General features: G+C 56.0%; 54 protein-coding genes (1 of these 54 only partly in view). 35 read left to right on the forward strand and 19 right to left on the reverse strand.

The annotated features are described in order from the left end of the window. The first annotated feature begins 128 nt into the window (after positions 1–128). The 10 genes from HX773_RS17470 (at position 129) to HX773_RS17515 (ending at position 11,518) form a co-directional block, all read left to right on the forward strand. Complete coding sequence (locus HX773_RS17470; protein ID WP_176972583.1) at positions 129–1,520, forward strand: MFS transporter; 1,392 nt, start codon at positions 129–131, stop codon at positions 1,518–1,520. 123 nt (positions 1,521–1,643) lie between these two features. Further along, positions 1,644–1,952 (forward strand): type II toxin-antitoxin system RelE/ParE family toxin, encoded by a 309-nt coding sequence (locus tag HX773_RS17475; protein ID WP_176972584.1) that lies wholly within the window; start codon positions 1,644–1,646, stop codon positions 1,950–1,952. Positions 1,953–1,995: 43 nt separating this feature from the next. Next, positions 1,996–2,328 carry a HigA family addiction module antitoxin gene (locus HX773_RS17480; protein ID WP_176972585.1) on the forward strand — a complete coding sequence of 111 codons (333 nt, stop codon included), beginning with the start codon at positions 1,996–1,998 and terminating at the stop codon, positions 2,326–2,328. A gap of 175 nt (positions 2,329–2,503) precedes the next feature. Then, positions 2,504–3,667, forward strand: a complete 1,164-nt coding sequence (locus HX773_RS17485) for an HD-GYP domain-containing protein (protein WP_176972586.1) — start codon at positions 2,504–2,506, stop codon at positions 3,665–3,667. A 109-nt stretch (positions 3,668–3,776) separates the two neighbouring features. Next, the gene (gene kdpF, locus HX773_RS25805; RefSeq protein WP_081113208.1) at positions 3,777–3,866 is read left to right on the forward strand and encodes a K(+)-transporting ATPase subunit F; all 90 of its coding nucleotides are present in this window, start codon (positions 3,777–3,779) and stop codon (positions 3,864–3,866) included. Continuing rightward, positions 3,866–5,545, forward strand: coding sequence for a potassium-transporting ATPase subunit KdpA (gene kdpA / locus HX773_RS17495; RefSeq protein ID WP_061723482.1), 1,680 nt, complete (start codon positions 3,866–3,868; stop codon positions 5,543–5,545). The genes kdpF and kdpA overlap by 1 nt, the downstream gene beginning before the upstream one ends. 7 nt (positions 5,546–5,552) lie before the next feature. After that, a complete protein-coding gene (gene kdpB, locus HX773_RS17500; RefSeq protein ID WP_176972587.1) occupies positions 5,553–7,601 on the forward strand; it encodes a potassium-transporting ATPase subunit KdpB in 2,049 nt (682 codons plus the stop codon). 11 nt (positions 7,602–7,612) lie between these two features. After that, positions 7,613–8,185 carry a potassium-transporting ATPase subunit KdpC gene (kdpC, locus tag HX773_RS17505; RefSeq protein ID WP_176972588.1) on the forward strand — a complete coding sequence of 191 codons (573 nt, stop codon included), beginning with the start codon at positions 7,613–7,615 and terminating at the stop codon, positions 8,183–8,185. Between the two features lie 96 nt (positions 8,186–8,281). Beyond that, on the forward strand, positions 8,282–10,954 hold the full coding sequence (gene kdpD, locus HX773_RS17510; RefSeq protein WP_176972589.1) for a two-component system sensor histidine kinase KdpD: 2,673 nt from the start codon (positions 8,282–8,284) through the stop codon (positions 10,952–10,954). 54 nt (positions 10,955–11,008) lie between these two features. Next, complete coding sequence (locus tag HX773_RS17515) at positions 11,009–11,518, forward strand: TIGR00645 family protein (protein ID WP_061719796.1); 510 nt, start codon at positions 11,009–11,011, stop codon at positions 11,516–11,518. A 113-nt stretch (positions 11,519–11,631) separates the two neighbouring features. Here HX773_RS17515 and HX773_RS17520 read toward each other — a convergent pair whose 3' ends face one another. Further along, positions 11,632–12,564, reverse strand: coding sequence for a LysR family transcriptional regulator (locus HX773_RS17520; protein ID WP_176972590.1), 933 nt, complete (start codon positions 12,562–12,564; stop codon positions 11,632–11,634). A 92-nt stretch (positions 12,565–12,656) separates the two neighbouring features. Between HX773_RS17520 and HX773_RS17525 the strand changes: the two genes are divergently transcribed. From HX773_RS17525 to HX773_RS17540, 4 genes are all read left to right on the forward strand, one after another. Beyond that, a complete protein-coding gene (locus tag HX773_RS17525; RefSeq protein WP_176972591.1) occupies positions 12,657–13,862 on the forward strand; it encodes an MFS transporter in 1,206 nt (401 codons plus the stop codon). A 53-nt stretch (positions 13,863–13,915) separates the two neighbouring features. Then, positions 13,916–15,265: a sodium:proton antiporter gene (locus HX773_RS17530; protein ID WP_176972592.1), complete on the forward strand. Its 1,350-nt coding sequence runs from the start codon at positions 13,916–13,918 to the stop codon at positions 15,263–15,265. A 26-nt stretch (positions 15,266–15,291) separates the two neighbouring features. Beyond that, positions 15,292–15,639, forward strand: coding sequence for a hypothetical protein (locus tag HX773_RS17535; RefSeq protein ID WP_176972593.1), 348 nt, complete (start codon positions 15,292–15,294; stop codon positions 15,637–15,639). A gap of 275 nt (positions 15,640–15,914) precedes the next feature. Continuing rightward, positions 15,915–16,811: an alpha/beta hydrolase gene (locus HX773_RS17540; protein ID WP_176972594.1), complete on the forward strand. Its 897-nt coding sequence runs from the start codon at positions 15,915–15,917 to the stop codon at positions 16,809–16,811. A 31-nt stretch (positions 16,812–16,842) separates the two neighbouring features. Here the strand turns inward: HX773_RS17540 and HX773_RS17545 are convergent, their stop codons facing one another. Both HX773_RS17545 and HX773_RS17550 read right to left on the reverse strand, forming a co-directional pair. Further along, a complete protein-coding gene (locus HX773_RS17545; protein WP_176972595.1) occupies positions 16,843–17,760 on the reverse strand; it encodes a bestrophin family protein in 918 nt (305 codons plus the stop codon). A 108-nt stretch (positions 17,761–17,868) separates the two neighbouring features. Beyond that, the gene (locus tag HX773_RS17550) at positions 17,869–18,771 is read right to left on the reverse strand and encodes a LysR family transcriptional regulator (protein ID WP_176972596.1); all 903 of its coding nucleotides are present in this window, start codon (positions 18,769–18,771) and stop codon (positions 17,869–17,871) included. A 95-nt stretch (positions 18,772–18,866) separates the two neighbouring features. On the opposite strand from HX773_RS17550, the gene HX773_RS17555 reads away from it, so the two are divergent. After that, entirely contained in the window at positions 18,867–19,688 is an 822-nt protein-coding gene (locus HX773_RS17555; RefSeq protein WP_176972597.1) for an SDR family oxidoreductase, read from the forward strand. Between the two features lie 93 nt (positions 19,689–19,781). Here HX773_RS17555 and HX773_RS17560 read toward each other — a convergent pair whose 3' ends face one another. From HX773_RS17560 to gorA, 3 genes are all read right to left on the reverse strand, one after another. Then, the gene (locus tag HX773_RS17560; RefSeq protein WP_176972598.1) at positions 19,782–20,561 is read right to left on the reverse strand and encodes an L-threonylcarbamoyladenylate synthase; all 780 of its coding nucleotides are present in this window, start codon (positions 20,559–20,561) and stop codon (positions 19,782–19,784) included. 258 nt (positions 20,562–20,819) lie between these two features. Then, positions 20,820–21,752 carry a nucleoside recognition domain-containing protein gene (locus HX773_RS17565; RefSeq protein ID WP_176972599.1) on the reverse strand — a complete coding sequence of 311 codons (933 nt, stop codon included), beginning with the start codon at positions 21,750–21,752 and terminating at the stop codon, positions 20,820–20,822. 251 nt (positions 21,753–22,003) lie between these two features. Beyond that, the gene (gorA, locus tag HX773_RS17570; protein ID WP_176972600.1) at positions 22,004–23,356 is read right to left on the reverse strand and encodes a glutathione-disulfide reductase; all 1,353 of its coding nucleotides are present in this window, start codon (positions 23,354–23,356) and stop codon (positions 22,004–22,006) included. A 126-nt stretch (positions 23,357–23,482) separates the two neighbouring features. On the opposite strand from gorA, the gene rnz reads away from it, so the two are divergent. Further along, positions 23,483–24,394 (forward strand): ribonuclease Z, encoded by a 912-nt coding sequence (gene rnz, locus HX773_RS17575; protein ID WP_176972601.1) that lies wholly within the window; start codon positions 23,483–23,485, stop codon positions 24,392–24,394. Here the strand turns inward: rnz and HX773_RS17580 are convergent. Both HX773_RS17580 and HX773_RS17585 read right to left on the reverse strand, forming a co-directional pair. Continuing rightward, positions 24,391–25,203, reverse strand: a complete 813-nt coding sequence (locus HX773_RS17580; RefSeq protein WP_176972602.1) for a CPBP family intramembrane glutamic endopeptidase — start codon at positions 25,201–25,203, stop codon at positions 24,391–24,393. The two genes, rnz and HX773_RS17580, sit on opposite strands and share 4 nt — an antisense overlap. Positions 25,204–25,243: 40 nt before the next feature. Continuing rightward, positions 25,244–26,086, reverse strand: a complete 843-nt coding sequence (locus HX773_RS17585; RefSeq protein WP_176972603.1) for a 23S rRNA (adenine(2030)-N(6))-methyltransferase RlmJ — start codon at positions 26,084–26,086, stop codon at positions 25,244–25,246. Positions 26,087–26,417: 331 nt separating this feature from the next. On the opposite strand from HX773_RS17585, the gene HX773_RS25965 reads away from it, so the two are divergent. The 4 genes from HX773_RS25965 to rsmJ all read left to right on the forward strand — a co-directional run bounded on the left by HX773_RS25965 (position 26,418) and on the right by rsmJ (position 30,929). Further along, complete coding sequence (locus HX773_RS25965) at positions 26,418–26,867, forward strand: hypothetical protein (RefSeq protein ID WP_255433254.1); 450 nt, start codon at positions 26,418–26,420, stop codon at positions 26,865–26,867. Positions 26,868–26,994: 127 nt separating this feature from the next. Then, positions 26,995–27,978 (forward strand): FKBP-type peptidyl-prolyl cis-trans isomerase N-terminal domain-containing protein, encoded by a 984-nt coding sequence (locus tag HX773_RS17595; RefSeq protein ID WP_176972604.1) that lies wholly within the window; start codon positions 26,995–26,997, stop codon positions 27,976–27,978. 150 nt (positions 27,979–28,128) lie between these two features. After that, the gene (gene prlC, locus HX773_RS17600; RefSeq protein ID WP_061719776.1) at positions 28,129–30,171 is read left to right on the forward strand and encodes an oligopeptidase A; all 2,043 of its coding nucleotides are present in this window, start codon (positions 28,129–28,131) and stop codon (positions 30,169–30,171) included. Between the two features lie 8 nt (positions 30,172–30,179). Then, positions 30,180–30,929, forward strand: coding sequence for a 16S rRNA (guanine(1516)-N(2))-methyltransferase RsmJ (rsmJ, locus tag HX773_RS17605; RefSeq protein WP_176972605.1), 750 nt, complete (start codon positions 30,180–30,182; stop codon positions 30,927–30,929). 46 nt (positions 30,930–30,975) lie between these two features. Here rsmJ and uspA read toward each other — a convergent pair whose 3' ends face one another. Beyond that, positions 30,976–31,413, reverse strand: a complete 438-nt coding sequence (uspA, locus tag HX773_RS17610) for a universal stress protein UspA (RefSeq protein WP_007889892.1) — start codon at positions 31,411–31,413, stop codon at positions 30,976–30,978. A 418-nt stretch (positions 31,414–31,831) separates the two neighbouring features. Here uspA and uspB point away from each other — a divergent pair, with 418 nt between their 5' ends. After that, positions 31,832–32,167 (forward strand): universal stress protein UspB, encoded by a 336-nt coding sequence (uspB, locus tag HX773_RS17615; protein ID WP_008108136.1) that lies wholly within the window; start codon positions 31,832–31,834, stop codon positions 32,165–32,167. Positions 32,168–32,225: 58 nt separating this feature from the next. Here uspB and pitA read toward each other — a convergent pair whose 3' ends face one another. After that, positions 32,226–33,725, reverse strand: a complete 1,500-nt coding sequence (gene pitA, locus HX773_RS17620; RefSeq protein WP_176972691.1) for an inorganic phosphate transporter PitA — start codon at positions 33,723–33,725, stop codon at positions 32,226–32,228. Positions 33,726–33,966: 241 nt separating this feature from the next. Between pitA and HX773_RS17625 the strand changes: the two genes are divergently transcribed. After that, the gene (locus tag HX773_RS17625) at positions 33,967–35,151 is read left to right on the forward strand and encodes an NAD(P)/FAD-dependent oxidoreductase (RefSeq protein WP_137386694.1); all 1,185 of its coding nucleotides are present in this window, start codon (positions 33,967–33,969) and stop codon (positions 35,149–35,151) included. Here the strand turns inward: HX773_RS17625 and HX773_RS17630 are convergent. Next, positions 35,148–36,485, reverse strand: a complete 1,338-nt coding sequence (locus HX773_RS17630; RefSeq protein ID WP_176972606.1) for an autotransporter outer membrane beta-barrel domain-containing protein — start codon at positions 36,483–36,485, stop codon at positions 35,148–35,150. The genes HX773_RS17625 and HX773_RS17630 overlap by 4 nt on opposite strands. 214 nt (positions 36,486–36,699) lie before the next feature. On the opposite strand from HX773_RS17630, the gene HX773_RS17635 reads away from it, so the two are divergent. Continuing rightward, positions 36,700–37,047, forward strand: coding sequence for a hypothetical protein (locus HX773_RS17635; RefSeq protein WP_176972607.1), 348 nt, complete (start codon positions 36,700–36,702; stop codon positions 37,045–37,047). On the opposite strand, the gene HX773_RS17640 is transcribed toward HX773_RS17635, so the two are convergent. Further along, positions 37,048–37,743 (reverse strand): cysteine hydrolase family protein, encoded by a 696-nt coding sequence (locus tag HX773_RS17640; RefSeq protein ID WP_176972608.1) that lies wholly within the window; start codon positions 37,741–37,743, stop codon positions 37,048–37,050. A 100-nt stretch (positions 37,744–37,843) separates the two neighbouring features. Between HX773_RS17640 and HX773_RS17645 the strand changes: the two genes are divergently transcribed. The 6 genes from HX773_RS17645 to yfaU all read left to right on the forward strand — a co-directional run bounded on the left by HX773_RS17645 (position 37,844) and on the right by yfaU (position 43,913). Further along, positions 37,844–38,845, forward strand: coding sequence for a GlxA family transcriptional regulator (locus HX773_RS17645; protein ID WP_176972609.1), 1,002 nt, complete (start codon positions 37,844–37,846; stop codon positions 38,843–38,845). A gap of 162 nt (positions 38,846–39,007) precedes the next feature. Further along, positions 39,008–39,589 (forward strand): DUF1640 domain-containing protein, encoded by a 582-nt coding sequence (locus HX773_RS17650; RefSeq protein ID WP_176972610.1) that lies wholly within the window; start codon positions 39,008–39,010, stop codon positions 39,587–39,589. A 177-nt stretch (positions 39,590–39,766) separates the two neighbouring features. Next, positions 39,767–40,549: an IclR family transcriptional regulator gene (locus HX773_RS17655; RefSeq protein ID WP_176972611.1), complete on the forward strand. Its 783-nt coding sequence runs from the start codon at positions 39,767–39,769 to the stop codon at positions 40,547–40,549. A 13-nt stretch (positions 40,550–40,562) separates the two neighbouring features. Then, a complete protein-coding gene (rhmD, locus tag HX773_RS17660; protein ID WP_176972612.1) occupies positions 40,563–41,765 on the forward strand; it encodes an L-rhamnonate dehydratase in 1,203 nt (400 codons plus the stop codon). A gap of 47 nt (positions 41,766–41,812) precedes the next feature. Continuing rightward, on the forward strand, positions 41,813–43,099 hold the full coding sequence (locus tag HX773_RS17665) for an MFS transporter (protein ID WP_176972613.1): 1,287 nt from the start codon (positions 41,813–41,815) through the stop codon (positions 43,097–43,099). A gap of 13 nt (positions 43,100–43,112) precedes the next feature. Further along, a complete protein-coding gene (gene yfaU, locus HX773_RS17670; RefSeq protein WP_176972614.1) occupies positions 43,113–43,913 on the forward strand; it encodes a 2-keto-3-deoxy-L-rhamnonate aldolase in 801 nt (266 codons plus the stop codon). A gap of 120 nt (positions 43,914–44,033) precedes the next feature. On the opposite strand, the gene HX773_RS17675 is transcribed toward yfaU, so the two are convergent. Continuing rightward, positions 44,034–44,525 carry a helix-turn-helix domain-containing protein gene (locus tag HX773_RS17675; protein WP_176972615.1) on the reverse strand — a complete coding sequence of 164 codons (492 nt, stop codon included), beginning with the start codon at positions 44,523–44,525 and terminating at the stop codon, positions 44,034–44,036. Between the two features lie 317 nt (positions 44,526–44,842). Between HX773_RS17675 and HX773_RS17680 the strand changes: the two genes are divergently transcribed. Beyond that, on the forward strand, positions 44,843–45,865 hold the full coding sequence (locus HX773_RS17680; protein WP_176972616.1) for an alpha/beta fold hydrolase: 1,023 nt from the start codon (positions 44,843–44,845) through the stop codon (positions 45,863–45,865). 135 nt (positions 45,866–46,000) lie between these two features. Here HX773_RS17680 and HX773_RS17685 read toward each other — a convergent pair whose 3' ends face one another. The 3 genes from HX773_RS17685 to proP form a co-directional block, all read right to left on the reverse strand. Then, the gene (locus HX773_RS17685) at positions 46,001–46,972 is read right to left on the reverse strand and encodes a diguanylate cyclase (RefSeq protein ID WP_176972617.1); all 972 of its coding nucleotides are present in this window, start codon (positions 46,970–46,972) and stop codon (positions 46,001–46,003) included. A 109-nt stretch (positions 46,973–47,081) separates the two neighbouring features. Further along, on the reverse strand, positions 47,082–48,059 hold the full coding sequence (gene hemB, locus HX773_RS17690) for a porphobilinogen synthase (RefSeq protein ID WP_176972618.1): 978 nt from the start codon (positions 48,057–48,059) through the stop codon (positions 47,082–47,084). A 116-nt stretch (positions 48,060–48,175) separates the two neighbouring features. Further along, positions 48,176–49,681 (reverse strand): glycine betaine/L-proline transporter ProP, encoded by a 1,506-nt coding sequence (gene proP / locus HX773_RS17695; protein ID WP_176972619.1) that lies wholly within the window; start codon positions 49,679–49,681, stop codon positions 48,176–48,178. 360 nt (positions 49,682–50,041) lie between these two features. On the opposite strand from proP, the gene HX773_RS17700 reads away from it, so the two are divergent. The 3 genes from HX773_RS17700 (at position 50,042) to HX773_RS17710 (ending at position 51,896) form a co-directional block, all read left to right on the forward strand. Continuing rightward, positions 50,042–50,842 (forward strand): hypothetical protein, encoded by an 801-nt coding sequence (locus HX773_RS17700; protein WP_176972620.1) that lies wholly within the window; start codon positions 50,042–50,044, stop codon positions 50,840–50,842. Beyond that, complete coding sequence (locus HX773_RS17705; protein WP_176972621.1) at positions 50,835–51,305, forward strand: hypothetical protein; 471 nt, start codon at positions 50,835–50,837, stop codon at positions 51,303–51,305. The genes HX773_RS17700 and HX773_RS17705 overlap by 8 nt, the downstream gene beginning before the upstream one ends. Positions 51,306–51,416: 111 nt before the next feature. After that, entirely contained in the window at positions 51,417–51,896 is a 480-nt protein-coding gene (locus HX773_RS17710; protein ID WP_176972622.1) for a hypothetical protein, read from the forward strand. Here the strand turns inward: HX773_RS17710 and HX773_RS17715 are convergent. Together HX773_RS17715 and HX773_RS17720 are read right to left on the reverse strand one after the other, a co-directional pair. Then, the gene (locus HX773_RS17715) at positions 51,888–52,847 is read right to left on the reverse strand and encodes a D-2-hydroxyacid dehydrogenase family protein (RefSeq protein ID WP_176972623.1); all 960 of its coding nucleotides are present in this window, start codon (positions 52,845–52,847) and stop codon (positions 51,888–51,890) included. The genes HX773_RS17710 and HX773_RS17715 overlap by 9 nt on opposite strands. Beyond that, positions 52,822–54,426 (reverse strand): EAL domain-containing protein, encoded by a 1,605-nt coding sequence (locus HX773_RS17720; RefSeq protein WP_176972624.1) that lies wholly within the window; start codon positions 54,424–54,426, stop codon positions 52,822–52,824. Before HX773_RS17720 ends, HX773_RS17715 begins: the two co-directional genes overlap by 26 nt. 227 nt (positions 54,427–54,653) lie before the next feature. Here HX773_RS17720 and HX773_RS17725 point away from each other — a divergent pair, with 227 nt between their 5' ends. Next, entirely contained in the window at positions 54,654–55,418 is a 765-nt protein-coding gene (locus HX773_RS17725) for a class II aldolase/adducin family protein (protein ID WP_176972625.1), read from the forward strand. A gap of 11 nt (positions 55,419–55,429) precedes the next feature. Continuing rightward, positions 55,430–56,374: an ABC transporter substrate-binding protein gene (locus tag HX773_RS17730; RefSeq protein ID WP_176972626.1), complete on the forward strand. Its 945-nt coding sequence runs from the start codon at positions 55,430–55,432 to the stop codon at positions 56,372–56,374. A gap of 65 nt (positions 56,375–56,439) precedes the next feature. Here the strand turns inward: HX773_RS17730 and HX773_RS17735 are convergent, their stop codons facing one another. Then, positions 56,440–56,791 carry the end of an AI-2E family transporter gene (locus HX773_RS17735; protein ID WP_101762704.1) on the reverse strand. It continues 695 nt past the right edge of the window, so the window shows 352 of its 1,047 coding nt (coding positions 696–1,047); its start codon lies beyond the right edge, outside the window — the gene reads right to left on this strand; the stop codon is at positions 56,440–56,442.

Genomic DNA, 56,791 nt, shown 5'->3' on the forward strand with positions numbered 1-56,791 from the left:
ATCTGGCGCTATTTTGCCCCGTCGATTCCGCCATTCGCACAATGACCGTGCGTGAAACCGCTTCCTATAGTTGCTGAACAGGGAAATTAAGCGCTATTCCGGCATGTTTCATTTGAGGAATTCAGCCCATGCAAAAAGCCAAAAATCGGCCACACAACAGCCACGTACGCATCGGGATCCTTTGCCTGATCCTGTTTCTTTCCGTGGTGGCGTATGCCGACCGCTCGATCCTGTCGATCTCAGGATCGGCGATCAAAGATGAGTTTGGACTTTCGGCGATCCAGCTTGGCTTGATCCTCTCGGCGTTTAGCTGGGCTTACGTGATCGGCCAGATCCCCGGCGGCCTGTTTCTCGATCGCTTCGGCACCAAAAAAGTCTATGGCGTGACGCTGGCGCTGTGGTCGATCTCCACGCTGCTGATGGGCTTTGTCGGCGAGTTCTCCAGCGGGATGACCATGGCGCTCACGCTGATGTTTGCGCTGCGTTTCGCGCTAGGCCTGATTGAAGCCCCGAGTTTTCCCGCCAATGCGCGCGCGGTGATCATGTGGTTCCCCAGCGCCGAACGCGGCCGCGCCTCTTCACTCTTTGCCTCGGCGCAATATTTTGCCGTCGCCATCTTCTCGCCGCTTTCCGGCTGGCTGGTGTCGCGCTTCGGCTGGGAATGGCCGTTCTTTGTGCTGGGCGGCATTGGCGTGCTGGCGGTTTTTGTCTGGATGGGCTTTATGCGTAGCCCGCGCCATCATCCGCAGGTCTCGGAAAATGAGCTGCGCTACATCGAGCAGGGCGGCGCGCTGGTCGATATCGATTCGGCGCAAACGCTTAAAGCGCGTCCGCCGTTGAGCAAAGCGATGTTCAAAAAGCTGCTCAGCAACCGCATGCTGTGGTGCGCCTATATCGGCCAATACTGCATCATCGCGCTCAGCTACTTCTTTATCACCTGGTTCCCCATTTATCTGGTGCAGGCGCGCGGCATGAATATTCTTGATGCCGGTTTTGCCACCATCGCACCGGCGGTATTTGGTTTCCTCGGCGGCATCAGCGGCGGCTACATCTCCGACAAACTGCTGGCAAGCGGCTGGAGTTTATCCTGGGCGCGTAAAACGCCATATATCGTCGGCATGCTGATGGCGGCTTCGCTGGTTCTGGCGGCGGTAATCCCCAGCAACGTCGGCATTATTGCCATCATGTCGTTCGCCTTCTTTGGCAAAGGCGTGGCGGCGGGCGCCGGAACCTGGACGATTGTCAGCGATACCGCACCGAAAGAAGCGGTTGGCCTGGCGGGCGCGATTTTTAACGGCATCGGCAATATGGCGGGTTTTATCACGCCGCTGCTGTTCGGCATCATCGTCGGCTTAACCGGCAGCTACAGCATCGGGCTGGTGTTTGTCGGCGCGCACTGCGTGGTCGCCGCTTTGCTGTTCCTGCTGGTGATGGGACCGATTGAACGTGTTGGTGAGGAGCAAAATTCCGCAGCCTCTTACGAAAAGCAGGAGAAGGAGCACGACATTAAAGCGGTTTAATACTTGGATCATATTTTTTTGGAATCCCGATCTGAAATTCGTTATGATGTTAAATATTGCACTTGAGCACAGTGCGTGAGTGCAATAAATTGCCTGCCATGTTTACATCAGGTGTGGCGGCAGATGAAGGGTTCAATTCACAGTTTCAGGGATGATTGGCTGCGATTATTTTTTGTTTATGCAACGCCGCATAAGCATATCCCGGCCATGATTGAGTCCGCATTGGCACGCAAGCTCGACATCATTCATGCCGCAACATCGCATCATGATTTGCGTTCACCACCGGGTAACCGCTTTGAGGCCTTAAGACCTCCGCTGTTGGGTTATTATTCAATCCGGATAAATGAGCAGTATCGACTCATTTTTCAATGGGTTAATGGCGAGGCCAGAGATCTCTATCTTGACCCACACACTTATCGTAAACACCGTTAGCAGCCACTTATGGCCCAGTGCTAACTGTTAAAGAGAAGCAATAATGAAACAGGCGATGCGTAAACCGACCAGCGTTGGCGATGTTCTGCAGTACGAGTTCCTCGAGCCGCTTAACCTCAAAGTGAATGACCTGGCAGAGATGTTGAATGTGCACCGCAACACCGTCAGTGCATTGGTGAATAACAACCGTAAACTGACCACCGAAATGGCGTACCGGCTAGCAGCCGTTTTCGAAACATCAGTCGATTTGTGGCTGAATCTTCAGCGCCATCTGGATCTGTGGGAAGTGGAAAACGATGCCAGAACACAGGAAGAGTTGAGCAGGGTAACGCCGTTAAGTGTCTTTCTGGCGCAACGTTCGGCGGCAGTAGCCTAAAGCCAGGTCGCCATAAATGGCGACCCTACAATGCCGTAGGCGCACAGCATCCGTAGGGTGCGCATTTATGCGCACCTATTGCGCAAACCTCACCGATCGCACAAATCCACTCTGAAGATTTTTTGCTCAGCTGCCGATACCTCCTTACCACCCACTGATATTAAGGAGCGATATCGTGATAAAGCTGATTAACGTTGACGAATTGCAGCAGGGAATGTTTATCCACAAACTGGAGGTTTGGTGGGTCAAAGATAAGCGCATTCGCAACCAAATGCTGATCACTGATAAACGCCAGATCGCGATGATCCGCAATGAGGGGATCCTGCAGTTATGGATCGATCTCGACAAATCGGTTCAGGCACCCGTCACGCCTGAGCCGAAAAAAGATATTCCTAAAACCCCGTTTTTCCAGGAGATGGATCAGGCGCAAAGCATCTTCAATCAGGGGAAACCGCAGGTGCTGGCGATGTTTAACGAGGCGCGCATGGGGCAAGGCCTCGACCTCGATTACATGCTTGATCTGGTCGATCAAATTGCCGGTTCGATCACCCGCGAACCCACGGCGCTGCTGAGCGTGGCGCGCCTGAAGAATCACGACGATTACACTTATCTGCACTCGATGGCGGTGTGCGGCCTGATGATTTCGCTCGGCAAAAAAATGGGCCTCGATGAGCATCAGCTGCGCCGCGTTGGTATGGGCGGTTTGCTGCATGATGTGGGTAAAGCCGCGGTGCCGCTGGAGATTCTCAACAAACCTGGCAAGCTCAGCGACGAAGAGTTCACCGTGATGCGTCAGCATCCGATTGTGGGCGCGCAGATGCTGATGGAAGCCAATGCCGGTGAAGATCTGCTGGATATCGCGCTGCATCACCATGAAAAGTACGATGGCAACGGTTATCCGCACGGTCTGAAAGGTGAGGAGATCTCACTGTATGCACGCATGGCATCGGTGTGCGACGTCTATGATGCCGTCACCTCGAATCGTCCTTATCGTAAAGGCTGGACGCCTGCCGAAGCGATGCACAATATGTTGAGCTGGCGTGGCCACTTCGATAACACGCTGCTGCACGCTTTCGTGCGCACTATCGGTATTTATCCGGTGGGATCGCTGGTGCGACTGGCTTCCGGGCGCGTGGCGCTGGTGGTGCAGGCCGGCGAAAAATCGCTGCTCAAGCCCAAAGTGCATGTCTTCTGGTCGCTGCACGCACAGCGCGAAGTAAAACCGGAAGAGCTCGATCTCGGCGACAGCTTCTGCACCGACAGCATCACCGGCGCAGAAGACAGCGGCTTATGGCAGAACATCGATCTGAACCGCATCTGGGCGTTAGAAAGCGCTTAATTCTTCACCATTTTTATACTTTATTTACGCCTGCTTCCCGCCTTTTTACCTCTTCTTTATGCCGCGCCGCGCATGCTTGCAGCACTACCAAAATCCTCTGGAGGTTGCTGTGAGCGTGGGCGTGATAGCCGGCATCGTGCTGGTGTTTGTTCTTCTGGGCTACCTGATTTATGCCCTGCTTAATGCGGAGGCATTCTGATGGCGGCGAATGCATTCATGCTAATTGCGGTGTTTCTGCTGGTACTGATGGTGCTGGCACAACCGCTGGGACGTTATCTCGCCCTGTTTGTGGCTGACAAGCCGCTGCTGCCGCGCACCGAACGCGCGCTGTGGCGTCTGGCCGGTGCCGACGGCGACGCCATGCGCTGGCCGCACTATCTGCTGGCGATTCTGCTGTTTAACGCGCTGGGTTTTGCCTTGCTGCTGCTGATGTTGATGACGCAGGCCGCGCTGCCGCTGAACCCGCAGCATCTGCCTAATCTCAGCTGGGATCTGGCGCTCAATACCGCCATCAGCTTCGTCACCAACACCAACTGGCAATCCTACGCCGGGGAAAGCACGCTGAGCTATTTCAGTCAGATGGCGGGCCTCACGGTGCAGAACTTCCTGTCGGCGGCGACTGGTATCGCCGTGGCGTTTGCGCTGATTCGTGGTTTTGCCAACCGTTCGCTGGATACGCTCGGCAACGCATGGCGCGACCTGACGCGCATTACTGTTTACGTGCTGCTGCCGATCAGCCTGGTTATCGCGCTGTTCTTCATCAGCCAGGGCAGCATTCAAACCTTCGAACCGTACCATGCGCTCACCACGCTGGAAGGCGCGCAGCAGACGCTGCCGCTCGGTCCGGTGGCGTCGCAGGAAGCGATCAAAATGCTCGGCACCAACGGCGGCGGTTTCTTCAACGTCAACTCGGCACATCCGTTCGAAAACCCAACGGCGCTGACCAACTTCGTGCAGATGCTGAGCATCTTCCTGATCCCGGCGGCGCTCTGTTTCACCTTTGGTCAGCATCTGGGCGATCGTCGTCAGGGCCACATGCTGCTGTGGGCGATGACCATCATGTTCGTGCTGGCGGTGATCACCGTGATGTGGGCCGAACTGCGCGGTAATCCGCACTTCCTCGCGCTCGGCGCGGACAGCGCCATCAACATGGAAGGCAAGGAGACGCGCTTCGGCATTCTCAACTCCAGCTTGTTTGCGGTGATCACCACGGCGGCGTCGTGCGGTGCGGTCAACGCCATGCATGACTCCTTCACTGCGCTCGGCGGCATGGTGCCGATGTGGTTGATGCAGCTGGGTGAAGTGGTGTTCGGCGGCGTCGGTGCGGGCCTGTACGGCATGCTGCTGTTCGTGCTGCTCGGCGTGTTTATCGCCGGGTTGATGATCGGTCGCACGCCAGAATACATGGGCAAAAAAATCGACGTGTGGGAGATGAAGATGACCGCGCTGGCGATTCTGGTGACGCCAACGCTGGTGCTGCTCGGCACCGCGCTGGCGATGATGACCGACGCCGGTCGCGCCGGTATGGCCAATCCCGGCATTCATGGCTTCAGCGAAGTGCTATATGCGGTGTCATCGGCATCCAATAACAACGGCAGCGCCTTTGCCGGACTGAGCGCCAACACGCCGTTCTGGAACCTGCTGCTGGGCTTCTGCATGTTGGTGGGCCGTTTCGGCATCATCATTCCGGTGCTGGCGATTGCCGGTTCGCTGGCGGCGAAGAAAATTCAGCCGGTGGGCAACGGTACGCTGCCAACGCACGGCCCGCTGTTTATCGCGCTGCTGATTGGCACCGTCTTGCTGGTGGGCGCATTGACGTTCATCCCCGCGCTGGCATTGGGCCCGGTCGCGGAACATCTGCAACTTATTCAGGGATAACGGAATCATGAGTCGTCAACAACTGGCGCTGTTTGATGCGGCGCTAACCCGCGTTGCCATGCTGGATGCGCTGAAAAAACTCGATCCACGCGTGCAGTTCCGCAACCCGGTGATGTTTTTGGTGTGGATCGGCAGCGTGCTGACCTCGGTATTGGCGGTGGGCATGGTCAGCGGCGCGCTCAGCGGTAACGCGGGCTTTACCGCCGGCGTTGCCATCTGGCTGTGGTTCACCGTGCTGTTCGCTAACTTCGCCGAAGCGCTGGCGGAAGGGCGCAGCAAGGCGCAGGCCAACAGCCTGAAAGGCATCAGCAAAACCAGCGATGCGAAAAAACTGGCCGAAGCGCGCTACGGCGCAGCCTGGCACAACGTGGCGGCCGATACGCTGCGCAAAGGCGATGTGGTGCTGGTGGAAGCCGGTGACATCATCCCGTGCGACGGCGAAGTGCTGGAGGGCGGCGCATCGGTGGATGAGAGCGCCATCACCGGTGAATCCGCGCCGGTTATTCGTGAATCGGGCGGTGACTTCTCGTCAGTCACCGGCGGTACGCGCATTCTTTCCGACTGGCTGGTGATTCAGTGCAGCGTCAATCCGGGTGAAACTTTCCTCGACCGCATGATTGCGATGGTGGAAGGCGCGAAACGCCGTAAAACGCCGAACGAAGTGGCGCTGACCATTCTGCTGGTATCGCTGACGATTGTGTTCCTGCTGGCGACCGTCACGCTGTGGCCGTTCTCGGCGTATGGCGGCACGCCGGTCAGCATCACGGTGCTGGTGGCGCTGCTGGTGTGTTTGATCCCGACCACCATCGGCGGCCTGCTGTCGGCCATCGGTGTGGCGGGCATGAGCCGCATGCTGGGCGCGAACGTTATCGCCACCAGCGGCCGCGCGGTGGAAGCGGCGGGCGACGTCGATGTGCTGATGCTGGATAAAACCGGCACCATCACGCTCGGCAACCGTCAGGCGACGCAGTTCCTGCCTGCGCCGGGCGTCAGCGAACAGCAACTGGCCGATGCGGCGCAGCTGGCGTCGCTGGCCGATGAAACGCCGGAAGGGCGCAGCATCGTGGTGCTGGCGAAGCAGAAATTTAATCTGCGTGAGCGTGACTTGAGCAGCATGGGCGCGAGCTTCATTCCGTTCTCGGCGCAAACGCGCATGAGCGGCGTGAACGTGCAGGATCGTCTGATCCGTAAAGGTGCGGTCGATGCGGTTCGTCGCCACATCGAAGCCAATCATGGCCGCTTCCCGTTAGAAGTGAATGCCGCCGTCGAAGAAGTGGCACGCGCTGGCGGCACGCCGCTGGTGGTGGCCGAAGGCGCGCAGGTACTGGGCGTGGTGGCGCTGAAAGATATCGTCAAAGGCGGCATCAAAGAGCGCTTTGCCGAGCTGCGCAAGATGGGCATCAAAACGGTGATGATCACCGGCGATAACCCGTTAACCGCGGCGGCGATCGCGGCGGAAGCGGGCGTCGATGACTTCCTGTCGGAAGCGACGCCGGAAGCCAAGCTGGCGCTGATTCGCCAGTATCAGGCCGAAGGGCGTTTAGTGGCGATGACCGGCGACGGCACCAACGACGCACCGGCGCTGGCGCAGGCCGACGTGGCGGTGGCGATGAACTCGGGAACCCAGGCGGCGAAAGAGGCCGGCAACATGGTCGATCTCGACTCGAATCCGACCAAGCTGCTGGAAGTGGTGCACATCGGCAAACAGATGCTGATGACGCGCGGTTCGCTTACCACCTTCAGTATCGCCAACGACGTGGCGAAGTATTTCGCCATTATTCCGGCCGCGTTTGCCGCCACCTATCCGCAGCTCAACATGCTCAACGTGATGGGGCTGCATTCGCCGAACTCGGCGATTTTGTCAGCGGTGATTTTTAACGCGCTGGTGATTGTGTTCCTGATTCCGCTGGCGCTGAAAGGCGTGAGTTATCGTCCGCTGAGCGCGGCGGCACTGCTGCGTCGCAACCTGTGGATTTACGGTGCGGGCGGATTAGTGGTGCCGTTTATTGGTATTAAAGCCATCGACCTGCTGCTGACGCTGCTTGGTCTGGCTTAAGGAGAAGAGAAATGAGTCAGTTACGTCCGGCTATTGTATTGTTAATAGTACTTACGCTGCTCACCGGCGCGGTCTATCCGCTGCTCACCACTGGTCTGGCGCAATGGTGGTTCCCATCGCAGGCCAACGGTTCGCTGATTGAGCAGGATGGCGCGGTACGCGGTTCCGAGCAGATTGGGCAAACGTTTAATCAGCCGGGCCATTTTTGGGGCCGACCTTCCGCTACCGGCGATGCGCCTTATAATGCGTTGGCCTCCAGCGGCAGCAATCTGGCAGGCAGCAATCCGGCGCTGGACAAAGCGGTAGCGGAACGCGTCGCCGCGCTGCGTGCGGCTAATCCGCAAGCCCCCAAAGCGGTGCCAGTGGAGTTAGTTACCGCATCGGCGAGCGGATTAGATCCGGATATTTCGCCAGAAGCCGCGTTGTGGCAGGCACCGCGCATCGCTGCCGCGCGCAATATGACGCTAAAAGATGTTGAGGCGCTGATTGTGCGCCACACCGAGCGCCCGCTGTTGCCGTTTGTTGGCGAAGAGACGGTAAACGTGCTGCGCCTGAATCTGGCGCTGGATGATTTGCAAGGATAAACACATCGCGCAATGAATTGCGCCGCTACGGTATATGCACGCAATCGTAGCGGCGCGATTTATCGCGCTGTTTTTACGATGGACGATGGACGATCGATGAACGACGAAATTGCCCGCCCCGATCCCGATGCGCTGCTGCTGAACCACAGCGACAGCCATCGCGGTAAGCTGAAAATCTACTTTGGCGCCTGTGCGGGCGTGGGAAAAACTTTCGCCATGCTGCAGGAGGCGCAGCGCCTGCGGGTGCAAGGTCTCGACGTGTTAGCCGGCGTGGTAGAAACCCACGATCGTGAAGAGACCGCCGCGCTGCTCAACGGGCTGGCGCTGTTGCCACGTCGTACCACCGGCCGTTCGCGCCATGCCGAATTTGATCTCGATGCCGCGCTGGCGCGCCATCCGGCGGTGATTCTGATGGATGAACTGGCGCACACCAACGTGCAAGGTTCGCGTCATCCCAAGCGCTGGCAGGACATTGAAGAGCTACTCGAAGCGGGCATTGACGTCATCACCACCGTTAACGTCCAGCATCTGGAAAGCCTGAATGATGTGGTCGGCGGCGTCACCGGCATTCAGGTGCGTGAAACCGTGCCCGATCCCTTCTTTGATAGCGCCGACGAAGTGGTGCTGGTGGATCTGCCGCCGGACGATCTGCGTCAGCGGCTGAAAGAGGGCAAAGTCTACGTCGGCGACCGCGCCGAACGCGCCATCGAAAACTTCTTCCGTAAAGGCAATCTGTTCGCGCTGCGCGAGCTGGCGCTGCGTCGTACCGCCGATCGCGTCGATGACCAGATGCGTGCCTGGCGCGATCGGCAAGGCAGAGAAAAGGTCTGGCACACGCGTGATGCCATTCTGCTGTGCATCGGCGACGATACCGGCAGCGAAAAGCTGGTACGCACCGCCGCGCGTTTAGCGGCGCGGCTCGGCAGCGAATGGCACGCGGTGTATGTCGAAACGCCGCGCCTCAATCGGCTGCCAGAAGCGCGCCGTCGCGCCATTTTGCGCACGCTGCAGCTGGCGCAGGAACTCGGCGCTGAAACCGCCACGCTCTCCGATCCCGACGAAGCGCGCGCGGTGCTGCGCTACGCGCGCGAGCACAATCTCGGCAAAATCGTGACCGGCCGTCAGCCGCAACGCGGCTTCTGGCGCGACAGCTTTGCCCAGCGCCTCGGCGAACTCGGCCCGGATCTCGATTTATTGGTGGTGGCGCTGGATGAACCGGTGCGCGATGCGCCGCATCCGCTCAGCGGCCAGCGCGCCAGCAGCGAAAAATGGCGGCTCTATCTGCGCGGCTGTTTGATGGCGCTGCTGCTGTGTATTTTGGTCACCGGCGTTGGCCGCTGGCTGCTGGTGGCGTTTGATCCCGCCAACAGCGTAATGATTTATCTGCTGGCGGTGGTGCTGGTGGCGCTGCGCTATGGCCGCTGGCCGTCGGTGTTCGCCACAGTGATCAACATCATCGCGTTCGACCTGTTTTTTGTCGCGCCTACCGGCACCGTTGCGGTGTCGGATTTGCAGTATCTGGTGACCTTCGCGGTGATGCTGGCGGTGGGCGTGATTGTCGGGAATCTGACGGCGGGCGTGCGCTATCAGGCCAAAGTGGCGCGCTATCGTGAACAGCGCGCGCGGCATCTGTATGAGATGGCGAAAGCGCTCGGCAGCGATTTGACGCCACAGGATATCGCCACCACCAGCCAGCGCATCATCGATGTCACCCTGCAGGCGCGCAGTTTGCTGCTGCTGCCGGATGAGCAGGGCGAGCTGCAAACCGTGGGTGATACCGCGATTGGAACGCCGCCGGATCTGGCTATCGCCAAATGGAGTTACAGCAAAGGCCAGCCGGCGGGCGCGGGCACCGATACCTTGCCGGCGGTGCCGTACCAGATTCTGCCGCTGAAAAGCGGCAATCACTGTCGCGGCTTGCTGGTGGTGGAACCGGAAAACCTGCGTCAGCTGATGATCCCCGAGCAGCAGCGTTTACTGGAAACCTTCACCGTATTGATTGCTAACGCGCTGGAACGCATGGCGCTATCGCACAGTGAGGCGGCGTCGCGGCTGGCCGCCGAACGCGAGCAGCTGCGCAATGCGCTGCTGTCGGCGCTGTCGCACGACCTGCGCACGCCGCTGACGGTGCTGTTTGGTCAGGCGGAGATGCTGATGCTCGATCTCGCCAGCGAAGAGTCGAAGTACGTCGGCCAGGCCAATCAGATTCGTGAACAGACGCTGAGCACCATCCGGCTGGTGAGCAACATGCTGGATATGGCGCGCATTCAGTCCGGTGGACTCAACCTACGCGAAGAGTGGGTGGCGCTGGATGAGGTGATTGGCGGCGCGTTAAGCAGCATGGGCCCGTCGCTGAAGGGCCATGAATTTATCCTCGATTTGCCAGAAATGGTGCTGATCAAAGGCGACAGCGCCATGCTGGAGCGCGTGTTTACCAATCTGATCGAGAACAGCCTGAAATATGCCGGCAACGCCGCGCAGCACGGGATTCGTGCCTGGCGCGATCGCGATCGGCTGGAGATTGCGGTGTGGGACAGCGGGCCCGGCATCGCGCCGGAGAACCTCACGCGTATTTTTGACAAGTTTGCGCGCGGCGATAAAGAGTCGGCGGTGCCGGGCGTCGGCTTGGGATTGGCGATCGGCAAAACCATTATCGAATCTCATCGCGGGCGCATCTGGGCGGAGAATCGGCCGGAAGGCGGCGCGGTGTTCCGTTTGTCATTGCCGCTGCCCGCCGCGCCAGAAATTTCTGAAGAAGGGCTGAAATAACTTCACATAAGTTCGGTTATACTCGCCCACTTGTCGGTTGATTAATGGGAACTTATGGAACGTTTTATCGAAAACCTGATGTATTCGTCGCGCTGGTTGCTGGCTCCGGTTTACATGGGACTTTCGTTGGGCCTGCTGGCGCTGACCATCAAATTCTTCCAGGAAATTTTTCACCTGTTGCCGCATGTCTTCACCATCGCGGAGAACGATTTGATTCTGCTGCTGTTGTCGCTGGTGGATATGACGCTGGTCGGCGGTTTGCTGGTGATGGTGATGCTCTCAGGTTACGAGAACTTTGTCTCCAAGCTGGATATTGATGAGCACAGAGAGAAGCTGAGCTGGCTCGGTAAAATGGACTCAGGCTCGTTGAAAAACAAAGTGGCGGCCTCGATTGTGGCAATTTCGTCGATTCACCTGCTGCGTATATTTATGGACGCGCGCAACATCGAGAACGATAAGCTGATGTGGTACGTGATTATTCACCTGACGTTTGTGCTGTCGGCCTTTGTGATGGGCTGGCTGGATAATATGTCGAAGGGGGATAAGAAAGCGGTGAAGATGTAGTTTGTGCGCGCTGGACCTCACCCCAGCCCTCTCCCGCAAGCGGGCGAGGGGGCTGACCGTGCTACCATCGGTTCCCTCTCCCTTTGGGAGAGGGTTAGGGTGAGGGAAAACCGCTACCGCGTCGCCGGCTGCGCTCCCGCTAACTTCGGCATCACTTCCCGAATCATGGCGAAAAACTTCTGTAACCGCGCCGGATAATAGCTGGCCCACGGATAAGTCAGCCACACCGGCAGCGGCGGCGCTTGCCACTCCGGCAGCAGCTGAATCAAATCCCCTTTGGCTAAATCCTCCTGCACCACCCACGACGACACCACCGCCGCGCCCATCCCGGCAACGGCGGCTTTGCGCACCGCGTACAAACTGTCGCTGGCGAGGCGCGGGGCAATCGCCAGATTCACCGGCTGACCATCGCTAATACGCTGCAGGGCGATTTCGTTGCGATAAAAACTGGTCAGCGCCAGCCACGGCAGGTTGGTGAGCTGCGAGACCTCCTCAACCGGCGGATGCGCCGCCAGCAGCGACGGTGCCGCCACCACAAAGCGCGGCACTTCCGCCAATAACACCGCTACGATGGAGGCATCGCTGGGCGCACCCACCTGAATCGCACAGTCGATGTTTTCGCTGATAAAGTCCGGCGTGCGGTCATTCAGCGTCCACTCCACGTTCAAGCGGGGGTAGCGATGCAGATAATCAATCAGCGGTTCAATCAGCTGATCCTGACCAAAGGCATGCGGCGCCCGCACGCGCAGGGTGCCAATCGGGTCGTCGCTGGCGCCGGTGAGATCATCCTCCAGCGCGTGCCAGGTCGCCACCAGCTGACGCGCCTGCGCATAACAGCGTTCGCCATCGTCGGTGAGTTTCAGCGCATGCGTGGTGCGCAAAATCAGTTTGAGACCGAGCCGTTGCTCAAGCGCCTGCAGTCGACGGCTGATGGTGGGCTGCGTGGTGCCGAGCTGGGCGGCGGCGGCTGAAAGCGATCCGCTCTCGACGATGCGAATAAAGGTCTGCATCAGTTCGATGCGATCAAGGCTGGATGGGTTGTTCATACGCACCACGCATAACAGTTCTGTGTTTGAGCAGTCTACCGCGTATGGCGGCGACGCGCTTTAATAAGCGCACTTTCACGGGGGAATCCACTATGTCAGCCATATCAACGTCAGCCATGCCAGCTGAAAAACTGCCCGCGCCGCTGGTCTTCACGCTCGCGGCCGGTGCCGGACTCAGCGTCGCATCGATTTACTACAGCCAGCCGATGCTGGATATCATCAGCAAACAGTTCAACGTCGGCATCGGCAGCGTCGGCATGGTGCCAATGCTGACGCAAGCCGGTTACGCGCTGGGGATTCTGCTGCTGGCCCCGCTCGGCGACCGCCACGATCGTCGCACCATTATTCTGATTAAAGGTTTGCTGCTGGTTGCCGCGCTGCTGCTGTGTGGCTTCTCGGGCGGATTGAACGCCTTGCTGATCGCCAGCTTCGTCACCGGTTTAACCGCCACCGTGGCGCAGGACATCGTGCCCGCTTCAGCGGCGTTAGCTCCGGAGCGCAGCCGCGGCAAAATCGTCGGCACGGTGATGACGGGATTGCTGGTGGGGATTTTGCTGTCACGCGTGGTAAGCGGCGTGGTGGCGGAGTATTTCGGCTGGCGCACCATGTACCTGATTGCGGCGGTGGCGGTGTTGCTGATTAGCGTGGCGCTGTGGCGCGTGCTGCCGCGCTTTACGCCGGGCACTTCGGTGAGCTATCCGCGTTTGCTGCTGTCGCTGGCGCATCTGTGGCAGCACCATCAAACGCTGCGCCGCGCCGCGCTGGCACAAGGTTTGTTGTCGGTGGGCTTTAGTGCCTTCTGGTCAACGCTGGCGTTGATGCTCAGTCAAAACTTCCATCTGGATAGCGCGGTCGCTGGCGCATTCGGCCTCGCCGGAGCCGCGGGCGCTTTAGCCGCGCCGTTAGCTGGCAGCGTGGCGGATCGCATCGGTCCAGCGCGTGTTACGCAGTACGGTGCCACGCTGGTGATGGTGTCGTTCGCGCTGATGTTCCTGCTGCCGCTGCTGCCGATGCCGGCTCAGCTTGGTCTGATTATCATCAGCACCATTGGTTTTGATTTGGGTGTGCAGGCCACGCTGGTGGCGCATCAGACGCTGGTTTACAGCCTGGCACCAGAAGCACGCAGCCGCCTTAACGCCTTGATGTTTACCGTTGTTTTCATCGGCATGGCGACCGGCGCGGCGCTGGGTAGCCTGGCGCTGGCACATTGGGGCTGGACAGGCGTGGTCGCACTCTCAACATTGGCCGCTGCGCTTGCCTTGATGATTCGCCTCGCAAGCCGTCATCTGAAAAACTGATCGCCTAACATGTGCCAGGCTTAAAGGAGAATGTTATTTAAAAACGGAGCGTTATGAATTTCCTGGCCTGGACCGCCGCCACCGGCGGTCTATTACTTCTTATGTCACTGGCTTCCGGTTGGATACACCGCGGGCCAGTGACCTCATTTGGTCTCTACCTGTTCGCCGGCATCCTGTGTGGCCCGTGGATGCTCAATCTGCTGCAAGTCGACATCATCGGTCACGCCAATCTCGCCGCTCATCTCACCGAAATCGCGATGGCGGCCTCGCTGTTTATCACCGGGCTGAAACTGCGCTTGCCGCTCAACGCGCATGCGTGGCGGCTTGGCGTCAGGCTGGCCTTTCCGGCGATGCTACTCACCGTCGGCGGCATGACGGTGCTGGTGCACTGGATTACCGGCTTTGACTGGGCGATGTCGCTGGCGTTTGGTGCCATTGTCGCGCCGACCGATCCGGTGCTCGCCAGCCTGATTTCAGTGAACGATGCGCGTGATGACGATGCCCTGCGCGTAGCGCTCTCCAGCGAAGCGGGCATGAACGACGGCTCGGCGCTGCCGCTGCTGATGCTGGCAATTTTGCTGTTGCAGCCGGGCGAGCTCAGCACCGCTGCGCTGGGCGAATGGTTCGCCAAAGATGCGCTGTGGGCGATTGGCGGCGGGCTGGGGATCGGCTTTGCGCTGGGCTGGCTGATCGGCCAGCTGGCGACGCATTTACGTACCGCCAATCAGGATTTGGCACCCAACGATCTGTTCGCACTGGCACTGATTGCGCTCAGCTATGCCGCCGCGCAGTCGGTGGATGCCTCCGGCTTCCTCGCCACCTTTGCGGCCGGCGTCGGTTTACGTCGCGCGGAATTGCGCGTGGTGAAGCACTATCCGCAAGATGAGATGTCTGAAGAGGAGCGTTTCTTACCGGCTGAAGCGCGCGTGAATACCGGTCAGCGGATGGCGCAGGGCAGCAGCGGCATGGTGAAATCGGTGGGTTTGGTGATCGGCGATGCGCTCTCCTTTGGTGATACTATCGAGCGTTTGCTGGCGGCGGGCATGATGGTGGTGCTCGGTATTACGCTGGCGCAGCACTGGAATCTCACCGGCATCGGCCTGGCGCTGCTGCTGTTTGTGGTGGTGCGTCCGCTGGCGGTGTGGATCACCACGTGGCGCTGCGATATTCCACTGATGCGACGTTTGTTAATTGGCTGGTTGGGTATTCGCGGCATCGGCAGTATCAATTATATTGCCTATGCATGGGTGCACGGCATGCGTGGACCGCAGGCGGAGCACATGGTGGATATGGCGCTGACGTTAGTGGTGTGCAGCATTGTGTTGCACGGCATCACGGTTACGCCGTTGTTAAACTGGCGTGCTGCCCGTCAGGCCGCCCGCGCCGAACAGAACGAAAAATGATTTATTGGAAATTATTGGAGCCTATTATGAAAGCGTTATTACTCGCCCTCGTTGGGCTGTCGCTGTCGGCCGGTGCGTTGGCTGCCGACGGTGACAATAATCAGGAAGAGAATGTTTATGCCAGCCAGCTGTGTCATCTGGTGAGCAGTGAAAAGAAGACCAGCGATTTGGATGGCTACACCGACAAGCTGAAGTCGCAGCTCGCGGCCAGCCAGTCTTCATCGGCCATGCAGCAGCCTGAATTTAATGAAGAAATCGCGCAGGAAGTGATTAGCGCGTGGCTGGAGTTGGGCGAAGATGAGCGCGGTAAACTGCGTAAAGATCAGCAGCAGTGCGAACAGACGGTGATGACGCAGTTCCAGCAACAAGATTAATACACGTCATACTTCGAGCTGCAGGTGCGTTGGCTGCGTGTGTTCACCCCAGTCACTTACTTTTGTAAGCTCCTGGGGATTCACCCCCTTGCCGCCTTCCTGCAGCTCGAATTATTTAGGGTATTCGAAAAAGCTCGCGCCTTTTTAGGCGCGTTTTTTTATGGCTTTTTTGTACGATTTACGTACATAATCGCCAACGTCGAAATCAGACATGCGTCACATAATGAGATTCAGCTGTTGAAGCTGGCATTTTTTGCATACTGGCACTGGGCAAGATGATTACACGTCGTCACTTTTTGTTGGCTACTGGAGCAACCGTTCTCTCGATGACCACGGGCAAGCTATTTGCCCGCGATGACGTCATTCCGTTGTGGCCCGACGATCCGCCCGGCGGCGGCGGCCCTTCCGGCTTGCTTAAAGTGAATTCACACGGTTCATGGACCAATATCGTTTCACCCGCGATTCAGCGTTTTCGCCCGGAAAATCCCAACGGCGAAGCGGTGATTGTGGCGGCGGGCGGCGGCTATCGGTTTATCGGCATGGGCCGCGAAGCCTGGCCGGTAGCGCGCTGGCTTAATGCCAACGGTTATACCGTGTATGTGCTCAGCTACCGTTTACCGGGCGAGAAGTGGCAGGCGGGCAATCTGGCACCGCTGCAGGATGCGCAGCGCGCAATTCGTCTGGTGCGTTCGATGGAGCGCAAAGTCCATGTGCTGGGCTTTTCTGCCGGTGGACATCTGCTCGGCATGGCGGCGGCGCGTCCGGATTTCGAATCCTATCCGGCGCAGGACCCGCTTGACCAGATCAGGCCGAATGTGGATAGCGTTGGCCTGATTTATCCGGTGATCACCCTTGAAGCGCCGTATCAGCACACCAACACGCACTTGATGATGGTGGGGAAAAACGCCACGCCAAGCCAGGAAGCCAACTGGTCAGTGCAAAACTACGTCACACGCCAGTATCCACCCACGTTCCTCGCCCAGGCCGAGGACGATCGCACCTCCAATCCCCATAATACTGAACTGATGCGCGATACCTGCCGCCGCATGCGCGTGCCGGTTGAGCTGATTGAGCTCAGCAGCGGCGGTCACGGTTTTGGTCTCGGCAAAGCGGGCACGCCCGCCGCGTTGTGGGATCAGGCGTATGTGCGGTGGTTGGATAATCAAGGGTGAACCAGGTCGCCATTTATGGCGACCTGGAACATCACGTCAAATTGAAATGCGCATCCGGCTGCAGCGGTTCAGGTAGCGGCATATCGCCATTCATTGCTTTCAAATTGCGTTCGATATTGACGCACAGCGCATCGAGCGGCAGGTGATTCGGTGCGGTGCCAAACGGATGTTCCAGCTCCTCCGCCAGCGCTTCCAGCGACAAAAAGGTGTAGGAGATAAACATCGACACCAGCGGCGTCATCAGGTGCAAATCCGCTACCAGCGCAAACGGCAGCAGCGTGCAGAACAGATAAACGGTGCGATGAAGAATCAGGCTGTAGGCGAACGGAATCGGCGTGCTGGCGATGCGATCGCAACCGCCCAGAATCGCCGACAGCTGATTCAGATTCTCATCAATGCTTTGCCAGACAATATCCGACACCAATCCTTCATCGCGGCGCTGCGCCAGCCATTCACTCAAACACAACAAAATCTGCGAGGTCGGCATCGGATGATTCAGCACCGCGCTATGCCAGTTGGCCGGCAGCAAACGCTGTAAATCGGCCTGCACATCGGTTTTACGCAGGCGATGTTTCAGGCACCAGCAAAACGCCAGCAGCAAGCCGGTAAATTCACGCACCTGTTCTTCGCTCACGCCACGCATGCTTTTGATCTGCCGCAGCAGCGAGCGCTGGGTGATATGCAGGCTGCCCCACAAGGTGCGGGCTTCGAGAAAGCGCGCATAGCTGGCGTTATTACGAAAGCCGAGGAAGATGGCGATCGACACCCCGACCAAACTAAAAGGCGCGGTGGTGAGATGAATGCCGAAAGTGGAGTACCACGGATAGCCAAAGATGGCGATCAGCGACATCAGCAGGTTAAGCGACAGGCGGAACACGATGTTGCTGAGCACCGATCCATGCCAGTCAAACAGCCGGAGAAACCAGTGTTGATGAGGACGTACGATCATTTTGCGATGGTGTATTTTTTAGGTTTTGTGGCGACAGGTTACGCCGCAGGGCACGAGGTGATCAACGCCATTGCTACAGGTTTTAAGACAAAAGCCGTGCTGCTCGCCTCACGCGTGACGCGGCAGCCTGACTTTCAGCGCATCGATAAACAGCCGCAGCGCCATGGATTGATGTCGGTTGGGCGGGAACCACAGCGCAATCCCCGCCGATTGCACCCGCCAATCAGCCAGCAGCTCCACCAACTGGCCGCTGCGCATCTCCTTCTCCACATACAGCGACGGCACATAAGCAATGCCTAAACCGGCGAGGGCGGCCTGCGCCATCAGCGCGTTACTGTCTAAAGTCAGCACGCCTGGCACGTCAATCTCCTGCTTTTCTCCCGCCTGCGCGTATTCCCACTGATAACGTTTTCCGCTCGGCAAGCGCTGGCGAATGCACTGCTGTTGCAGCAGATCGCGCGGATGATTAACCGCCGCGTTTCTCGCCAGATAAGCGGGCGCGGCGACGGTGACAAACGTCAGCGGGCCGCCAAGCGGAACGGCCACCATATCCTGCGGCACATCCTCAATCAGCCGAATGCCGGCATCAAAACCGGCGGCGGTGATATCCACCAGCGCACCTTGCGCGGCGAAATCGAGCTGGATATCGGGATAGCGCGCGCTAAAGTCCGCCACCACGTGCTCCAGCAGCAAACCGATCGAGGCATCGCTGGCGCTGATTCGCAGCGTGCCGTAATGCTGATGGCGGCTGGCGGAGATGTCGTGCAGCACATCATCCATCTGATTCAGCAGCGGCGAGAGCCGATCCAGCAGTTGCTGCCCGGCATCGGTGAGCGACACGCTGCGCGTGGTGCGTTGAAACAGCTGTACGCCCAGATTGTGCTCCAGCGTTTTCACCAGATGGCTGAGCGACGAGCGCTTTAAGCCGAGCATTTCAGCGGCACGGCGAAAGCTGCGCTGCTCGCCCAGCGTTTTGATGGCCTGCAGTTCGTGCCAGGAAGGACGTCTCATTGGTGGTTTTTCCTCACCGGGTCATGCGCGATTAGGTGGATTATCCTCACCAGTAAAGCGATCTACCATCAGGTTTTCAATACGAGGAGCACAAGATGAAAACCTGGTTGATTACCGGCGCCAGCAGCGGGCTGGGCCGATTGATGAGTGAACGTTTACTAGCGCGCGGCGATCGCGTGCTGGCGACGGTGCGGCGTGAACAGGCGATGGCTGATCTGCAGCAAACCTATGGCGAACGGCTGCAGGTTATTGCGCTGGATTTGGCGCACACCGCCAGCATCGCGCCCACAATTGAACGCGCCTTTGCCGCTGTCGATCGCATTGATGTGGTGGTGAGCAATGCCGCTTACGGGCTGTTCGGTGCAGCTGAAGAGTTGAGCGATGCGCAAATTGAGCGCCAGATCGCCACCAATCTTACCGGTTCAATCCAGCTAATTCGCGCGGTGATCCCGTTCCTGCGCCAGCAGGGCGGCGGGCGCATCGCACAGGTTTCTTCGGAAGGCGGACAGGTCGCTTACCCCAACTTCAGCCTGTATCACGCCACGAAATGGGGGATTGAGGGATTTGTCGAGGCGGTGCGCCAGGAAGTCGCCAGTTTCGGCATCGATTTCCTGCTGGTGGAGCCGGGCCCCACCGCAACCCATTTTGGCGCGGGCCTGGATGTGGCAGATGCGCTGGAAGTTTATCGCGACAACGCCGCAGGCCAGCTGCGCCAGGCGATTCTTTCGGGTGATTTCACCATTGCCGGCGATGCCGGGAAATGCGTCACGGCGATGATCGCCACGCTGGATCAGGCCAGCATGCCGCTGCGCTTAGCACTTGGCAGCACGGCGTATCAGAACATCGAAGCGGCGCTGGAAAGGCGGTTGGCGGAGCTGCGCGGGCTACGGGATGTGGCATTCGGCGCGGATGTGTAATCAGGGCAGCAGCCAGGTGCGCATGAATGCGCACCCTACGAAAACCGCGGCAAACCACTGTAGGGTCGCCATTCATGGCGACCACTCAGCAGATCAGTAATAGTCGCCGTGGCGATAATCCCACGACGGGAAGATCTCAGACAGCAGCGCCATAATTTTATCAACATCCAATCCTTTACGGATCAGCACCGGGCACGGCGTGATTTTGCGCTCGCCGTTTTGCTGTGGAATCAGACGACCTTCGCTATCCACCATCGACACCATGACGCCTTGTTCGTAGCGCACTTTATTTGCATCGTTGGGCTGGATGGATTTCACGTAAGCATTGGCTTCGATAATTAAATCGGCGCGGGTTGCAATACGCTCGCCAATGCCTTCGACCAAACCGCGATTTCCCTGGCCAGAGGGATTCGCCGAACTGGCGAAGGAGAATTTGCCGTGAGTATCCCATAAAGCTTTTGCGATATTTTCCCCCGGCTTGCCGAATTTAATCACAAAGCAGCTGGTTTGACGGCCATCCATCATTAGCTCTTTTGAGCCATCATCGGGAATACGCGACAGCGCATCATCGCGCCACGGTAAAATACAACCCAGCAGAATATCTTCATCCCAGTGGCGCTGATAAAGCTGATCGATTTCGGGTGTCAGTTGCGCCAGCGAACGCAGCTGTTCCAGCGAGCCGCACAGCACTACGCCCGGCTTGTTACGTTTGCGCTGTTTGGCTTCGAACTTACGCTCAAGGCCGGCTTTATCGGAAGTCATAATGATGTAGCCCACTTTGGTTGGGCTGACGATCATGCCGCCATCTTTTGCCAGAATGTCGATGGCTGCCGGTTGTAATCCGCCATTCCAGGTTATCTGCTTACCGCTCATGGATTTACCCTATCTGCAAAAAAAGGCTGTACAGGAATATTACCTGCAATGAATTTACGGGCTTGATAAATTAACCTGATGTTTCATCGGGATTAATTATGTGGTCGAAATGTCTGTTGCGATAATAGTACTAAAATTATCGCTAATGCAATGGGTGAAAATAACGATGAAATTAATAGGGGTAATAATAAATAACGCCTGTGAAGTGTAGTGTTATTTATCTAATGGCGCTGAAAGCGTATTCAGCGCCAGTAATAATCAGAACAGGATGGCGTGCACCGTCGCACGCAGCGCAATACCGAGCAAAATGCCAGGCACGGCGAAGCGGAACAGGCGCGGGAATCGGCTCGACAGGCCAAGGTAAATTCCGATGCCGGGCAGGTCAAAGGTCTGAATCAGTAATCCCGCCGAAGCGTTGATGTTGTGCGCGCTGTATACTCCTTTCTCCACCAATCCCGCCACCACGCCGTAATAGGCGGTGCCACCCGCCAGACATTTGGTCAGCGCCGGGAGAATATAGACTTCGGAAATATTTAGCTTATCCAGTAGCGGCGACACCAGACGCGTTAGCATTTCAATGCCGCCCGCTTCTTTCAACATGCCAACCACCGACAATGAAATAATCAGCATCGGCAGTGAACCCAGCGCCAGACGAATCGCATCGGATCCGGCGCTATTAATGATGCCAATCAGCCCGATTTTATTTTCGCTGCTGGTGACGGCTTCATCTTCATTTAATAGCGCCGCATCGGAGAGTTTGCGGCCAAACAGGTGATAGGTCGCCGCCGCCGCTAATACGCCACCGCAAACCGAAATAATCAGCGCTGTGCTCCAGTGTAATCCCGCCGGAATCAGTGGATAAAAGGTGCTGGCCTGGCCCATCGCAAACAGCATCGCCAGCGTGGCCGCCATATGACGATCGGATGTACCGCGCTTTTCCATAATCGCCAGCGCCGCCAGCGGTGCAGCAAAGCTGACGAAATTAAGTTGAATCATGGCAAAAAATGCCAGCCCGGTAATACCGAAGGGTTTTAATAACGGTGTGGCATGACGTACGATAAAATCCAGTACTCCTTTGACCTCCAGATATTTCATGATGAATAACATCACCACCATAATCGGAATCAAGGTGTAGAGCGCCACATCTACCGAGGCTTTGCCTGCGGACATAATGATATCGATAATATTCATGCCCGATTCCGACCTTTGTTCACACCGTTCTCCCCGTAAAAAACATTTAAACTGGCAATGCCTTTAAATTTTAGGTGCGAATTAATGCGCACCCTACGTTGTAGGGTCGTCATTTATGGCGACCGCCAACATCGTAATAAATCTTATCCTGTGCGTGGATTATTGAGTAGTGAAGAAAAAGGAATCTAAATTGCAGCCATAAAAAAACCAGCCATGAATAAATGGCTGGTTTTTATTTCCGACGGGAAATATTAACGCATCGTCACAAACTCTTCCGCCGCTGTTGGGTGAATCGCTACGGTGTTATCGAAGTCTTTCTTGGTGGCGCCCATTTTCAGCGCCACCGCGAAGCCTTGCAGCATCTCATCCATACCGTTGCCGATACCGTGAATGCCGACAATCTTCTCTTCCGGGCCAACGCACACCAGCTTCATGCGGCACGGCTGGCGATGCTGGGTAACGGCGGTGTACATCGCGGTGAAGGACGATTTGTACACTTTCACCTGATCGTCGCCGTACTGTTCGCGCGCCTGCGGTTCGGTCAGGCCCACGGTGCCAATCGGCGGATGGCTGAACACCACGGTCGGCACGTTGCTGTAATCCAGGTGCTCGTCCGGCTTGTTGTTGAACAGGCGTTCGGAGAGACGACGACCTGCCGCCACTGCCACCGGCGTCAGTTCTACCGCGCCGGTGTTATCGCCCACCGCGTAGATGCCTTTCACATTGGTGTTCTGGAACTTATCGACGTTGATGTAGCCTTTGTCGTTCAGCGCCACGCCGGTTGCTGCCAGATTGAGGTTATCGGTCGCCGGCTCACGGCCAATCGCCCACACCAGGCAATCGACGGTTTGCTCGTGGCCGCTTTCCAGCTGCAGCGTCAGGCTGCCGTCGGCGTTTTTAATCACGGCTTTCGGAATCGATTCGGTGTGCAGCGTTGGGCCTTCGGCCTGCATCACTTCTACCAACGTATCGACGATCAGCGGATCGAAGCTGCGCAGCGGCGCATGCTTACGCACGAACAGATGTGTTTCCGCGCCCAGCGCATTGACCACGCCCGCCAGCTCCACCGCGATGTAACCCGCGCCCACGACCGCCACGCGTTTTGGCAGCGCATCAAGCTCGAAGAAACCGTCAGAATCGATACCGTATTCCGCGCCCGGCACATTTGGATGGCTTGGACGCCCGCCGGTGGCGATCAGGATGTGATCGGCCGTGATAGTTTCACCGTTCACTTCCACGGTGTTGGCATCAATAAAGCGCGCGAAGCCTTTGATCACCTCAACCTTGTTTTTACCCAGCACGTTGTCGTACGAGCTGTGAATGCGATCGATGTAGGCACTACGGTTTTTCACCAGAATTGACCAGTCAAAACGGTTTACCGTGGTGTCGAAGCCATAATCTGGCCCATAAAGATGAATAGCTTCAGCGATTTGCGCCGCATGCCACATGACCTTTTTCGGTACGCAGCCGACGTTGACACAGGTGCCGCCCAGCTCTTTGGCTTCAATCAGCGCGCACTTCTGGCCATGCATCGCGGCACGGTTAATCGAGGCGATACCGCCGCTGCCGCCGCCGATGGCGAGGTAGTCAAAATGTCTGGTCATCCGTTATGTCCATCTGTTGGAAGAAAATTGGCATAGAGTTTAACGCTAGGACGATTATTGACGCAAAGATTGCACCTATGATTGTAATAGCATTGATTTTTATGTCCGATTACAGGGAAGCATAGCATGCAACTGACATTCCTCGGCACCGGCGGCGGTGCGCCCAGCCTGCAACGTAATGTCACCGCGATAGCGCTGACGCTATCGAAACGCGGCGATACCTGGCTGTTTGACTGCGGCGAAGCGACGCAGCATCAATATATGCGCTCCGCGCTGAAGCCGGGCAAGCTGGAAAAAATCTTTATCACCCATCTGCACGGCGACCATATCTTTGGGCTGCCGGGCTTGCTTACCAGCCGCTCGATGGCCGGCATTCCTGAACCGATGTCCATTTACGGGCCAAAAGGTATTCGCCAGTTTATCGAGACGGCGCTCAGTTTAAGTGGCTCGTACACCTCTTATCCGCTGGAGATTATCGAGATTGAAGCCGGTTTGGTGCTGGATGACGGCGAAGTGCGCGTGACGGCCTGGCCGATGAATCATGTGATTGAGTGTTATGGCTATCGCATTGAGCAGCACGATAAACCGGGCTTCCTCGATGCGCCGCGCCTGAAAGCCGAAGGCGTACCGCGCGGGCCGTGGTATCAGGATTTGAAAGCGGGTAAGCGTATCCAGCTGGAAGATGGTCGCGAGATCAACGGAGCGGATTATCTTGGCCCGGCAACCAAAGGCAAAGTGCTGGCGATATTTGGCGATACCGCGCCCACCGAAGTGGCGTTACAGCTGGCCGCTAATGCCGATGTGATGGTGCATGAAACCACGCTGGAGGCGGCGCTGCAGGAGAAAGCCAATGGACGCGGCCACTCAACCACCATTCAGGCTGCGGAAGTGGCGAAACAGTCGGGGGCGAAGCGCATGATCGCCACGCATTTCAGCTCGCGCTATTTATCCAGGGATCGGGAGAAACTGCTGGCGGAGTGCCAGTCGGTGTTTGCGGCGACCGAGCTGGCACATGATTTCGCGGTGTTCGAGGTTTAGTGCTGAAGCGCCGGATAGGTGAAAAACAGCAGATGCGTCATGTTGAACAGGAAATGGATGCCGGTTGCAACCCACAGGCGTCCACTCCACTGCCACGCCAGGCCGTAAATCAATCCGGCGAGCGTGGCGAAGATCATCAGCAGCGGCCCGCCGGGGAAGTGCGCCAGACCGAACAGCAGCGACGTCAGCAGCAGTGCTGCCACGGCGCCAATGTGCTGGCGCAGACGCTGTTGCAGATAGCCACGAAAGAACGCTTCTTCCGCCAGTGACACGAAGAACAGGTTCGCCAGCATAAAACTGCCCAACCACTCCGGCCAATGGGGTTCAACGGCCAGGCCACCTAACTCAACCGCGATATACAGCAGCAGCGGAATCGCCGCCAGCAGCGCCAGCCACAAAATTTTGAGTCGCGGCGGCGCGGATTGGGTGCGGAACAGCTGCGGCAAGCAGATGAGCAACACAAACGGAATCAGCGCTTTATCGAAGTTGTACGAGAAACTAAAGGGCAGGCTGAGCGGCCCGGCTTGCACATCTTCCACCTGGCGCGGATTTTTGAAGCCAGGGAAAAAGTGCACAAACAGGCCGATGGCGATGGCAACCAGCGCGGCTTCACTCACCAGCTGAATCCAGCGCGCGTTATTTTCCACGCGAATCCAGGCGATGACGGCAATTGCGCCAAGCAGCAGCATCGCCGGCCAATCCAGCACATCCTGGAACAGCCCTAGAATAGTGGCGAGCGTGAGTAGCAGTACCGAAAAACGTTTGGCGGGCGACAGCACAGCAAGCGCGCCAGCCAGAATGATCCACATGATAATTGTCCTATTGGGCTGGCGGCGCGGTAAGGCGAACTTACTCTGGCACGATCTGCGTGACGCTGAAGTGACCGGTTCCGGCCGGCACCAGCTTCTGATGCAGCCACGGCAGCAGCTCTTCCATCTGCGCTTTCAGTTTCCACGGCGGGTTAATCACGATCATGCCGGAGGCCGTCATGCCGCGCTGATCGCTGTCCGGACGAACCGCCAGTTCAATCTGCAGAACATTGCGAATATTGGTGGCCTGCAGATCTTTAACCATGTGCTTGATCTGCTGACGCATCACCACCGGATACCACAGCGCAAACACGCCGGTGGCGAAACGCTTGTGACCTTCCTGAATGCCTTTCACCACATCCTGATAATCGCTTTTCATCTCATACGGCGGATCGATCAGAATCAGGCCGCGGCGGCTCAGCGGCGGCAGCTTGGCTTTCAGCTGCTGGTAGCCATCGCCACGCGCCACGCGCGCACGGGAATCTTTGCTGAACTCGGTGCGCAGCAGCGGATAATCGCTGGAGTGCAGCTCGGTCAGCTCCATTTTGTCCTCTTCACGCAGCAGGAAGCGGGCAATTAACGGCGAACCTGGATAGTACTTTAACGTGCCGTGCGGATTGAGATTACGCACCGCCGAAAGATACGGCTTGAGCAGTTCCGGTACATCCGGCTGCTGCCAGATGCGGCCAATGCCTTCCAGATATTCACCGGTACGCTCGGCGTGCTCTCCGCTCAGCAGGTAACGTCCGGCACCGGCGTGAGTATCCAGATAGAGGAAAGGTTTTTCCTTCTCCATCAGGGCGGTGAGGATCAGGCTTTCAACGGTGTGTTTCAGCACGTCGGCATGGTTGCCGGCATGAAAACTGTGGCGATAACTCAGCATAAAAAAAGGGGGTCCGCGGTTGGATCAAAGGGAGTGAAAACATCGTGTGTGGCGCGATTATAGCCGCGCTGCATAAAAATTGCTGACGTTTTGGCGCGGGGGTTAAGTTTGCCTGAAACGGGTCGCTTTAGCCGATTGCGATCAAGCCTCCTTGAGGAAAGTTCGCCGTGTAATAACGCGATACTCGAAATTTCACTACAGATTAAGTAAGTTAGTTTCCGGTAGCGAAACGGTCGCGAGCGAAATGCCAGGTGTTTCTGGCAGGAAACTTTTCGGTTAAAGCCGTATAATTTTTTGCTTAAAGCATCTCAAACAACTCCTGGTGACAATAATGAAAAAAATGACTGGTGTCGCGGTGGCAAGCCTGTTGATACTGACTGGCTGCGCGAAACAACAACCCACTCATAGTTTGGTTACGCCGCCGACCGCGGAAGAGCAGCCAGCGGCGCAATACGCGCCAGAGCAGCAAGGTACGCCATTTGTGGCTTCAGCCCCGGCGCAGCCTGCGACCGCCTCATTCAGTGACGACCGCTCCAGCAACATTCAGCAGTGCCGCAAAGAGCTCGACGCAATGCGCCTGTATAGCCAGGCTTCCTATGCCAGCTATCAAGCCGAATTCCAGAAAATCGGCGCGCAGACCAATAAATATCTGCAAATTAAAGATTCGATTGGCGCGGATATTAATGATTTAGTGATGCCGCGTTATCAATTCCAGATTCGTGAATTGTGCTTCCGCATTAAGACACGTCTGTCGCAGCTGATTATTCGTCAGGCCGGTTAATACTCGCGTTTTTAACCACACTCGCTAAGCAGCAGCGCGAAATTTCGCGCTGTGGATGGGCTTCATCTCTATTTTAATATTAGGGATGAAGCCTTTTGTGTTCTTAAGGCTGTTACAGGAGATCGTGATGACACAGCGTCATCTGCCGTTTGTCCTTTTTTTCACAGCATTATTACTGCCTGCGTTGGCCTCTGCGGCCGCTGAAGATGACATGTTGCATGCCTTTGGCGATGCGGCGCGCACGCTGCCTTCGGTACCAGTCAAAAATCCAAAACCGCAGCCAAAACCGGTTGCACCAAAAATAACGCCAAAACCTGCCGCTCAACCGGAAATTCAGACGCAACTCAACCAGCTACGTGCGCAAATTATTGAACTGGAAAAGCAGAAAGCCGCGCTGCAATTAAAGAACGAACAGCAGGAAAAGAGGCTTCAGGCGCAGCAAGCGAGCAGTGAAAAACTCACCGCCGAGCTAGAAACAGCGAAAAAGCAGCCCGCAGTTGTTGCTCAACCGCTAGCAGAGCCCAAAAGTGATGCCGAGCGTGATGGCTATATGCTCGGGCAATCCATTGCCAGCAATACGGTGGTGCAGCTGCAGATGGTGAAGGATAGCGGCCTCACGATCAGCCTCGATCAGATGATCGCGGGGTTTACCACGCAGCTGAAAACTGGTACTTCGGCGATGAGCAGTGAAGAGATGTCGCGGCGCTACGCGGTGATGCAGGACGCCATCAATAAAAATATGGGTTCGCTGATTGAGAAAGGTTACGCGCAGCTGAATAAGCAACTCGATAAGCGCAAAACCCTGCTGACGCAGAACGGCGTGCGCTGGTTTGCGGTGAAACCGGTCAAAACCAAACTGATTCCAGAACAGCAAGTGGAAGTGAGTGTGAAAATCACCACGCTGGGCGGCAAGGTGATTAACGACTTTGCCAATGATCAGGTGGCGTTCGATAACAATCTGCCGCCTTTACTGTATGAAGGTATGTCGTTAACGGGAGCTGGCGGCGCAGTGGAAGGCTGGGCGCTGGCGAAAGATATCATCGAACGCGAACCGCTGCCGCCGTGGGTGGCGCCCTACGATGTGATTCACTATCAACTCGCGATTAAATAATCTTCAGCCTGGTGCGCATCCATGCGCACCCGACAAAATCCACGTCCTTCAGCCAGGGTGGCATTGATTTTCATGCCATCAAGCCGCATGTTAGTAAAATGCGTCGCGCGAGAGTTCGCGCCACTACTTCATCATGAAAGGACTGCGCTTATGACCAATCCGTTACTCACGCCTTTTTCGCTCCCCCCGTTTTCTGCCATCAAACCTGAACATGTTGTTCCTGCGGTTACCGAAGCGCTGAACGACTGTCGCGCAGCGGTGGAGCGCGTTGTGGCGCAAGGCGCGCCTTACACCTGGGAAAATCTGGTGCAGCCGCTGGCTGAAGTCGACGATCGTTTAGGTCGCCTGTTCTCGCCGGTCAGCCATCTGAACTCGGTGAAAAACAGCCCGGAACTGCGCGAAGCTTACGAGCAAACGCTGCCGCTGCTGTCCGAATACAGCACCTGGGTTGGCCAGAATGAAGGTTTGTATCAGGCCTATCGCAACCTGAAAGAGGGCGACAGCTACGCGGCGCTGGACACCGCGCAGAAGAAAGCGGTGGATAACAGCCTGCGTGATTTCGAGCTGTCCGGTATCGGCCTCGATAAAGAGAAGCAGAAGCGCTACGGCGAAATCGCGGCTCGTCTTTCTGAACTGGGTTCGACCTACAGCAACAACGTGCTCGACGCCACCATGGGCTGGAGCAAGCTGGTGACCGATGAAGCGGAGCTGGCGGGTATGCCGGAAAGCGCGCTGGCCGCCGCCAAAGCGCAGGCCGAAGCCAAAGAGCAACAAGGCTGGCTGCTGACGCTGGATATCCCAAGCTATCTGCCGGTAATGACTTACTGCGACAACGCCGCGCTGCGTGAAGAACTGTATCGCGCGTATTCAACGCGTGCCTCCGAGCAGGGCCCGAATGCCGGTAAATGGGATAACGGTCCGGTGATGGCGGAAGAGCTGGCGCTGCGCCATGAACTGGCACAGCTGCTGGGCTTCGACTCTTACGCCGACAAATCGCTGGCGACCAAAATGGCGGAAAATCCGGCGCAGGTCATCGACTTCCTGACCGATCTGGCGAAACGCGCCCGTCCGCAGGGCGAAAAAGAGCTGGCTCAGCTGCGTGCCTTCGCGAAGAAAGAGCACGGCGTCGACGAGATGAATCCGTGGGATCTCACCTATTACGGCGAGAAACAGAAACAGCATCTCTACACCATCAGCGACGAGCAGCTGCGTCCGTACTTCCCGGAAGCGCGCGCGGTGAGTGGTTTATTCGAAGTGGTTAAACGCATTTACGGCATCACGGCCAAAGAGCGTAAAGACGTCGATGTTTACCATCCAGACGTGCGCTTCTTCGACCTGTTCGATGAAAGCGGCGAACTGCGCGGCAGCTTCTACCTCGATCTCTACGCACGTGAACACAAGCGTGGCGGCGCGTGGATGGACGATTGCGTCGGCCAGATGCGCAAAGCCGACGGCAGCCTGCAGAAGCCGGTGGCCTATCTCACCTGTAACTTTAACCGTCCGCTGCAGGGCAAACCGGCGCTGTTCACGCACGATGAAGTGATCACGCTGTTCCATGAATTCGGTCACGGTCTGCATCACATGCTGACGCGCATCGAAACGCCGGGCGTGTCCGGCATCAGCGGTGTACCGTGGGATGCCGTCGAGCTGCCGAGCCAGTTTATGGAAAACTGGTGCTGGGAACCGGAAGCGCTGGCGTTTATCTCCGGCCACTACGAAACCGGCGAACCGCTGCCGAAGGAACTGCTGGATAAAATGCTGGCGGCGAAAAACTATCAGGCGGCGCTGTTTATCCTGCGTCAGCTGGAGTTCGGCCTGTTCGATTTCCGTCTGCATACCGAATTCGATCCCGCGCAAGGTGCGCGCATCCTCGAAACCCTGCGTGAAGTGAAGAAGCAGGTTGCCGTGGTGCCAAGCCCGGAATGGGGCCGTTTCCCGCACGCCTTCAGCCACGTCTTTGCTGGCGGATATGCGGCCGGTTATTACAGCTATCTGTGGGCCGACGTGCTGGCAGCCGATGCCTATTCACGCTTTGAAGAAGAGGGCATTTTCAACCGTCAGACCGGTCAGTCGTTCCTCGACAACATCCTGACGCGTGGCGGTTCCGAAGAGCCAATGGAGTTGTTCAAACGCTTCCGTGGCCGTGAGCCGCAGCTCGATGCGATGCTGGAACACTACGGAATTCAGGGATAAGCCGGCTTGTGAAAATTGGTTTAATCGATGAAACAGGCGCCGGAGACGGCGCCTTATTACATTTAGCCGAGCGCTGGGGTTTACAGCAGGACGAGCAGGCGACGATGGCGCTGGTGTTAACCGCTGAACACCTTGAGTTGCGTAAACTGGATGAGCCGAAACTCGGCGGCATCTTCGTGGATTTCGTCTCGGGCGCGATGGCGCATCGGCGTAAGTTTGGCGGCGGTCGCGGCGAAGCGGTGGCGAAAGCGGTCGGCATCAAAAGCGGTTATCTGCCAGACGTGGTTGATGCAACGGCCGGTTTGGGCCGCGATGCTTTTGTGCTGGCGGCGCTGGGCTGTCGCGTGCGCATGCTGGAGCGCCATCCGGTGGTGGCGGCCTTGCTGGACGATGGTTTGCGTCGCGGCTATCAGGATGCGGAGATTGGCGGCTGGCTGCGCGATCGGCTGACATTGCTGCACGCCGTCAGCCAGCAAGCGCTGAGCGATATCACGCCCGCGCCGGATGTGGTCTATCTCGATCCGATGTATCCGCATCGCCAGAAAAGCGCGATGGTGAAGAAAGAGATGCGGGTGTTTCAGTCGCTGGTCGGTGCGGATGACGATGCTGATGCGTTGCTCGAACCGGCGCGCCGTCTGGCGAAGAAGCGCATTGTGGTGAAGCGTCCGGATTACGCGCCGCCGTTAGCGGGCGTGGTAACGCAGGATGCGGTGGTAACCAAAAGCCATCGTTTTGATATTTATCCGCCGCTGGGGTAGATGCTGCGGCAATGAGAAAGGTCGCCATGAATGGCGACCCTACGGATTACTCTTCGTCTTCGTCGCGCAGCGGCACAATCAACATGTCGATATGCACGGTATTGATTAACTGGCGCGCCGATGACATCAGCTTGCTCCAGAAGTCCTGATGGTGACCACACACCACCAAATCCACATCATATTTCTTAATCGCATCCACCAGCACCTGGCCAAGATCGCCGCTGCCGCTCAGGGTTTCACTGATTGGATAACCGGCATTAATCGACAGCTCTTTCAGCGCGGTGTGCGTCTCTTCGGAAATACGCTTCTGCATGTCGCCCAGATTGACGTCAATCAGCCCGGTGTAGAGGTCTGAATAGTTCACATCAACGTGGATCAACGAGATTTTTGCGTCGTAAGGACGGGCCAGCGAAACGGCTTTATCAACCAGCAACTGGCTTTCCGGGGAAAGGTCTACTGCAATCAGGATGTGTTTATAAGCCATGATAAAACTCCTTTCTCAAGATTCGGGGCAATCTTCCTGCTTTCACGGTAGGCGATTCCTTTGCGCGAGACGGCGATGAAGCGCCACCAACCAACTATTTCAGCCTTGCAGGCGGTTTTTGTTATGTCCTGAGTATAGCCAGAGTTGTTAACAAATGCTGCAAGCGAAAGTTCGCATGTGAGGAAGATCAAGCGTTATCGGCTTTTTCACTCGCCCTGAACGAAAATCATCGCTGGAAAAAAATTCAACAGATCTCCTACACTGAAAATAAGTGCCACTGCCGTATGAGCTGCGCACTCAGGTTCGCATAACAACAATGCAATCGACATCATTCAGTGGCTGGTTTATTTCCCGTGCGGCGTCTACAGCAATTCCCCGCTGCGTTCGACGTCGTTGCGGCTCCAGCCGGGAGGGGAACATGATCAGCACTATCGCGCTTTTTTGGGCTCTGTGTGTGGTTTGTCTGGTGAATATGGCGCGCTATTTCTCTTCTTTGCGCTCACTTTTGGCCGTTTTGCGCGGTTGCGATCCGCTGTTATATCAATACGTGGATGGCGCGGGTTTCTTCACGTCGCACGGGCAGCCGAGTAAGCAGGTGCGGCTGGTGCGCTATATCTGGGAGAAGCGCTATCACGATCATCATGACGACGAGTTCATTCGCCGCTGTGAGCGCGTGCGCGGACAGTTTGTGCTGACCAGCGGGCTCTGTTTTTTGGTGGTGGTGAGTTTGATTGCGATGGCGATCTGGCAATGAAAAACGGCAATGAAAAAGGGCGACATTGCTGTCGCCCTGGAATACTTCTGCGCTTTGCTTAGATCAGTTTCAGTGCAATCCAGTAGAGCGAACCCGACAGCAAAATACACACCGGCAAGGTGAACACCCACGCCATAGCGATATTTTTGATGGTGCGACTCTGCAATCCACCGCCATCAACCAGCATGGTACCGGCCACCGATGACGACAGAATGTGGGTGGTAGAAACCGGCATACCGGTGTAACTGGCCACGCCAATCGATACTGCGGCTGTCACCTGCGCCGACATACCTTGCGCATACGTCATGCCTTTCTTACCGATTTTCTCACCAATGGTGGTGGCCACACGACGCCAGCCAATCATGGTACCGATGCCGAGCGCCAGCGCCACAGCAACAATAATCCAGATCGGTGCGTACTCAACGGTGCCGAGCAAATCGCTCTTCAGCTTGTTGAGGAAGCGCTTATCATCCGCGCTGGTTTCCGGCAGCTTAGCGATTTTATCCACGGTATCGGAGACGCACAGCAGCAAACGACGCATCTGGTTACGTTGATCAACCGTAAGCTGATCGTAGCTTTGCAGATTGGTCAGCAGCAGTTGTGCACGGTCAATCGCCTGCAACGCACGTCCGCTATCGCAATGGAACTCCTGCGGGCCACCCAGCGATTCTTCCGGCGTTGGTACCACTGGCGGTGCCAGTTGCATCATGTGCGTCAACGACTCGCTGTGTTGCTGATAATACTGCTCCAGATGATTGACGGCATCGCGGGTGCGGGTGATGTCATAACCAGACGCATTCATGTTCACCACAAACCCGGCCGGCGCTACGCCAATCAATACCAGCATAATCAAGCCAATGCCTTTCTGCCCGTCATTGGCGCCGTGTGAATAGCTCACGCCAATCGCCGAAACGATCAGGGCAATGCGCGTCCAGAACGGAGGCTTCTTCTTGCCATCAATTTTTTCACGGTCTGCTGGCGTCATGTGGATGCGTGAACGTTTGGTGGTTCCGCTCCAGTAGCGACGCAGGATAAAGATCAGACCGCCTGCGATCACCAAACCAACAATCGGTGAAAGAATCAGGGACATGAAGATATTGATGACTTTCGGCAGGTTGAGCGCGTCAACCACCGAGGTGCCGGTCATCAGGGCGTTGGTGAGACCAATACCGATGATGGCGCCAATCAATGTGTGAGAACTGGACGCCGGCAAACCCAAATACCAGGTGCCAAGGTTCCAGATAATCGCGGCCAGCAGCATGGAGAAGACCATTGCGAGGCCGTGGGCCGAACCGACATTCAACAGTAAATCGGTCGGAAGCATGTGAACGATGGCATACGCCACGCTCAATCCACCAAGCAAAACACCTAAGAAGTTGAAAACACCCGCCATGACAACCGCCAGTTGCGCCCGCATCGCACGGGTATAAATGACAGTCGCGACCGCGTTAGCAGTGTCGTGAAAACCGTTGATTGCTTCGTAAAACAATACAAACAGCAGAGCAAGAATCAGTAACAGGCTGGTACTGAGGTCGAGACCAGCAAACAGATGTAGCATAAACGTTACGCCATTTTGGGAGGACATGAACGCGGCGCATTATCTGCGACAACGTGCGCGATATGAAAGAAAAATATAGCTCTTTATTGTCTTAAAATTGTAATGCAGCGTATAGATTTAGCTGAAAACAGCTTAAAATTAGTAAGTTACATTATGACACATTTACGGCATTTTTTTGAAGCTGGCGCTAAAAGCCGCAAATCCCTACAATCAGCGCCTTTCGGGCAAGGCGGGTAGAGCAGTGGAAAAGTTTGACGTTATCATTATTGGTGCAGGCGCAGCCGGCATGTTCTGCGCGGCGCAGGCGGGACAATTGGGTCGCCGCGTGCTGCTGCTGGATAACGGCAAAAAAGCGGGCCGCAAGATTTTGATGTCGGGCGGCGGTCGCTGCAACTTCACCAATATGCACACCGAACCGGCGGCGTACCTGTCGCACAATCCGCATTTCTGCAAATCGGCGCTGGCACGCTACAACCAGTGGGATTTCATCGATCTGGTCAATCGCCACGGCATTGCGTATCACGAGAAAACACTCGGGCAATTATTCTGCGATGACTCCGCGCAGCAGATTGTCGATCTACTATTAAAAGAGTGTGATGCCGGACAGGTGACGCTGCGCCTGCGCAGTGAAGTGCTGAGCGTCGAGCGCGATGATAATGGCTATACATTGCAGCTGAACGGCACATCGGTGCAGGCAGAAAAACTGGTGATCGCCAGCGGCGGGCTCTCGATGCCCGGCCTTGGCGCCACGCCGTTTGGCTACAAAGTGGCGGAACAGTTCGGCCTGAAAGTGTTCCCGACTCGCGCTGCCTTGGTGCCGTTCACGCTGCATAAACCGCTGCTGGAACAGCTCAACACGCTGTCGGGTGTGGCGCTGCCCACCACCATCACCGCTCAGGACGGCACATTATTTAAAGAAGCGATGCTATTTACCCATCGCGGCTTGTCGGGTCCTGCAGTACTGCAAATCTCCAGCTATTGGCAACCGGGCGAATTCGTCACCATTGATTTGTCTCCCGCTACCTCGCTGGATGATTTCATTCATGTGCAGCGCGAGGCGCACCCCAATCTCAGCCTGAAAAACAGCCTGGCGAAGATTCTGCCAAAACGTTTGGTGGAAGTGCTGCAGGAGCTGAAGCAGATTCCCGACGTCACGCTAAAGCAGCTGAACAGCAAGCAGCAGGGCGAACTGGTCAGCACGCTGCATCAATGGCGCGTGCAGCCGAACGGCACCGAAGGTTATCGCACCGCCGAAGTGACGCTGGGCGGCGTCGATACCACCCAGCTGTCGTCGAAAACCATGGAAGCGCGCGATGTGCCGGGACTTTTCTTTATCGGCGAAGTGGTGGACGTTACCGGCTGGTTGGGCGGTTACAACTTCCAGTGGGCATGGAGCTCGGCCTGGGCGTGCGCGCAGGCGCTTTAAAAGGCAATCTGTACGCCCAGCTGCGTTTGCCAGTTGCTGGCCCCTTCCTGACCAAGGCGATGTTGCCGCTTAATCTGACTATTAAGCTGAACATTGTCAGTCAGTTGCCATGCAACGTAGCCGCTTAATTGCAGATGTTCGCCACCGCGTCCGGTGCGCAGATTATCTTTATTCACCGCAACATGGCCCGCATGGCCGCTGTACTGCACATAGCGGGTTTCAGCGCCTAATTTCAGGTTATCTGTTGGACTGAATTCATATTTCAAACCACCGGACAATTGCAGCTGCCTTTGCTGGGAATAACGAATACGTAGATTGTCGTTATCATGAATATCTTTGATGCGAGCCCACTGCGCAGTGGCTGCCAAAATAGGCGTGAATGCATGCGCACTGTGCTGCCAGCGCCAGCCAACCTCAACGCCCATGTTCGCGCTGCGGGCTTTTACCTGCGCCACATTTTCCTGCTCATCACTGCTTATATTGCCGCGATAATGGCCAACTCCCAGCGGCAAAGCCAGCTGTAAGCCGCGCGGCTGCTGCCAGCTCAGCAGAGCATGAATCCCTTGAGTATCGAACTGGCCGTGACTACTGCCACTGGATGAAGTGGGTTCAAACGTAAACCGGCCTTGGTTAATCGCCAGGCTTAGCGCAAGTGGCCGCTGTTCATCCTCCGTTAGCAAGCCACGTAGGCCAACAAGCCAGCCGTTGTAGCGGTTTTTACTTTGATTGTGGTTGGCCTCACTGTGATAGCGTTCCTGAAGGTGAAAGCCTGAAATGAACAGATTAGTACGACCATCACTGCCAGCCAGTTGAGCATCCTCAATAAAACGCGCTTGCAGATGCTCGTCCATACCAAATAGCGCGGCAGGCAGGGCGGCATACGCGGGAATCTGAGGTCTTGGTCGCGGCAAAACGGGCGGGGGTGGATTGCCGTCGAGTTCGGGATCGATCAGATCGGGATCGGGTGGAAGAGGAGCAATCAGTGAGCTCTGTAGCCGGTAAAACCAAAACAGATGCGGCCTGTTCCCCGCCAGCTTACCTTGCAAAGGCGGACGATTAGTCGCCGGATTAAAATCATCATACCAACTGTTTCGGGCGAAAAATTTCCCCACCATTTTTATGCTGTCTGCGGCAGTATGTCTGGCGCTATGAATTATCGAATCGTCATGCGGATGTGCGGGAAGATGATGAATAAACGCGTTGTCGTTAGGGTGGTGAATAAGGCTTGCTGTTGGCGGAGGATGATCTGAAGAAGCGGCTCGAGTCTCTTGAGCATACAAGGTTTGATGGCTACAGAGTGCGCCGATAGCCAGCACCAACTGAGTCGGTTTCATAGTCTCATGTCTAAATCGCTAAAAGTTCGGCAACTTATAGTGACCTGTTAGTAGAGCCGTTTAAGACCTGTCTTGTTTTGGCGGGTAAAATGAATTGCTCAGAAGTTGATCACAGTTAACCGGTAACGTTGTGGACGCGACCGGCAAAATATGTGCAACCGGCCCAATGCTGTTACTATCGCGCGTTTCCTTTTTCCAGCGGATAAATCCATTGATGTTAAAACTCAAATTCCTTGTGCCGTTGCTGATCGTCATCAGTGCCGCGGTTTGGTGGCTGATGCCGCACTACAGCGATGAGGACAAAGGCTATTACATCGCCATGTTCTGTACGCTCACTCACGATGGACGCGGCAATGCTCCGCAAGATATGCAGCAGATTATTGAAGGCAGTAATTCCGATTACGCGTTGCAGAAGGTGCATTTCCAGCAAGGTCTGGCGGAGCATCTGCAAACGGTTTGGCAGGATTTGTCACCGCAACAGCAGCAACAAGCGCGGCAGGAAAGTCTCTCCTGCCGCCGTTTGATGTCTGAGAAATTGCTACCGGGCCAGCCGGTTCAGTGATTATTGCACGGGCAGCGCAAGTACCTGATCGGTGGTTTTGATTTCTGCGAACACATCAGCGACACCCGCCAGCGCGGCTTGCTGCAGCACTTTGTGATCGACCACGTTGTTATCCCAGGTTGCCAGGTCACGCGTGGCGGTGGCATCTTCCGGAATGATCACCGAATAACCCAGCGGCACGGCATCACGTGCGGTGGATGACACGCACATGTGAGTCATCAAGCCGGTGACAATCAGCTGTTTGATGCCCAGCGAATCCAGCTGTTTCTGCAGGTCAGTGCCGACAAACGAACTTGGCGTGGCTTTGCTGATCACGCGGTCACCTTTAGCAGGCTGCAAATCTTTGTGGAACTCGGCGAAACGGCTGCCTTTGGCAAACAGTGGGCCGTTGGCTTCACCCAGATGTTGCACAAAGAATACCGGCATCTTATTTTTATGCGCGAATGCCACCAGACGCTTGCTGTTGTTCAGCGCCTGCATGCCATCGGGAATCGGCATCTTGCCGCCAGGGAAATATTCGTTCTGGATATCGATGACAATCACCGCAGTCTGCTTTGCGTTAAGTGCAGTGGTGGCGGTGGCGCCGCTCATGGTGCGAATGGTCGGTGCTTTTTCTGACTTGGTCTCGGCGGCGAACGCATTGCCAGAAATCGCCATGGCCAGCGCTAAGGTTCCTGAAGCGAAAATGTTTTTCATGAGTAATAATCCTTTGATGGTTTAGCGGATAGAAGAGGCCAGCGCGGCCTCCGATGTGGTGCAGTATGGCGATTTCGCCGTCAGTGAAGGAGTACAACGGATGACAAATAACGTTCAATTTGCGCCAAAAATGCCAGGCACGGCAGCGCCCATCAAAGTGGGTATCGTGGTGTTCGATGACATCATTCCCTTCCACCTTTCTGTGCCCTGCGCGGTGTTTGAAAAAGCCGCTCGGGACGACGGCGCGTTGTGCTATCAGTTGCTGATCTGCGCCACGCACCCCGGACCGCTAAAAACCAATAGCGGCTTTTCCATTCTTGCCGAGCACGGCTTAGAGCAACTGGCCGATGTCGATATGGTGGTGGTGCCAAGCTGGAGCGATCCTGGCGTGCAGCCGCCGGCAGAGTTGCTGCAGGCCTTGCAGCAGGCGGCGCAGCGCGGCGCACAGGTGGTAGGTTTGTGTCTTGGTGCCTTCGTATTGGGTGCTGCCGGATTATTAAGCCAGCGCCGCGCCACCACGCACTGGCGCTGGATGGCAGATTTCGAACGCCTTTATCCGGATGTGGCGATTGACCGCGACGTGCTTTATATCGACGAAGGGCAGATCGTCACCTCGGCAGGAACGGCAGCGAGCATTGATTGCTGCCTGCATCTGGTGCGCGAGCAGTGTGGTGTCGATGTGGCGAATAGCGTGGCGCGTATGCTGGTGGTGCCGCCGCATCGGCAGGGTGGGCAGGCGCAATATATTGAACAGCCGGTTTATCATTCGGCGGGCAACGATCGTTTTATGTCGGCGCTGAGCTGGGCGACAGAAAATCTGCAGCAGGCGCTCACGCTGGAGCAACTGGCGGATAAAGCCTTGATGAGCCGCCGCAGTTTTACCCGACGCTTCACCCAAACCACCGGCGGCTGTTTCAGCGAGTGGTTAGTCAATCAGCGGCTGGCACTGGCGCAGCGTTTTCTCGAGAAAACCGATCAACCGGTAGAACTGATTGCCGAGAAAGCCGGCTTCTCCTCGCCGCTGATGCTGCGCCGTCATTTTAAGAAGCAACTCAACACTTCCCCGCTGCAATATCGCAAAACTTTTCGCGGCAGAACCTGACGCCAATTTTGCGAGATGTCTCGCATCCGCATGCACGTTACTTGTTGTACTAATTGATATTTTTCGCAGCGCCGCGCAAAATACAAACAGTCACATGGTGCAATAATCGCTCGCTGAGCATGATGGTGGCATACGCCTCACATCAACTCAGGAGCTTCACGGATGACACTCGCGATGATGAACACACACAAAGCCTTTAAAGCATTGCAGCTGGCCGGCGTCAGCGACCAGCAGGCCGAAGCCATGGTCGAGATCTTTACCGAGATGCAGCAGGATAATGCGTTATCTCGTGCTGATTTAATGAAAGCCGGAGAAGGAATTACAGGGAGTATTAAAGAACTGGATGTTCGACTTACCGGCGCGATTAAAGAGCAGGATGAGCGACTTAATGGCACGATTAAAGAGCTTGATTTACGGCTTACTGGTGCGATTAAAGAGCTGGACGACCGACTTAGTGCTGTTATTCGAGAACTGGATGACCGGCTTAGTGCTGCAATTAGGGAGCTTGATACTCGGCTTACTAATGCGATTAAAGATCTGGATGTTCGACTGAGTGGTGAGATTAAAGCGTTAGATGTTCGCCTGACCAGAGTTGAAGCTCGCCTTGATCGCATAGAAAAAGACATTGAAGTTATCAAAGCCGATGTCTCTGCCTTGAAAACCGATATGCGCTGGATAAAGCGTTTGCTCATGGTGATGACCACCACGATGGTCATTACAGCGATTAAATACATTTTCTCTTAGATTTCCTGACCCTGCGCTGCGAGTACAGTCGGCTGTACTCGCAGCGCGGCGCGATTCACATTCCCGCATATGCATTGCCACCAAACGCGCTCAGCGCCGCGTAATTTGAAGCGGCGCACACTTATCAGGGAGTAAAACCACAACACTGCGCTCCAGATCATCAGACTGGAGTCCAGCATGTTGGAAATTACGCCTGTCCCCGCACTGACGCGCGCCATTGCGATTCTCGACTTTATTGCCCAGCACGGACCGTGCAGCGCCGCCGAGATCATTGAAACGCTGGCGCTGCCCAAAAGCAGTGCCTATCTGCTGTTCGCTGAACTGAAAAAACAGCGTCTGATCACCATCGATCGCAACAACAACTATTGCCTGTGGACGCGGTTGGTGGAGTTTGCTGGTCACGCACTGCAGCGCATGGATATCCGCGATATCGCGCGTCCACCTCTGACACGTTTAATGCACCAGACCAATCTGCTGTGCCACCTCGGCATCCTCGATGGTGGTCACGCCTGTTACATCCTCAAACTCGAATCTGCCGCCACCATCAGCGTGCGCTCGCATGAAGGTAAAAGCCTGTCGCTGTATCGCTCGGGCATTGGCAAGTGCCTGCTCGCCTGGCAGCAACCTGAAGAGCAGGAACGCATCATCAGCGACATGCGCTTTGTGGCGGTGACGCCAACCTCGCTGCGTAACGCCGATGCGCTGCGCACCGAACTGGCACGCATTCGTCGTCAGGGCTGGAGCTTTGATAACGGTGAGGATTATCCCGATGTGCGCTGTGTCGCCGCGCCGATTTTCAATGCCCGCCAGCAGCTTGTTGCCGCCATTTCGCTGGTGGGCACCCGACTCGACATTGACGACGACAAACGCGATTACCTAGCTGGCCAGGCGATTGCCTGCGCCCGCGATATTTCCCGTCTGCTGGGCTGGCGTAGCCCGGCGGAAAAACACGCCTCGTAACCAGGAGAAGAGCATGTCCCTACCTAAAATTAAAACTGTCCGCGCCTACTTTGCCGGTGGCGCTACCGCTGATAAAGCGGCGGCTGGCGGCGATTATCACGATCAAGGTGCCAATCACTGGATTGACGACCACGTCGCCACGCCAATGAGCAAATACAAACAGTATGAGCAGTCGCGTCAATCCTTTGGCATCAACGTATTAGGCACGCTGATCGTCGAAGTGGAAGCCGATAATGGTCAAACCGGTTTCGCCATTACCACCGGCGGCGAAATGGGCTGCTTCATCGTGGAGAAGCATCTGAATCGTTTCCTCGAAGGACGCTGCGTCAGCGATATCAAACTGATTCACGACCAGATGATGAACGCCACCATGTATTACGCCGGATCGGGCGGACTGGTGATGAACACCATTTCGTGCGTCGATTTGGCGCTGTGGGATCTGTTCGGCAAAGTCACCGATCTGCCGGTGTACAAACTGCTGGGCGGCGCGGTGCGCGATGAACTGCAGTTTTACGCCACCGGCGCACGTCCGGATCTGGCGCAGCAGATGGGCTTTATCGGCGGCAAAATGGCGGTGCAGTGGGGACCGCATGATGGCGATGAAGGCATTCGTAAAGAGGTGGCGCGCATCGCTCACTATCGCGAAACCTGCGGGCCGGATTTCTGGCTGATGCTCGACTGCTGGATGAGTCAGGACGTCAATTTCGCCACCAAACTGGCCCACGCCTGCGCGCCTTATAACGTTAAGTGGCTGGAAGAGTGCTTGCCGCCGCAACAGTTCGAAGGTTACGCACAGCTGAAACAGCAAGCGCCGCAAGGCATGTTGATCACCAGCGGCGAACATCACGGCACGCTGCAATCGTTCCGCACGCTGGCTGAAACCGGCATCGATATTTTGCAGCCCGACGTCGGTTGGTGCGGCGGCCTGACCACGCTGGTCGAAGTGGCGGCGCTGGCGAAATCACGCGGTCAGCTGGTGGTGCCGCACGGCTCCTCGGTTTACTCGCATCACGCGGTGATCACCTTCACCAACAGCCCATTCAGTGAATTTCTGATGACCAGCCCGGATTGCAGCACGCTGCGCCCGCAGTTTGATCCGCTGCTGATCAACGAACCGGTACCGGTTAACGGTCGCATGCACAAATCGGTGCTGGATAAACCGGGCTTCGGCGTAGAACTGAATCGCGATGGACTGAAGCGTCCTTATCAACACTAATCGCAGCGGCTGCGGCGACGAGTCGCAGCCCTGCGTGAGGGTTTACCATGGATAATCTGGTGTTAAGCGCGGTTAAAAAGAACCGCGCGCGTCTTATTCCTTTCATGTTGATGCTCTACGTGCTGGCGTTTCTCGACCGCGCCAACATCGGTTTCGCCAAAGAGGCGTATCAACTCGATACCGGCCTGAGTAATGAAGCTTACGCACTGGGAGCCGGAATCTTCTTTGTGGTGTACGCGCTGCTTGGCGTACCGGCCAATTTGCTGATGCAGCGTTTTGGCGCGCGCAGCTGGATTGGCGGCACCACCATACTCTGGGGATTTCTGTCGGCCGCGATGGCATTTGCTGATACCGAAGCCAAATTCCTGCTGGTGCGCACCTTGCTTGGCGCCGCTGAGGCGGGTTTCTTCCCTGGCATGATTTATCTGACCTCGCTGTGGTTCCCGCAACAGCAGCGCGCCAGCGTGATGGGGCTGTTTTATATGGGCGCGCCGCTGGCGTTGACGCTGGGTTCACCGCTCTCTGGCGCACTGCTGGAAATGCACGGCGTGCTGGGCCATCCGGGTTGGTTCTGGATGTTTATCATTGAAGGATTACTGGCGGTGGCGGCCGGAGTTTTCACCTTCAGCTACATCGACGACACGCCGGCGAAAGCGCGTTTTCTCAGCGCAGAGGAGAAGCAGGCGCTGCAACGTCAGCTGGAGAGCGAAGAGCAGCAAAAACCGACTTCACATCTGCGTGATGCGCTGCGCAATGGTCGCGTCTGGCAGCTCGCCATCATCTACATGACCATCCAGATTGCGGTTTATGGCCTGATTTTCTTCCTGCCTTCTCAGGTCGCAGCGTTGTTGGGCACCAAAGTCGGTTTCCTCGCTTCGCTGGTGGCGGCGATTCCGTGGGTGGCCGCGCTGTTTGGCACCTGGCTGATTCCGCGCTATTCCGACCGCAGCGGCGAGCGTCGCCGGGTGGCGGCGTTCACCTTGCTGGCGGCTGCCGTCGGGATTGGTTTGTCCGGATTGGTTTCGCCGCTGTTAGCCATCATCGCGCTCAGCGTCGCGGCGGTGGGTTTTATTGCCGTGCAGCCGGTGTTCTGGACCATGCCGACGCAACTGCTTTCTGGCACTGCGCTGGCGGCGGGTATCGGCTTCGTCAATTTGTTTGGCGCCGTGGGTGGTTTCCTCGCGCCGCTGATTCGCGTAAATGCCGAGATGCAATTTAACAGCAGCGCCGCTGGATTGCTGGCGCTGGCGCTGATTGCCGCCATCGGTTCACTGATTATCCTCAGCCTGAAAGTGGAGCGTCAGTTGCCACACTCTCAGCAGCCAAGTCATTAAGTAAGGAGAAGCTATGCAGGATCCGTTAAAGAATCCCTTTAAAGCCGGATTAGCCAAAGGCGAAACGCAGATTGGTTTGTGGCTGAGCAGCACATCGTCGTATCTGGCCGAAATTGCTGCCACCAGCGGCTACGACTGGTTATTGATTGATGGCGAACACGCACCGAATACCGTGCAGGATCTCTATCATCAGTTGCAGGCGGTTGCGCCGTACCGCAGCCAGCCGGTGATTCGCCCAATCGAATTCCAGACGGCGCTGATTAAGCAGGTGTTGGATATCGGTGCGCGCACCTTGCTGGTGCCGATGATCGATACCGCCGAACAGGCACAGGCGCTGGTGAAAGCGACGCGCTATCCGCCTTTCGGCACGCGCGGCGTTGGCGCAGGCGTGGCGCGGGCGGCACGTTGGGGGCGCGTGGAAAATTATATGGCGCGCGCCAATGAAGAGTTATGCCTGCTGATTCAGGCCGAAAGCAAAACGGCGATTGATAATCTTGATGCGTTGCTGGAAGTAGAGGGCGTTGACGGAGTATTTATTGGTCCGGCAGATTTATCCGCCTCATTAGGTTATCCCGATAATGCGGCGCATCCTGAAGTGCAGAAAGTCATTGAGCAAAGTATTAAACGCATCCGCAGCGCAGGAAAAGCGGCCGGTTTTCTGGCGGTTAATCTGGAGATGGCGGAACGCGCCATCAGTTGGGGAGCTAATTTCGTGGCTGTCGGTGTGGATACCATGCTTTATACCGATGCGCTGGATAATCGGCTCGCGCATTTTAAAAAGAGCGTAAACGCGCTAAATAAATCGAGCTATTAAATGAAAAAACGGATGGTGCGCCATCCGTTTTATTCATGATGCAAGTCGTAAGGTTGACATAAATAAGTCTATTAGCGTTAGAAAAAGTGCGAAAGGCGTTAATAAAACAGTCGGGATTTATTAGCGCATTACGCAGTGGAGTCGCGGCATGAATTTATCGCTGCGCACCGCAGGAGTAACAATATCTTTATTACGTTCAGTGGCATCAAATCCCGCCTGACGACAGAGCACGCAGGGATCGTTGCTTTCGCGCATCGCTTGTTGAGCATCATCGTCGAGCTGGCGCTTGCGACAAAAGAGCGGCGTACAGCCCAGCACATGCTTAAACGATCGGGTAAAGGATTGCTGACTTTCGAAATGGTATTTCACAGCCAGACTGATTATCGGCGCGTTACTGTCTTTCAAGTCATTGATACAGTGAATAAGTTTCTTTTTGCGAATGTAGCGTGCCAGCGTTTCATTGTGATAGCGGGCGAAGAGTTTCTGTAAATACCATTTGGAATAGCCAGACTTCAGTGCAATATCATCAATAGTTAAACGTTGATCCAGGTTAGCCATAATCCATTCGGTTACCGAATCAATTACCCCTTCATTATATTTTTGCTGTGTCATCGTAGTCCTCCATTAACAATGGCAGAGTGTAATTTAATTAATCTTTCCAATCTGCAATTAATGTAAAGTTTTCTGATGTTTTGGGTGTTTTATTGTTTGTCATCGAGATGGGTCTTGTTTTTCGTGAATTTAAACGTTTGCATGTTGTGGTGGTGTTGAATATTTATCGTAATAACGGACGTTATTATTAACTCAAATTTTGCATCGCTTCGCGGCGCTTAATAGTAAAAGGCGTGCTTTCTGGCGGCACACCTCATCAATACTTAACGCAGATTAACGTGCCACACTGAAGGTTTTCACTGTTAAGGAATAACCTAATGGGTTTTCGTTTCAAGCCAAAACAATCACTTGCCGTGATTCTGGCGTCAGTGGCGTTAGGCACTGTTGCGCCGGCGCTCGCCGCCAATGTGTATGGTGAACAGCTGGAAGGCTTCAACTATCCCTATCCGCTGCAGCACTTTAACTTCTCCTCGCAGCAGCAAGCGCTGAGTATGGGTTATATGGATGTTAAACCCACGCAGCAGGCCAACGGTGAAACCGTGGTGCTGATGCACGGTAAGAACTTCTGTGGCGCAACCTGGGATGACACCATCAAAGCGCTGAGTCAGAAAGGTTATCGTGTCATCGCGCCGGATCAGATTGGCTTCTGCAGCTCAACTAAACCGGCTAACTATCAATACACCTTCCAGCAACTGGCGCAGAACACCCATCAACTGTTGCAGCAGCTAGGTATCGACAACGCCATTATTGTTGGGCATTCCACCGGCGGCATGCTGGCGACGCGCTATGCGCTGATGTATCCCAAACAAACGCAGAAGCTGGTGCTGGTCAATCCCATTGGTTTAGAAGACTGGAAAGCCAAAGGCGCGCCGTGGCGTTCGGTGGATCAGTGGTATCAGCGTGAACTTAAACTGGATGCGGCGGGCATCAAGAAGTACGAACAGCAGACTTATTACAGCGGCCAGTGGAAGCCGGAGTATGACAAGTGGGTTGATATGCTGGCCGGGCTAAACAGCGGGCCGGGCCACAAGAAAGTGGCGTGGAACTCGGCGCTAATCTACGACATGATTTTTACTCAGCCGGTGTATTACGAGTTTAAAGATCTGCGTGTGCCAACCACGTTGATGATCGGCACCGCCGATACCACGGCGATTGGCAGCGATATCGCGCCACCGGAAGTGAAGGCTAAACTCGGGCATTACAACGTGCTGGGCAAGCAGGTGGCGCAGCTGATACCCGGCGCACGCTTAATCGAATTCCCCGGCATGGGACACGCGCCGCAGATGGAAGAACCGCAGAAGTTTAATCAGACATTAATCGCGGATTTAGCGGGTCATTAATTGCAGGGTTGTCATCAATGGCGTAAAGCTGCTCAATTGAGCAATAAATTGCCTATGCATGCAGGTGCGCATAAATGCGCACCCTACGAAAATCTCGCCAAACCACTGTAGGGTCGCCATTTATGGCGACCAACATCAACTCAGCTTCTTTTTCCCGTTCTTAGCGGCGTACATCCGTTCGTCGCTGCCTTCCAGCAGCTGTTCCAGCGATTGCGGATGATCGGGATCGAACTCAACAATGCCCGATGAGAAGTGCAGAGCGTAACGCCGCTCCAGATTCTGGGTTTGCTGTTGCAGGAAACCATCAAAGCGCGCCAACACGCCTTCAGCATCGGCTTGCTGCAAGCCATTAAACAGCACTACAAACTCATCGCCGCCCAAACGGGCAAAGATATCCGCGTGGCGGAAACTCACCTTCATGGCGTCGGCGAAGTCCATTAATGCGCGGTCGCCTTCGCGATGGCCGAGCGTATCGTTAATGGCTTTAAAGCGATCGAGATCGAGGAAAGTCAGGCTGGCCGGTAACTGCTTCACCTGGCACTCATTCAGCGCCAGCTGGCCGAGCGTCATAAAGCCGCGGCGGTTGGTGATTTGCGTCAGTTCATCGGACGTCGCGGTCTGGAACGCCACCAGCTCCGCTTCCGCCATTGCGGCCAAATCACGCAAGGTGTGGATATCGTCCGCATCGAACTGACGCGCATGGTGATCGATAATGCACAGCGTACCGACTTTCGCACCGGCCGGCGTGCGCAGCGGGCAACCCGCGTAGAAACGCACCGGATTTTCGGCATTTTTAACCAGCGGATTATCGTAGAAGCGTTCATCATCAAGCGCGTTTTCCACCACCATCACATCATCCTGCAGCACGGCATGGCCACAAAAAGAGGTATTGCGCGGTGCGGTGGTATCGCTTGATCCCGCAGTGGATTTGAACCACTGATGGTCCTCTTCCAGCAGGCTGACCAGCGCGACGGGCACGCCAAACAAACGACGGGCAAGGCGGGTTAAACGGTCGAAACGCTCTTCGGCAGGCGTGTGCAGAATGTTGAGCGCACGTAACTGGGCCAGACGATGTGACTCGTCCGCAGGCAGTGCAGGTGCTTTCATCGCGTTACTCTTATTAATTATGGAATTACAGAAACACTGGTGTTTGTGCCACAAAGGCTGAAAGCGCCTGGCAACGGTATGCGATGTCCGATGCCAGGCGTAACGATAATCAGAGCACTTTTTGCTCGGCGAGATCAAGGGCAAAATAGCTGAAAATGAGATCCGCGCCGGCACGTTTAATCGCGCCAAGGCTTTCAAGAACCACATTACGTTCGTCGATGGCACCCGCCTGCGCGGCGAATTTGATCATCGCGTACTCACCGCTCACCTGGTACGCCGCCAGCGGCAGCGTGGTGCGCTCACGGATATCGCGCAGGATATCGAGATAAGCGCCAGCCGGTTTTACCATCAGAGAATCTGCACCTTCCGCTTCATCAAGCAGCGACTCGCGCAGCGCTTCACGGCGGTTCATCGGATTCATCTGATAAGTCTTACGATCGCCTTTCAGCGCGGTGCCTGCGGCTTCACGGAACGGGCCGTAAAAGGAGGACGCGAACTTCGTCGAGTACGACATGATGGCGGTATCGGTGAAGCCTGCGGCGTCGAGCGCCTGGCGAATAGCTTTCACCTGACCATCCATCGCGGCAGAAGGGGCGATAAAGTCGGCGCCGGCTTGTGCCGCCACCACGGCTTGCTTACCGAGGTTGATCAGCGTTTGGTCGTTATCAACGCCGTGATCGCACAGCACGCCGCAATGGCCGTGGCTGGTGTATTCGCAGAAGCAGGTATCAGACATTACGATCATTTCTGGCACGGTGTCTTTGCAGATACGTGACATACGCGCCACCAAACCGTTTTCATTCCAGGCGTCGCTGCCGGTGGCGTCGGTGTGGTGGGAAATACCAAAGGTCATCACTGAACGAATGCCGGCTTTGGCGATACGTTCGATCTCATAGGCTAAACGCTTCTCGGGGATACGTACCACGCCCGGCATGGCGTTAATCGGCACGTAATCGTCCGCGCCTTCTTCAACGAAAATCGGCAGTGCCAAATCGTTGATGCTGAGGTTGGATTCCTGGAACATTTCGCGCATTGACGCGCTTTTGCGCAGCCTTCTTGGGCGCTGGATCAGATTAAATTCAGACATGCTCGACAACTTATGCAGGTTAAAAAAGTGGCAACAGTTTACCCCTTTTCGCGGTTGTGCATGAAGGATTGTGTGCGGAAACGAAAACTCCCGCCGGGCGGCGGGAGTGGGGAAGATTACTCGTTGATGTCCGGATGCTGCTGCACCAGGTTTTTACGTTTCGCCTCAAGCTTGGCGATCTCGTCATCAATATCTTCGATTTTCTGCTCGATGTTGTCGTGATGCTCCTGCAGGATTTCACGCGCTTCTTCGAGATCCGACGCCGCTGGAGTGGCACCACGCAGCGGTTTATTCGCGGTCTCTTTCATGTAGATACCGGTAATCAAACCAATCACCGCGACAACCATCAGGTAGTAAGCCGGCATATACAGATTGTTAGTGGCTTCCACTAAGTAAGCGGCGAGTGTCGGTGTTAAACCGGCAATCAGTACTGAGATGTTAAAGGCACTTGCCAACGCGCTGTAGCGGATGTGGGTTGGGAACATCGCGGGTAGCGACGACGCCATCACACCGGTAAAGGCATTGAGGATCACCGCCATCAGCAGCAGACCGGCGAAAATCAGGCCCAGCACGCCGCTATTGATCAGCATAAAGGACGGAATCGCGAAGACAAACAGCGCGATAGAACCAATGATGATAAACGGACGACGACCAAAACGGTCACTCAGCATACCCATCACTGGCTGCACAAATAGCATACCCATCATGATGGCGATAATGATCAACACGCCGTGATCTTCTGAGTAGTGCAGGTTATGCGACAGGTAGCTCGGCATGTAGGTCAGCAGCATGTAGTAGGTCACGTTGGTGGCAATCACCAGACCGATACAGGCCAACAGGCTTTTCCAGTGCTTGGTCGCGATCTCTTTAAACGACACTTTCGGGCCGTCGCGCAGGCCTTCACGGTCGCCCTGTTCCAGCTTCTCAACGTGCTGCTGAAACGCCGGGGTTTCTTCCAGAGCATGACGCAGATACAAACCAATAATGCCCAGCGGCAGCGCGATAAAGAAGGGAATACGCCAGCCCCACTCGAGGAATTTCTCTTCACCGATAATGGTGGAGATCAGTACCACGACACCCGCACCCAGCACAAAACCGGCGATGGAGCCGAAATCAAGCCAGCTGCCCATAAAGCCGCGCTTACGGTCAGGCGAGTACTCGGCAACGAAGATCGATGCACCGGTATATTCACCGCCGACCGAGAAGCCCTGCGCCATTTTTGCCAACAGCAGCAGAATCGGTGCCCAGATACCAATTGAGGCATAAGACGGTATCAAGCCGATACAGAAGGTACTGATCGACATGATGACGATGGTAATAGAGAGGATTTTCTGGCGACCATATTTATCGCCCAACATGCCGAAGAACAAACCACCAAGTGGACGAATCAGGAACGGAACCGAGAACGTACCCAGTGCGGCAATCATCTGAACACTTGGCGAAGCATCCGGGAAGAACACCTTACCCAGCGCATAAGCCACAAAGCCATAAACACCAAAATCAAACCATTCCATCGCGTTGCCCAGCGAAGCCGCGGTGATGGCTTTACGTAAACGGGAGTCATCGATAATCGTGACATCATCAATCCCGATAGGTTTTACACGCTTCCTACGTAGTTTCATGCAGATACCCTGTATTGGAATTCGAAAAATCCTCAACGCTGCGGACTCAAACAATGCCAACAGTCCGCGGCGTTGAGAAAATTAAAGCATAGCCGGGAAATAACGCTTTTTCCCTGGCCTGCCGGGCAATTATTAGGGGGGTAATGATTGCCAACCGCGACAGAGTATACCGATTTAGTGTGATATTTGTCATGTTTTCACCACTAACTGGCTATTTTTTAGCTAATGCTGTGGCTTATTAACCCCTGAAACGCGTCAAAAAAAAGCCACGATTTTACGTAGTGATTTGCAGTAAGCGTGCGCCATCTGGCGAAACTACATATACTTGCGTGAGTTGCTTTTTTGGAAATCAGGTTTCATATGGCGCGCTTTGTTTTATTTGCCAAAAGTCTCTGTTTTGATGCCGACCAACAGGTGTTTTATCCCCTCCATTCTCCTGCACAACGCGTGGCGTTATCGCCGCTGCAAAGTGCGGTATTGCGTCGTGTGTTAAATGCGCAGGGGAAACTGGTACGCAATCAGGCGCTGCATGCGCTGTTCCAGCGCGAACCTTCAGAGTTGGCCTTTGCCGATCGCTTAACCTCGACCATTGCCGAGATCAATCGCCTGGCGCAACAGGCGCACGCGCCGGGTGCGTTAGTGCATCAGGTGCCGCTGATTGGCTGCGTGCTGGCAGAGCAGGTGGACGTTGAATCCTTCAGTGATGATGCAGCGCCCGCTGCTGAAGCTGAAAAGCCGGTCACGGTGCCGCCCGAACCTGCTGTGAAAGCGGTCGCCGTGAAGAAAAAATCCTGGCTGTGGCGGGGTATTGTCCTGGCATTATTGCTGCTCAATGCGGTGCTGGCGCTGGTGGCGCGTCAGGAGTTTGCGCCGACAAAACATGCCGGTACGCAATATAAGTTTTATGGTCAGGAGGCGCAGACGCAGATTTTTATCGCTGAAGGCCTCTCCGCGAATTCGTATATCGTTAAAGATGCATTGCGTCGTTTCAACGAGTTAAAGCCGCGTCTGCCGGATGGTGCGATGCCGCCATTGCTGTATATCAATCTGGGACGCACCCGCGTTCATACCAGTGCTTTCCTCTGCGCCAGACCGATCGCGCAAAAGGATAATGAGTGCATATCGTGGATGGTGTTTGTTCAGGAGTTACCGGATGCGTAAAGCATGGCTAGGTTCAGCTATTTTTGTGGCGTTTATCCTTCCCTGGGCGTTGGTGATATTGGTCCGTCCAACCGTACCGGTACCCGAATGGTGCGAAGTACCTTATCGCATTGATAATCAGGGAAAACCAACGGGCACGCTGAATGCCACCATGCGCACTCGCTTTAAAGCGGATGGCAGCGGCACATCAATGCTCATTGGCACGGTCACCGTGCAGGACCGCCAATATCGGCTGAATCGCGTTTCTGTCAGTAGCTGGCATCGTCAGGGAGATTTCATGCTAGTGAATACCCGTAAAGTGCAGGCGATGGCCGATGATACGGTGCCCGAGGCACTCGCTGCGCAGATACTTTTCACCTCGGCGCGAGAATCCCATAATGATTATTATCAGATGTATCAACTCCCCAACGGCGATCAAATAATCAATTATTCTGGTATGCCGCGGCTTTATTGCCATACCTGATTGTTGCGCAAATAAATAAGAAAAACTTACCATTAAGCGAGGCGGCAACCTCTGCTTGCCAGCTCCAAAACATTGGGTAATACTCTGCCGCCGTGCTTTGGTGGAGTGTTCATGTCGAGGATAAACGCCCAGTCTTTTAAGAATCCCTGGCTGTCGATGATCGACAGTGTAGAAAGGAATCTTATCAATCTTGTGCCTGCGGCACAGCGTACGGCTGCGGTTTCCAGTACCTCGATGGCGTGGATTAACTGTGGCGAGCGGGCAGATGCGCAGCTGGTATTATTGGCGCAACAACCCGATGAACTGCTGCAGCGCCTGAAAAGCTGGCGTCAGGCCGGATTACTCTCCCGCCAGGCGACCGAGAGCTTGCGTCAGCTGCAACGGCTGACACAAACCAGCATCGCACGTAACCAACCCATCACGCAGCTTGATGAATATCAGCAATTAGTGGGGCAGTTAACGCCGACGCTGGAGCGTATTAATCAACGTCTTAACGCCCAACGCGATGTGCCGAATGGCGCGCTGGCGGAAGACAGCCTCGAAGTGGCGCTGCGTATTGCGGAAAAACGGCGCGCAGGCCGTTCAGAGTAGCGAGCGCAGCGGCGCACCGGTCAACCATCCCTTAATATCTTCCACCGCCTGCGTGAAGTAGGTGCGGTAATTGCTGTCGGCGACATAGCCGAGATGCGGCGTCGCCAGCACGTTCGGCAGCTGACGCAGCGGATGATCGGCGGGCAGCGGCTCCTGTTCAAACACATCCAATCCCGCACCGCCTAACTGACCCGACTGCAGCGCGGCGATCATCGCCTGTTGATCGACAATGCCGGCGCGCGATGTGTTAATCAGCAGCGCGCCTGGCTTCATCTGCGCCAGCGCCGCTGCATCAAGCAAATGGCGTGAGCGCTCGCTTAATACCAGATGAATGGACACCACATCGCTGCTACTGAGCAGCGCAGCCAGCGATGGCGAACGTTCTACGCCACACTCGGCGGCGCGTTCGGCGGTGAGATTCTGGCTCCACGCACACACGCGCATCCCAAACGCCTGCGCCACTTTTGCCATCTCGCCGCCAATTTTACCCAGTCCGAGCAATCCCAGCGTTTTGCCCTGCAGGCTCATGCCTAAACTGTGCTGCCACGCGCCGTTGCTGCGCAGCGCCTGATTCTCCGGCACGATATGGCGCGCCAGTCCCAGCAGCAATCCCCACGTCAGTTCCAGCGGTGCCGCGCTGCTGCTGGCGGTGCCGCACACCGCGATATAGCGTTCCGCGCAGGCATCCAAATCGATGGAAGCATTACGCATGCCGGAGGTGACCACCATTTTCAGATTAGGCAAGCGGCCAATCAGCTCGGCGCTGAGCGGCGTGCGTTCGCGCATCACCACCAGAATGTCGGCGTGGGCGATCTGCCTGACCAGTTCATCCTGGTCGGCGAGATGTTCAGTCAGGGAAGTGGTGTGCACCAGCGGGGCGAGAGACGCCCAATCGGCAAGCGACTGGGCGACGTTCTGGTAATCATCAAGAATGATGCAGTTCAGGCTCATGATGTTCCTCAACAAGAAGTGGCTTATGCCCTTGCTCGCTGAGCCAGGCACGCAGCCGTTCATTATCCAGCGGACGGGCATAATAGTAGCCCTGAATAAAGATCACACCACGCTGCCGCAGGTATTCAAATTGTGTGGCGGTCTCGACGCCTTCACCGAGCACATCCAGTTCCAGCTTGTGGCATAGATTAATAATCGCATCCAGCACCGGTGTTTCCACGTCGAGGCCTTCAATTGCGTTGATAAAGCCGCGATCAATTTTCAGATAATCCAGCGGGAAGGTGAGCAAGTAAGTCAGCGAACAGTGGCCGGTGCCGAAATCATCAATCGCCACCTTCATGCCCTGCGCGCGCAAATGACGCAGTTTGCGCGCCACCATTTCGCCATCTTCAATCAGGCTGCGTTCGGTCAGTTCTAGTGTAATGCACATCTGCTTGTCTTTAACGCGCGCTGCAAACTGCTCAATATCCGCTACAAAGTCGGCATGTTGCAGATGTTCCGCTGCCAGATTCAGCCCGATATGAAAACCCGGTTCAACCTGCCAGCTTTGGATATCTTCGGCCATTAGCTCAAGCAGATGTTGCGTCAGCGGCACAATCATCCCTTCGGCTTCAGCGGCGCTGATAAAGATATCCGGACGAATCATGTCGCCGTTTGGCCGTTGCCAGCGCAGCAAGGCTTCAGCACCGGCGCAGGCGTGTAATGTATTGCTGTAAACCGGCTGATAATGCACCGAAAACTGGCGGGCGCGGATGGCGCGGGCAATCTCATCGTGCCAGGAGATGCGGCGGCGCAGCCAGTTGGCGGTCAGCACCATCAACAGAATCGAGAAAATCGCTGCCATCGGCAGGAAGATAAACAGCGCCTGACGCCAGGCTTTGAGCAATTCAGAAGCCGGTACGGTCACATTTACGGTAATGGGATAACGGCTGGAATCGGCCTGAAAAGATTCACTTTTCATGTAGAGCTTCGGCTGCATGTCATTCGACCCGCTGGCAATCACTGCACCGCCACTAAATTGCAGACTCATGTGGTAGCCACGCGATCCGCCAATGGCGTTCATAAAGTCCATCAAATATTGGCCGTCAATGACCGCCCAGAAACCGCTGGTATCGGGGAGCTGGCGCACAAACACCACGGCGGGACGATTCGGTACTCCGTAAGTACCGCGCACCGAAATACTCCACCAGGCTTTGCCGGTAATTGGCGGCGGCTGCATCATCATTTCGGTTAAGGTGCCGTGTTTCAGGCCAAAGGCGGACGAGCAAGTGATGTCATCGCCTTTCAGCATACCAATTGAGCGAAAATAGGGATTGAGCGTACCGGCGCGCTGCAGCTGATCTTCAATTTGCGCACAAGGCTGGTAATGATACTGGCGCAGCTCAGTGATCATATCCCAGGCGTTATCACTCATCTTTTCAGCCTGAGTGATCAAGGTATTAGCGGTAGAGATCTGCTGTTGGCTGACGGTGTGGCGCGCTTCGATGGCCGTACAAAGGATACCGAGCACCAACGGTAGCAACCCGGCACAAACGATTAAGACCCAATCAAAATCGTGATGTCGTTTTTTCAGTGGCACCAGACAATCCTCAGTCGGTTTAAGCTGCGCTTACGGCGTCAGCAGCATACCATTTTCACAGGGCTGTGTAGGGTAGCGATTTAAGATTAAACCGGTCTGACACAGGTCAATGATCAATCCCACTTTGCGTTTATTGACAATGTTTTGCCGTTATTGGCATTTCCCAGCGGCAAAAACGCTATGCCACGATGTTAGGTAAGCACATTGACCTGAAATGAGGAGCGGAAATGAGCACGGAAACCCTGGATGTCACATCATTACGGCAGCGTATCAGCGAAGGCGAATGGCAGGCGCGCATCAAGCTAGCGCAGGCTTATCATCTGGCGGCGAAGCTACGCTGGACCGACCATATTTACACCCATTTTTCCCTGCGCGTACCGGGCGATCAGCCGCACTTTCTCATCAACGCTTTCGGGCAAACCTTCGATGAAATCCAGCCGGAAACGCTGGTGAAAATCGACATCGACGGCAATATTATTGACGACCCAACCGGGCTGGGAATTAACCTTGCCGGATTTGTTATTCACAGCGCGATTCACCGCGCGCGGCCAGATGCCCATGCGGTGCTGCATACGCACACCGCGGCGGGCATTGGCGTTTCGGCGCAGCGAAACGGCCTGCTGATGATTTCGCAACACAGCACGCGTTTCCATAATCGCCTTGGCTATCACGATTACGAAGGTATCGCGCTGGATCTCGACGAGCAGCAGCGCATCGTTGCCGATCTCGGCGATCTCAACGCGCTGATCCTGCGCAATCACGGCCTGCTGACCAGCGGCGGCAGCATTGAAGAAGCCTTCTACAACCTCTATTACCTCGAACGCGCCTGCCAGGCACAGCTGGCGGCACAGTCGGGCGGCGCGGATCTGATCATTTTGCCAGATGCGGTTTCCGAGAAAGCCGCGCAGGCGTTCGATAACAGCATTCGCAATCGCAAATATCAGCTGCACTGGGATGCTTACATCCGCCAGCTCAACCGCAACGCACTCTGAGAATCTCCCCGATGAAATGGCTGAAACCGGTAGTTTCTGCGCTGCTGCTGTGCGCGGCGTTTGGCAGTCAGGCGGCGCATGATTTGAGTAAGGTCACGCTGGTGCTGGGCGATCAGGCGCGCAATCTGCGATCGCTGATCGAAGCGGCAGATGTCATGAAAGACGCGCCTTATCACTATCGCTGGGCGAATTTCCAGGGCGCGGCGCCGCTGTTTGAAGCGCAGCGTGCCGGTGCGGTGGACACCTCGTACGCCGGGGATTTGCCGGTGCTGATGGCGGCGTCGGGCGGCGTGCCGCTGAAGATTATCGCCACCAACGTCGGTGACGCCGGTTCGAACGGGCTGATCGTACCCGCTGATTCGCCGATCCATAGCGTGAAGGATCTGGCAGGCAAGCAGGTTGTCGTCTCGTCGGCGCGCGGCAGTATCTCGCAGCACTTGCTGTATGAGGCGCTGGAAGAGGCGAAAGTGCCGCGTGATACGGTGCCGGTGCGTTTTGTGCTGCCAACCGACGCCAGCGCGGCGTTCAACTCAGGACAGATTGCCGCTTGGGCGACCTTCGATCCCTATTTAGGTATCGCGGAAAAGCATGGCGCGCGTCTGCTGCGTGACGGCAAAGGGCTGACAACCGCGCTGTCGTTTGTCACCGCCACGCAAAGCTCGCTCGACGATCCCGCCAAGCGCGCGGCGATTGCGGATTTCACCCATCGTCTGGCCAAAGCGCGCGAATGGGCGCTGGCGCATCCGCAGCAGTATAACGAGGTGTATGCGCAGTTAACGCGCCTGCAACCGACGGACGCGCAGCAAATTACTGCGCGTATTTCCCACGGCGTTCGTGGCGTGACGCCAGATGATGTGGCGAAGGTGCAGAAGGTGTCTGACCTGTTCAGCGAGTTGAATATCCTGCCAAACAAAGTCGATGTGCAGGCGATTACCGATAACAGCGTGTTTCAATAAGCGGCGTAGGGTCGCCATTCATGGCGACCTGGTGCGCATAAATGCGCACCCTACGAAAACCAGCATTAACGCGCCCGTTTGCCCGGCCGCCCATTACCCAGCATAATCGCCAATCGGCTTCCGCCTGGCGTGGTTTCCATCAAAATCTTAGTCACGCTGGTGAGCGGCACCGACAGCAACATGCCGACCGGACCCAGCAGCCAGCCCCAGAAAATCAGCGACAGAAACACCACCAGCGTCGAGAGTCCCAGCCCGCGCCCCATCAATCTCGGCTCCAGCATATTGCCGAACACCATATGAATGGCGCTGAACAGCGCCGCCACCAGCATGGCGTCATAAATATCATTGAGCACCAGCGCCTGAATAAACGGCGGAATACCGGCGATGATCGGGCCAATGTTGGGGATGAAATTGAGG

It is taken from the genome of Pantoea sp. B9002, assembly GCF_013385945.1.
In the GTDB taxonomy this organism is placed as follows: domain Bacteria; phylum Pseudomonadota; class Gammaproteobacteria; order Enterobacterales; family Enterobacteriaceae; genus Pantoea.

What these genes read in the sequence shown, in the direction of transcription:
- HX773_RS17470 (WP_176972583.1), top strand. Translation starts at nt 129, where the DNA reads ATGCAAAAAGCCAAAAATCGGCCACACAACAGCCACGTACGCATCGGG.
- HX773_RS17475 (WP_176972584.1), top strand. Translation starts at nt 1,644, where the DNA reads ATGAAGGGTTCAATTCACAGTTTCAGGGATGATTGGCTGCGATTATTT.
- HX773_RS17480 (WP_176972585.1), top strand. Translation starts at nt 1,996, where the DNA reads ATGAAACAGGCGATGCGTAAACCGACCAGCGTTGGCGATGTTCTGCAG.
- kdpA (WP_061723482.1), top strand. Translation starts at nt 3,866, where the DNA reads ATGGCGGCGAATGCATTCATGCTAATTGCGGTGTTTCTGCTGGTACTG.
- kdpB (WP_176972587.1), top strand. Translation starts at nt 5,553, where the DNA reads ATGAGTCGTCAACAACTGGCGCTGTTTGATGCGGCGCTAACCCGCGTT.
- kdpC (WP_176972588.1), top strand. Translation starts at nt 7,613, where the DNA reads ATGAGTCAGTTACGTCCGGCTATTGTATTGTTAATAGTACTTACGCTG.
- kdpD (WP_176972589.1), top strand. Translation starts at nt 8,282, where the DNA reads ATGAACGACGAAATTGCCCGCCCCGATCCCGATGCGCTGCTGCTGAAC.
- HX773_RS17515 (WP_061719796.1), top strand. Translation starts at nt 11,009, where the DNA reads ATGGAACGTTTTATCGAAAACCTGATGTATTCGTCGCGCTGGTTGCTG.
- HX773_RS17520 (WP_176972590.1), bottom strand. Translation starts at nt 12,564, where the DNA reads ATGAACAACCCATCCAGCCTTGATCGCATCGAACTGATGCAGACCTTT.
- HX773_RS17525 (WP_176972591.1), top strand. Translation starts at nt 12,657, where the DNA reads ATGTCAGCCATATCAACGTCAGCCATGCCAGCTGAAAAACTGCCCGCG.
- HX773_RS17530 (WP_176972592.1), top strand. Translation starts at nt 13,916, where the DNA reads ATGAATTTCCTGGCCTGGACCGCCGCCACCGGCGGTCTATTACTTCTT.
- HX773_RS17535 (WP_176972593.1), top strand. Translation starts at nt 15,292, where the DNA reads ATGAAAGCGTTATTACTCGCCCTCGTTGGGCTGTCGCTGTCGGCCGGT.
- HX773_RS17540 (WP_176972594.1), top strand. Translation starts at nt 15,915, where the DNA reads ATGATTACACGTCGTCACTTTTTGTTGGCTACTGGAGCAACCGTTCTC.
- HX773_RS17545 (WP_176972595.1), bottom strand. Translation starts at nt 17,760, where the DNA reads ATGATCGTACGTCCTCATCAACACTGGTTTCTCCGGCTGTTTGACTGG.
- HX773_RS17550 (WP_176972596.1), bottom strand. Translation starts at nt 18,771, where the DNA reads ATGAGACGTCCTTCCTGGCACGAACTGCAGGCCATCAAAACGCTGGGC.
- HX773_RS17555 (WP_176972597.1), top strand. Translation starts at nt 18,867, where the DNA reads ATGAAAACCTGGTTGATTACCGGCGCCAGCAGCGGGCTGGGCCGATTG.
- HX773_RS17560 (WP_176972598.1), bottom strand. Translation starts at nt 20,561, where the DNA reads ATGAGCGGTAAGCAGATAACCTGGAATGGCGGATTACAACCGGCAGCC.
- HX773_RS17565 (WP_176972599.1), bottom strand. Translation starts at nt 21,752, where the DNA reads ATGAATATTATCGATATCATTATGTCCGCAGGCAAAGCCTCGGTAGAT.
- gorA (WP_176972600.1), bottom strand. Translation starts at nt 23,356, where the DNA reads ATGACCAGACATTTTGACTACCTCGCCATCGGCGGCGGCAGCGGCGGT.
- rnz (WP_176972601.1), top strand. Translation starts at nt 23,483, where the DNA reads ATGCAACTGACATTCCTCGGCACCGGCGGCGGTGCGCCCAGCCTGCAA.
- HX773_RS17580 (WP_176972602.1), bottom strand. Translation starts at nt 25,203, where the DNA reads ATGTGGATCATTCTGGCTGGCGCGCTTGCTGTGCTGTCGCCCGCCAAA.
- HX773_RS17585 (WP_176972603.1), bottom strand. Translation starts at nt 26,086, where the DNA reads ATGCTGAGTTATCGCCACAGTTTTCATGCCGGCAACCATGCCGACGTG.
- HX773_RS25965 (WP_255433254.1), top strand. Translation starts at nt 26,418, where the DNA reads ATGAAAAAAATGACTGGTGTCGCGGTGGCAAGCCTGTTGATACTGACT.
- HX773_RS17595 (WP_176972604.1), top strand. Translation starts at nt 26,995, where the DNA reads ATGACACAGCGTCATCTGCCGTTTGTCCTTTTTTTCACAGCATTATTA.
- prlC (WP_061719776.1), top strand. Translation starts at nt 28,129, where the DNA reads ATGACCAATCCGTTACTCACGCCTTTTTCGCTCCCCCCGTTTTCTGCC.
- uspA (WP_007889892.1), bottom strand. Translation starts at nt 31,413, where the DNA reads ATGGCTTATAAACACATCCTGATTGCAGTAGACCTTTCCCCGGAAAGC.
- uspB (WP_008108136.1), top strand. Translation starts at nt 31,832, where the DNA reads ATGATCAGCACTATCGCGCTTTTTTGGGCTCTGTGTGTGGTTTGTCTG.
- pitA (WP_176972691.1), bottom strand. Translation starts at nt 33,725, where the DNA reads ATGCTACATCTGTTTGCTGGTCTCGACCTCAGTACCAGCCTGTTACTG.
- HX773_RS17630 (WP_176972606.1), bottom strand. Translation starts at nt 36,485, where the DNA reads ATGAAACCGACTCAGTTGGTGCTGGCTATCGGCGCACTCTGTAGCCAT.
- HX773_RS17635 (WP_176972607.1), top strand. Translation starts at nt 36,700, where the DNA reads ATGTTAAAACTCAAATTCCTTGTGCCGTTGCTGATCGTCATCAGTGCC.
- HX773_RS17640 (WP_176972608.1), bottom strand. Translation starts at nt 37,743, where the DNA reads ATGAAAAACATTTTCGCTTCAGGAACCTTAGCGCTGGCCATGGCGATT.
- HX773_RS17645 (WP_176972609.1), top strand. Translation starts at nt 37,844, where the DNA reads ATGACAAATAACGTTCAATTTGCGCCAAAAATGCCAGGCACGGCAGCG.
- HX773_RS17650 (WP_176972610.1), top strand. Translation starts at nt 39,008, where the DNA reads ATGACACTCGCGATGATGAACACACACAAAGCCTTTAAAGCATTGCAG.
- HX773_RS17655 (WP_176972611.1), top strand. Translation starts at nt 39,767, where the DNA reads ATGTTGGAAATTACGCCTGTCCCCGCACTGACGCGCGCCATTGCGATT.
- rhmD (WP_176972612.1), top strand. Translation starts at nt 40,563, where the DNA reads ATGTCCCTACCTAAAATTAAAACTGTCCGCGCCTACTTTGCCGGTGGC.
- HX773_RS17665 (WP_176972613.1), top strand. Translation starts at nt 41,813, where the DNA reads ATGGATAATCTGGTGTTAAGCGCGGTTAAAAAGAACCGCGCGCGTCTT.
- yfaU (WP_176972614.1), top strand. Translation starts at nt 43,113, where the DNA reads ATGCAGGATCCGTTAAAGAATCCCTTTAAAGCCGGATTAGCCAAAGGC.
- HX773_RS17675 (WP_176972615.1), bottom strand. Translation starts at nt 44,525, where the DNA reads ATGACACAGCAAAAATATAATGAAGGGGTAATTGATTCGGTAACCGAA.
- HX773_RS17680 (WP_176972616.1), top strand. Translation starts at nt 44,843, where the DNA reads ATGGGTTTTCGTTTCAAGCCAAAACAATCACTTGCCGTGATTCTGGCG.
- HX773_RS17685 (WP_176972617.1), bottom strand. Translation starts at nt 46,972, where the DNA reads ATGAAAGCACCTGCACTGCCTGCGGACGAGTCACATCGTCTGGCCCAG.
- hemB (WP_176972618.1), bottom strand. Translation starts at nt 48,059, where the DNA reads ATGTCTGAATTTAATCTGATCCAGCGCCCAAGAAGGCTGCGCAAAAGC.
- proP (WP_176972619.1), bottom strand. Translation starts at nt 49,681, where the DNA reads ATGAAACTACGTAGGAAGCGTGTAAAACCTATCGGGATTGATGATGTC.
- HX773_RS17700 (WP_176972620.1), top strand. Translation starts at nt 50,042, where the DNA reads ATGGCGCGCTTTGTTTTATTTGCCAAAAGTCTCTGTTTTGATGCCGAC.
- HX773_RS17705 (WP_176972621.1), top strand. Translation starts at nt 50,835, where the DNA reads ATGCGTAAAGCATGGCTAGGTTCAGCTATTTTTGTGGCGTTTATCCTT.
- HX773_RS17710 (WP_176972622.1), top strand. Translation starts at nt 51,417, where the DNA reads ATGTCGAGGATAAACGCCCAGTCTTTTAAGAATCCCTGGCTGTCGATG.
- HX773_RS17715 (WP_176972623.1), bottom strand. Translation starts at nt 52,847, where the DNA reads ATGAGCCTGAACTGCATCATTCTTGATGATTACCAGAACGTCGCCCAG.
- HX773_RS17725 (WP_176972625.1), top strand. Translation starts at nt 54,654, where the DNA reads ATGAGCACGGAAACCCTGGATGTCACATCATTACGGCAGCGTATCAGC.
- HX773_RS17730 (WP_176972626.1), top strand. Translation starts at nt 55,430, where the DNA reads ATGAAATGGCTGAAACCGGTAGTTTCTGCGCTGCTGCTGTGCGCGGCG.